53 protein-coding genes, 1 other RNA gene and 1 riboswitch (2 of these 55 running past the window's edge) are annotated in these 57,081 nt (G+C 63.8%); of the genes, 44 read left to right on the forward strand and 10 right to left on the reverse strand.

Translation table 11 applies throughout. The annotated features are described in order from the left end of the window. The 14 genes from gspE to pncB all read left to right on the forward strand — a co-directional run. Positions 1-714 carry the final stretch of a type II secretion system ATPase GspE gene (gene gspE / locus PAN08_RS03205; RefSeq protein ID WP_269790105.1) on the forward strand. Its footprint begins 1,014 nt before the window's first position, so the window shows 714 of its 1,728 coding nt (coding positions 1,015-1,728); its start codon lies off the left edge, out of view; it ends in the stop codon at positions 712-714. 31 nt (positions 715-745) lie between these two features. Continuing rightward, the gene (locus tag PAN08_RS03210) at positions 746-1,963 is read left to right on the forward strand and encodes a type II secretion system F family protein (protein WP_269790106.1); all 1,218 of its coding nucleotides are present in this window, start codon (positions 746-748) and stop codon (positions 1,961-1,963) included. A gap of 28 nt (positions 1,964-1,991) precedes the next feature. Further along, positions 1,992-2,420 (forward strand): type II secretion system major pseudopilin GspG, encoded by a 429-nt coding sequence (gene gspG / locus PAN08_RS03215; RefSeq protein ID WP_269790107.1) that lies wholly within the window; start codon positions 1,992-1,994, stop codon positions 2,418-2,420. A gap of 98 nt (positions 2,421-2,518) precedes the next feature. Next, positions 2,519-2,941, forward strand: a complete 423-nt coding sequence (locus PAN08_RS03220; RefSeq protein ID WP_269791151.1) for a GspH/FimT family pseudopilin — start codon at positions 2,519-2,521, stop codon at positions 2,939-2,941. Then, positions 2,938-3,330, forward strand: coding sequence for a prepilin-type N-terminal cleavage/methylation domain-containing protein (locus PAN08_RS03225; protein ID WP_269790108.1), 393 nt, complete (start codon positions 2,938-2,940; stop codon positions 3,328-3,330). The genes PAN08_RS03220 and PAN08_RS03225 overlap by 4 nt, the downstream gene beginning before the upstream one ends. Then, complete coding sequence (locus tag PAN08_RS03230) at positions 3,327-3,971, forward strand: prepilin-type N-terminal cleavage/methylation domain-containing protein (RefSeq protein ID WP_269790109.1); 645 nt, start codon at positions 3,327-3,329, stop codon at positions 3,969-3,971. Before PAN08_RS03225 ends, PAN08_RS03230 begins: the two co-directional genes overlap by 4 nt. Then, the gene (locus PAN08_RS03235; RefSeq protein ID WP_269790110.1) at positions 3,968-4,828 is read left to right on the forward strand and encodes a type II secretion system protein GspK; all 861 of its coding nucleotides are present in this window, start codon (positions 3,968-3,970) and stop codon (positions 4,826-4,828) included. The genes PAN08_RS03230 and PAN08_RS03235 overlap by 4 nt, the downstream gene beginning before the upstream one ends. Next, a complete protein-coding gene (locus PAN08_RS03240) occupies positions 4,825-5,952 on the forward strand; it encodes a PilN domain-containing protein (RefSeq protein WP_269790111.1) in 1,128 nt (375 codons plus the stop codon). Before PAN08_RS03235 ends, PAN08_RS03240 begins: the two co-directional genes overlap by 4 nt. Then, positions 5,927-6,538 carry a type II secretion system protein GspM gene (gene gspM / locus PAN08_RS03245; protein WP_269790112.1) on the forward strand — a complete coding sequence of 204 codons (612 nt, stop codon included), beginning with the start codon at positions 5,927-5,929 and terminating at the stop codon, positions 6,536-6,538. The genes PAN08_RS03240 and gspM overlap by 26 nt, the downstream gene beginning before the upstream one ends. Continuing rightward, complete coding sequence (locus PAN08_RS03250) at positions 6,528-7,208, forward strand: general secretion pathway protein GspN (RefSeq protein ID WP_269790113.1); 681 nt, start codon at positions 6,528-6,530, stop codon at positions 7,206-7,208. Before gspM ends, PAN08_RS03250 begins: the two co-directional genes overlap by 11 nt. 9 nt (positions 7,209-7,217) lie before the next feature. Next, positions 7,218-9,434, forward strand: coding sequence for a type II secretion system secretin GspD (gene gspD, locus PAN08_RS03255; protein ID WP_269790114.1), 2,217 nt, complete (start codon positions 7,218-7,220; stop codon positions 9,432-9,434). Between the two features lie 50 nt (positions 9,435-9,484). After that, on the forward strand, positions 9,485-10,345 hold the full coding sequence (locus PAN08_RS03260) for a glycosyltransferase (protein WP_269790115.1): 861 nt from the start codon (positions 9,485-9,487) through the stop codon (positions 10,343-10,345). Beyond that, positions 10,342-11,175 (forward strand): glycosyltransferase family 2 protein, encoded by an 834-nt coding sequence (locus PAN08_RS03265; protein ID WP_269790116.1) that lies wholly within the window; start codon positions 10,342-10,344, stop codon positions 11,173-11,175. Before PAN08_RS03260 ends, PAN08_RS03265 begins: the two co-directional genes overlap by 4 nt. A gap of 114 nt (positions 11,176-11,289) precedes the next feature. Next, positions 11,290-12,474: a nicotinate phosphoribosyltransferase gene (pncB, locus tag PAN08_RS03270; protein WP_269790117.1), complete on the forward strand. Its 1,185-nt coding sequence runs from the start codon at positions 11,290-11,292 to the stop codon at positions 12,472-12,474. 308 nt (positions 12,475-12,782) lie between these two features. Here pncB and PAN08_RS03275 read toward each other — a convergent pair whose 3' ends face one another. Next, positions 12,783-13,130 (reverse strand): hypothetical protein, encoded by a 348-nt coding sequence (locus tag PAN08_RS03275; RefSeq protein ID WP_269790118.1) that lies wholly within the window; start codon positions 13,128-13,130, stop codon positions 12,783-12,785. Between the two features lie 403 nt (positions 13,131-13,533). On the opposite strand from PAN08_RS03275, the gene PAN08_RS03280 reads away from it, so the two are divergent. From PAN08_RS03280 to PAN08_RS03310, 7 genes are all read left to right on the forward strand, one after another. Further along, positions 13,534-13,824: a hypothetical protein gene (locus PAN08_RS03280; protein WP_269790119.1), complete on the forward strand. Its 291-nt coding sequence runs from the start codon at positions 13,534-13,536 to the stop codon at positions 13,822-13,824. Next, complete coding sequence (locus PAN08_RS03285; protein ID WP_269791152.1) at positions 13,737-14,060, forward strand: hypothetical protein; 324 nt, start codon at positions 13,737-13,739, stop codon at positions 14,058-14,060. Before PAN08_RS03280 ends, PAN08_RS03285 begins: the two co-directional genes overlap by 88 nt. A gap of 77 nt (positions 14,061-14,137) precedes the next feature. After that, complete coding sequence (locus tag PAN08_RS03290) at positions 14,138-14,869, forward strand: molecular chaperone (RefSeq protein WP_269790120.1); 732 nt, start codon at positions 14,138-14,140, stop codon at positions 14,867-14,869. Positions 14,870-14,973: 104 nt separating this feature from the next. After that, on the forward strand, positions 14,974-17,550 hold the full coding sequence (locus tag PAN08_RS03295) for a fimbria/pilus outer membrane usher protein (protein WP_332840095.1): 2,577 nt from the start codon (positions 14,974-14,976) through the stop codon (positions 17,548-17,550). Continuing rightward, entirely contained in the window at positions 17,547-18,569 is a 1,023-nt protein-coding gene (locus PAN08_RS03300; protein ID WP_269790122.1) for a fimbrial protein, read from the forward strand. The genes PAN08_RS03295 and PAN08_RS03300 overlap by 4 nt, the downstream gene beginning before the upstream one ends. Positions 18,570-18,690: 121 nt before the next feature. Next, positions 18,691-19,287 carry a DUF3667 domain-containing protein gene (locus PAN08_RS03305; protein ID WP_269790123.1) on the forward strand — a complete coding sequence of 199 codons (597 nt, stop codon included), beginning with the start codon at positions 18,691-18,693 and terminating at the stop codon, positions 19,285-19,287. Between the two features lie 66 nt (positions 19,288-19,353). After that, on the forward strand, positions 19,354-19,482 hold the full coding sequence (locus PAN08_RS03310; protein ID WP_269790124.1) for a hypothetical protein: 129 nt from the start codon (positions 19,354-19,356) through the stop codon (positions 19,480-19,482). Between the two features lie 41 nt (positions 19,483-19,523). Here PAN08_RS03310 and PAN08_RS03315 read toward each other — a convergent pair whose 3' ends face one another. Beyond that, on the reverse strand, positions 19,524-20,840 hold the full coding sequence (locus tag PAN08_RS03315) for an NCS2 family permease (RefSeq protein ID WP_269790125.1): 1,317 nt from the start codon (positions 20,838-20,840) through the stop codon (positions 19,524-19,526). Positions 20,841-21,089: 249 nt separating this feature from the next. Then, positions 21,090-22,754, reverse strand: a complete 1,665-nt coding sequence (gene ettA, locus PAN08_RS03320) for an energy-dependent translational throttle protein EttA (protein ID WP_269790126.1) — start codon at positions 22,752-22,754, stop codon at positions 21,090-21,092. Positions 22,755-22,971: 217 nt separating this feature from the next. Between ettA and PAN08_RS03325 the strand changes: the two genes are divergently transcribed. Then, positions 22,972-23,454 (forward strand): RcnB family protein, encoded by a 483-nt coding sequence (locus PAN08_RS03325; protein ID WP_269790127.1) that lies wholly within the window; start codon positions 22,972-22,974, stop codon positions 23,452-23,454. Between the two features lie 77 nt (positions 23,455-23,531). Here the strand turns inward: PAN08_RS03325 and PAN08_RS03330 are convergent, their stop codons facing one another. Further along, positions 23,532-29,540: an MBG domain-containing protein gene (locus PAN08_RS03330; protein ID WP_269790128.1), complete on the reverse strand. Its 6,009-nt coding sequence runs from the start codon at positions 29,538-29,540 to the stop codon at positions 23,532-23,534. Positions 29,541-29,551: 11 nt separating this feature from the next. Next, complete coding sequence (locus PAN08_RS03335; RefSeq protein WP_269790129.1) at positions 29,552-31,240, reverse strand: ShlB/FhaC/HecB family hemolysin secretion/activation protein; 1,689 nt, start codon at positions 31,238-31,240, stop codon at positions 29,552-29,554. Positions 31,241-31,481: 241 nt separating this feature from the next. Between PAN08_RS03335 and glyA the strand changes: the two genes are divergently transcribed. The 12 genes from glyA to PAN08_RS03395 all read left to right on the forward strand — a co-directional run bounded on the left by glyA (position 31,482) and on the right by PAN08_RS03395 (position 41,385). Beyond that, positions 31,482-32,735, forward strand: coding sequence for a serine hydroxymethyltransferase (glyA, locus tag PAN08_RS03340; protein WP_269790130.1), 1,254 nt, complete (start codon positions 31,482-31,484; stop codon positions 32,733-32,735). 173 nt (positions 32,736-32,908) lie between these two features. After that, the gene (gene nrdR, locus PAN08_RS03345) at positions 32,909-33,430 is read left to right on the forward strand and encodes a transcriptional regulator NrdR (protein ID WP_269790131.1); all 522 of its coding nucleotides are present in this window, start codon (positions 32,909-32,911) and stop codon (positions 33,428-33,430) included. A gap of 5 nt (positions 33,431-33,435) precedes the next feature. Next, positions 33,436-33,903, forward strand: a complete 468-nt coding sequence (locus PAN08_RS03350) for a GNAT family N-acetyltransferase (RefSeq protein WP_269790132.1) — start codon at positions 33,436-33,438, stop codon at positions 33,901-33,903. Positions 33,904-34,080: 177 nt separating this feature from the next. Then, a complete protein-coding gene (gene ribD, locus PAN08_RS03355; protein ID WP_269790133.1) occupies positions 34,081-35,178 on the forward strand; it encodes a bifunctional diaminohydroxyphosphoribosylaminopyrimidine deaminase/5-amino-6-(5-phosphoribosylamino)uracil reductase RibD in 1,098 nt (365 codons plus the stop codon). A 214-nt stretch (positions 35,179-35,392) separates the two neighbouring features. After that, positions 35,393-35,560: riboswitch (FMN riboswitch) on the forward strand. 75 nt (positions 35,561-35,635) lie between these two features. Beyond that, positions 35,636-36,238, forward strand: a complete 603-nt coding sequence (locus PAN08_RS03360) for a riboflavin synthase (protein ID WP_269790134.1) — start codon at positions 35,636-35,638, stop codon at positions 36,236-36,238. Continuing rightward, positions 36,235-37,341 (forward strand): 3,4-dihydroxy-2-butanone-4-phosphate synthase, encoded by a 1,107-nt coding sequence (gene ribB / locus PAN08_RS03365; RefSeq protein WP_269790135.1) that lies wholly within the window; start codon positions 36,235-36,237, stop codon positions 37,339-37,341. Before PAN08_RS03360 ends, ribB begins: the two co-directional genes overlap by 4 nt. A 214-nt stretch (positions 37,342-37,555) precedes the next feature. After that, positions 37,556-38,023 (forward strand): 6,7-dimethyl-8-ribityllumazine synthase, encoded by a 468-nt coding sequence (ribH, locus tag PAN08_RS03370; protein ID WP_269790136.1) that lies wholly within the window; start codon positions 37,556-37,558, stop codon positions 38,021-38,023. Next, positions 38,020-38,499, forward strand: a complete 480-nt coding sequence (gene nusB / locus PAN08_RS03375) for a transcription antitermination factor NusB (protein ID WP_269790137.1) — start codon at positions 38,020-38,022, stop codon at positions 38,497-38,499. Before ribH ends, nusB begins: the two co-directional genes overlap by 4 nt. A 96-nt stretch (positions 38,500-38,595) precedes the next feature. Next, a complete protein-coding gene (gene thiL, locus PAN08_RS03380) occupies positions 38,596-39,588 on the forward strand; it encodes a thiamine-phosphate kinase (RefSeq protein WP_269790138.1) in 993 nt (330 codons plus the stop codon). A 188-nt stretch (positions 39,589-39,776) separates the two neighbouring features. Further along, positions 39,777-40,151: a roadblock/LC7 domain-containing protein gene (locus PAN08_RS03385; protein ID WP_269790139.1), complete on the forward strand. Its 375-nt coding sequence runs from the start codon at positions 39,777-39,779 to the stop codon at positions 40,149-40,151. Positions 40,152-40,309: 158 nt separating this feature from the next. Beyond that, positions 40,310-40,672, forward strand: a complete 363-nt coding sequence (locus PAN08_RS03390; protein ID WP_269790140.1) for a roadblock/LC7 domain-containing protein — start codon at positions 40,310-40,312, stop codon at positions 40,670-40,672. A gap of 167 nt (positions 40,673-40,839) precedes the next feature. Continuing rightward, positions 40,840-41,385: a GTPase gene (locus tag PAN08_RS03395; protein WP_269790141.1), complete on the forward strand. Its 546-nt coding sequence runs from the start codon at positions 40,840-40,842 to the stop codon at positions 41,383-41,385. Between the two features lie 57 nt (positions 41,386-41,442). Here PAN08_RS03395 and PAN08_RS03400 read toward each other — a convergent pair whose 3' ends face one another. The 4 genes from PAN08_RS03400 to PAN08_RS03415 are packed head-to-tail and all read right to left on the reverse strand — an operon-like array spanning position 41,443 to position 45,455. After that, positions 41,443-42,828, reverse strand: a complete 1,386-nt coding sequence (locus tag PAN08_RS03400; protein ID WP_269790142.1) for an FAD-linked oxidase C-terminal domain-containing protein — start codon at positions 42,826-42,828, stop codon at positions 41,443-41,445. After that, entirely contained in the window at positions 42,825-43,367 is a 543-nt protein-coding gene (locus tag PAN08_RS03405) for a metal-dependent hydrolase (RefSeq protein ID WP_269790143.1), read from the reverse strand. Before PAN08_RS03405 ends, PAN08_RS03400 begins: the two co-directional genes overlap by 4 nt. Further along, the gene (locus PAN08_RS03410; RefSeq protein WP_269790144.1) at positions 43,367-43,741 is read right to left on the reverse strand and encodes a YraN family protein; all 375 of its coding nucleotides are present in this window, start codon (positions 43,739-43,741) and stop codon (positions 43,367-43,369) included. The genes PAN08_RS03405 and PAN08_RS03410 overlap by 1 nt, the downstream gene beginning before the upstream one ends. Beyond that, positions 43,731-45,455 carry a penicillin-binding protein activator gene (locus tag PAN08_RS03415; RefSeq protein WP_269790145.1) on the reverse strand — a complete coding sequence of 575 codons (1,725 nt, stop codon included), beginning with the start codon at positions 45,453-45,455 and terminating at the stop codon, positions 43,731-43,733. The genes PAN08_RS03410 and PAN08_RS03415 overlap by 11 nt, the downstream gene beginning before the upstream one ends. An 81-nt stretch (positions 45,456-45,536) precedes the next feature. Between PAN08_RS03415 and rsmI the strand changes: the two genes are divergently transcribed. Both rsmI and rnpB read left to right on the forward strand, forming a co-directional pair. Further along, positions 45,537-46,361: a 16S rRNA (cytidine(1402)-2'-O)-methyltransferase gene (rsmI, locus tag PAN08_RS03420; protein WP_269790146.1), complete on the forward strand. Its 825-nt coding sequence runs from the start codon at positions 45,537-45,539 to the stop codon at positions 46,359-46,361. A gap of 171 nt (positions 46,362-46,532) precedes the next feature. Then, positions 46,533-46,884, forward strand: an RNA gene (rnpB, locus tag PAN08_RS03425) — RNase P RNA component class A. A gap of 292 nt (positions 46,885-47,176) precedes the next feature. Here rnpB and PAN08_RS03430 read toward each other — a convergent pair. Beyond that, on the reverse strand, positions 47,177-47,947 hold the full coding sequence (locus PAN08_RS03430; protein WP_269790147.1) for an NRDE family protein: 771 nt from the start codon (positions 47,945-47,947) through the stop codon (positions 47,177-47,179). A gap of 328 nt (positions 47,948-48,275) precedes the next feature. On the opposite strand from PAN08_RS03430, the gene mraZ reads away from it, so the two are divergent. The 8 genes in view from mraZ to ftsW are tightly spaced (at most 53 nt apart) and all read left to right on the forward strand, a layout consistent with a single transcriptional unit that may run on beyond the window. Then, a complete protein-coding gene (gene mraZ, locus PAN08_RS03435) occupies positions 48,276-48,722 on the forward strand; it encodes a division/cell wall cluster transcriptional repressor MraZ (protein WP_057633381.1) in 447 nt (148 codons plus the stop codon). Positions 48,723-48,736: 14 nt separating this feature from the next. Further along, the gene (gene rsmH / locus PAN08_RS03440) at positions 48,737-49,714 is read left to right on the forward strand and encodes a 16S rRNA (cytosine(1402)-N(4))-methyltransferase RsmH (protein WP_269790148.1); all 978 of its coding nucleotides are present in this window, start codon (positions 48,737-48,739) and stop codon (positions 49,712-49,714) included. Continuing rightward, the gene (gene ftsL, locus PAN08_RS03445) at positions 49,711-49,974 is read left to right on the forward strand and encodes a cell division protein FtsL (protein ID WP_057633384.1); all 264 of its coding nucleotides are present in this window, start codon (positions 49,711-49,713) and stop codon (positions 49,972-49,974) included. Before rsmH ends, ftsL begins: the two co-directional genes overlap by 4 nt. A gap of 53 nt (positions 49,975-50,027) precedes the next feature. Next, on the forward strand, positions 50,028-51,833 hold the full coding sequence (locus tag PAN08_RS03450) for a penicillin-binding protein 2 (RefSeq protein WP_269791153.1): 1,806 nt from the start codon (positions 50,028-50,030) through the stop codon (positions 51,831-51,833). Next, positions 51,830-53,320, forward strand: coding sequence for a UDP-N-acetylmuramoyl-L-alanyl-D-glutamate--2,6-diaminopimelate ligase (locus tag PAN08_RS03455; RefSeq protein WP_269790149.1), 1,491 nt, complete (start codon positions 51,830-51,832; stop codon positions 53,318-53,320). Before PAN08_RS03450 ends, PAN08_RS03455 begins: the two co-directional genes overlap by 4 nt. Next, positions 53,317-54,711, forward strand: coding sequence for a UDP-N-acetylmuramoyl-tripeptide--D-alanyl-D-alanine ligase (murF, locus tag PAN08_RS03460; protein ID WP_269790150.1), 1,395 nt, complete (start codon positions 53,317-53,319; stop codon positions 54,709-54,711). Before PAN08_RS03455 ends, murF begins: the two co-directional genes overlap by 4 nt. Next, positions 54,701-55,786 (forward strand): phospho-N-acetylmuramoyl-pentapeptide-transferase, encoded by a 1,086-nt coding sequence (gene mraY / locus PAN08_RS03465; protein WP_057633390.1) that lies wholly within the window; start codon positions 54,701-54,703, stop codon positions 55,784-55,786. Before murF ends, mraY begins: the two co-directional genes overlap by 11 nt. Beyond that, positions 55,786-57,081, forward strand: the 5' portion of a protein-coding gene (gene ftsW / locus PAN08_RS03470) for a putative lipid II flippase FtsW (RefSeq protein ID WP_269790151.1). The gene runs 6 nt beyond the window's last position; 1,296 of the gene's 1,302 nt are visible here — the first part of the coding sequence; it begins with the start codon at positions 55,786-55,788; its stop codon lies off the right edge, out of view. The genes mraY and ftsW overlap by 1 nt, the downstream gene beginning before the upstream one ends.

Consider the following 57,081-nt stretch of genomic DNA (forward strand, 5'->3'; position numbering starts at 1 on the left):
AAGACCACAACCCTGTACACGGCGCTTAGCCAGCTCAACACCGACAAGGTGAAGATCATCACCGTCGAAGATCCGGTCGAGTACCAGCTGGAAGGCATCAACCAGATCCAGGCCAAGCCGCAGATCGGTCTGGATTTCGCCAACGCACTGCGCAGCATCGTGCGTCAGGATCCGGACATCATCATGATCGGCGAAATGCGCGATTTGGAAACCGCGCGTATCGCCATCCAGTCCGCGCTCACCGGCCACCTGGTGTTGTCCACGCTGCATACCAACAACGCTGCGGGCGGTATCACCCGGCTGTTGGACATGGGCGTGGAGGATTACCTGCTCACCTCCACCATCAACGGCATCCTCGCCCAGCGCCTGGTGCGCAAGTTGGAGCCAACGCATGCGCAACGTTACCCGGCGTCTGCTGAAGAAATCGAACGTTTCAACCTGCGTCGTCATCAACCGCACGGCGATATTTACCTGTACCGCCCGCAGCCTTCGGCAGTGGCGCCCACCGGCTACAAAGGGCGTACCACCATCGTTGAGTTCCTGGTGATGAATGACGACCTGCGCAACGCCGTGATGCGCAAAGCCGGCATGGGCGAGATCGAACAACTGGCGCGCGCCGCAGGCATGCGAAGCATGTACGAAGACGGCATCCTCAAGGCATTGCGTGGCGAGACCACGCTGGAAGAAGTGCTGCGCGTCACGGAGGATGCATGACCAAGCGCCTGCACAGGGAGCCGCTGCGCTGATGCCGCTGTACCGTTACAAGGCACTGGACGCCCATGGCGAAATGCTGGACGGGCAGATGGACGCGGCCAGCGACGCCGATGTCATCGCGCGCCTGCAGGAGCAGGGGCATCTGCCCGTGGAGACGAAGCTTGCCACTGGTTCCGCATTGGAAGGGGTGAGTTGGAAGCAATGGCGGCAACGTCCGTTCTCTGGCGCAGCACTGGTGCAGTTCACCCAACAGCTGGCCACTTTGCTCGGTGCCGGCCAGCCACTGGATCGTTCGCTGTCCATCCTGTTGGACACACCCGAAGACGCGCGTTCGCGACGGGTGATCGGCGATATCCGCGATGCGGTACGTGGCGGCGCGCCATTGTCACAAGCGATGGAACGCCAACACGGTCTGTTCTCGCGCCTGTACGTCAACATGGTGCGCGCCGGTGAAGCGGGAGGCAGCCTGCATGAAACCCTGCAACGTCTGGCTGACTATCTGGAGCGCAGCCAGGAACTCAAGGCGCGCGTGATCAATGCGCTGATCTACCCGGCCATTCTGTTGCTGGTGGTTGGCGGCGCGTTGCTGTTCCTGCTGGGCTATGTGGTGCCGCAGTTCGCGCAGATGTATGAAAGCCTGGATGTCACCTTGCCGTGGTTCACCAGCGCGGTGCTGGCAACGGGGCTGTTCGTGCGGCAGTGGTGGCTGGTGTTTGTGGTGGTGCCGGCCGCGGCATTGCTGTGGATTGAACGCAAGCGCCGCGATAAGGATTTTCGCCTGGCTTTCGATGGCTGGCTGCTACGGCGGCCGATGGTCGGGGGTCTGGTTGCCAAGCTGGAAACGGCGCGGCTGACGCGCACGCTGGGCACGTTGCTGCGCAATGGCGTGCCGCTGCTGGCAGGCCTGGGTATCGCCCGTAACGTGCTGGGAAATCGTGCCTTGTCCGCCGATGTGGCCGAGGCGGCCGAGGCAGTGAAGAACGGTGCAGGATTGGCGGCATCGCTTGGTCGCAATGGTCGTTTCCCGCGCCTGGCGCAACAGATGATGCAGGTGGGCGAGGAGTCCGGCACGCTGGAAAACATGCTGCTCAAGACCGCCGACACCTTCGAGCAGGAAAGCGCCCGGGCCATCGACCGCATGCTCGCAGCGCTGGTGCCGGTGATCACACTGGCATTGGCCTCGGTGGTGGGCGTGGTGATCATTGCGGTGTTGGTGCCGCTGTACGACCTGACCAATGCCATTGGCTGAACGTTCCGTGCAATCAAGGATGCAACCTATGAAGCGAACCCTGAAACAACCGGTCTCACGCGCGCGCCAGGCAGGTATGAGCCTGCTGGAAATCATCATCGTCATCGTCCTGATCGGGGCGGTGCTCACGTTGGTGGGTAGCCGCGTACTGGGCGGTGCCGACCGTGGCAAAGCCAACCTTGCCAAGACCCAGATCCAGACGCTGGCCGGTAAGGTTGAGAACTTCCAACTCGACACGGGACGCTTGCCAACCAAGCTCGACGAGCTTGCTACACAGCCCGGTGGCAGCAGCGGTTGGCTGGGGCCGTATGCCAAACCTGCCGAGTTCAACGATCCATGGGGGCATTCCATTGAGTACCGCGCGCCCGGCGAAGGGCGCCCGTTTGATCTGATCAGCCTGGGCAAGGATGGCCAACCCGGCGGAGACAGTTACAACGCCGATATTCGCTACGAGTAAGCCTGATGTCGTCATCACCTGCCATGTTCCGCCGCGTGTCCGTACGGGCGACCGCGCCCTTTCGGCAGGGTGCGGTGGCGGGTGTGTCGTTGTTGGAAATGATGCTCGTGCTTGCCTTGGTCGCGGCCATCGCGTTGCTGGCCGCGATGGCAATGAACGGTGGATTGGAGGGCATGCGCCTGCGTTCGGCAGGCAAGTCGCTGGCCGCTGAGCTGCGCTTTGCACGTACCCGTGCCATCGCTACCGGCGTCCCGCAGCAGTTCGAGTTGGACATGCGCACCCGCCGTTGGCAGGGCCCGGAAGGGCGACATGGCGAACTACCCGATACGTTGTCGCTGCGTTACACCGGCGCGCAGCAAGTACAGACCCGCAGTGATGTGGGCGTGGTGCGCTTTTTTGAGGATGGTGCCTCCACTGGCGGTCGTATCGACGTGATTGCCAAAGCCGCGGTGTGGCGTATCGACATTGGCTGGATCACCGGTGAAGTGCGCTCCGGTCCGCTACGTGGTGATGGCGCGTGAGGCATCAGCGGGGCTACTCGTTGATCGAAGTGATCGTCGCTTTCGCATTGATGGCATTGGCGGCGACGCTGCTGCTGGGCAGCCTGTCCGGCGCCGCACGTCAGGTGCGGATAGCCGATGACCAAGGTCGCGCGGCATTGCATGCCGAATCGTTGCTGGCCACGGTTGGCATGGACGCACCACTGGCAGCGGGCAAGCTGCAGGGCGAATGGGAAAAGGGTCGTTACCGTTGGTCATTGCAGGTGGCACCCTATGTGGAGCCGCGACAGGCCGGCTCGCGTTTGTGGCAGCTGGATTTGCAGGTGCGCTGGGGTGAAAGCGCACAGGAGCAACTGCGTTGGCGCACGTTGCGCTTACGTTCGGACGCCGGTGCCGGGGCCGCGCCATGAACCGGCCGGCATCTTCCATGCGCGGCTTCACGTTGATTGAAGTGTTGTTGGCGACCGTGTTGCTGGCTGCCGGCATGGCGCTGGCGTTCGCCATCGTGCGCTCGACGCTGGCCATCAGTACGCGCGGTGAGGCCATCGCCAGCCACAACGAACGCATGCGCGGTGTGGAAGGTTTCCTGCGGCGGCGCCTCGCGTCGGCCATGCCATTGCCAATGGAAACCGACAACATCAGCGGCGCCGCTACCGTGTTCATGGGCGACGCCCAACGCATGAGCTTCATCGCCGATGTCCCCGACTACCTCGGCCGTGGCGGGCCCTATGTGCATACGCTGGAAGTCAGTGGCCAAGGTGAGGCAAAGCAACTGAAGATCGGCCTGACCTTGCTGCAGGCTGGCCAGCAAGTGCAGGAAACCCCGCCGCGCGGCATGGAGCTGCTGGCCGATGAACTCAGGCAGGTACGCCTGCGTTATCGCGGCATCGATCCAAGCACCAACAAGCTCACGGATTGGCAACCGAAATGGCAGGTCCCCGGGCGCATGCCGCAATGGGTTTCCATCGAAGTGATGCCGGCCAAGGGCGCAGCTTGGCCGCCGCTGCTGGTTGCACTACCGCAACAGGGCGCGCCGGGGAGTTGGCGATGAACATGCGTGGCGCGGCCTTGGTGCTGGTGCTGTGGATGATCGCGTTGCTGGCCGCGACGGTGGGAGCATTCGCGTTGAGTGCGCGGGTGGAATACATGCAGGGGCGGGTGACCGCTGAGCTCAGCGGCGGCCAGCAGGTCGCTCATGCGGGCATCGATTACGCCTTGTCGCGGATGCGCGCCACGCCCACGCAACCCAGCTGGGCGGCCGATGGGCGCCGCTATCGCTGGCAGTTTGCCGAACGCAGCGTAGACCTGCGCATCGTCGATGAAACCGGCAAGGTCGATTTGAATCAGGCCGATCGCCCTTTGCTGGAAGGCGTGTTGCGTGCCCTGAGGGTGGAGCCGGCGCGCGTCACTCAGGTGGCCGGTGCCATCCTTGATTGGCGCGATACCGACGACTTGAAGCAACCCAGTGGCGGTGCCGAAAACGCGGATTACGCAGCGGCCGGCTACCCTTACGGCGCCAAGAACGCACGCTTTGACAGCATTGGCGAGCTGCAACGCCTGCTCGGTATGGACGCTGCGCTGTACGCGCAGTTGGCGCCCCTGGTGACGGTGTACGGCAGCGGCCGGCCCAATCCGCGTTTCGCCGCCGCACCGGTACTGACCGCGTTGGGCATGGATGCGGCTCTGGTGATTGCACAGCGCGAGCGGGAAGACGCCGCTGGTGGGATCGGCCAGACTCCACCGTTGGCGATGGTCGCAGGCAGCGGCACTTATAGTGTCGACAGCCGGGTGCAGCTGGGGAACGGACGCGTGGCGGTGTTGCGCGGTGTGGTCCGGCTGGCCCCGGAAGGCGCGCAGGGTACAGCGTACACAGTGTTACGGTGGGAACAGGGAGCGGTAGCGAGATGACGGCGTTGCGCGAAAGACTGGGGCAGTGGGGGGCACGCATCGCACCGGGAGCTGATGGCTTCTGGGCGTGGTGGAAGTGCGCATTGCTGTCGTGGTTGCCACTGCGCTGGCAGGCGCTGCTCGGCTTGTCGGATGCACGCCTGCTGCTGTCGCCACAGGGCGGCCGCATCGAAGTGCTGCATGCATACGAAGGCCAGCTACGGCCGCTGGCCTTGTTGCCGGAGCAGTCCGGCCCGCAGGTGCTGGATACGACCTTGCCAGCCCGCGAGGCCAATCTGCCCCGCTTTGCGTTGCTGCCCGCGCCGGCGGTGCTGCGCAAGCCCATGCGTTTGCCCGCTGCTGCCGAAGCGCGGCTGCGTGACGTCCTGGGTTTCGAAATTGACCGGCAAACGCCTTTCAGCGCTGACCAAGTGTATTTCGACGTGCGTCTGCTCGGTCGCCGCAGCGACGGGCAGTTGGATGCCGAGTTGGTGGTTGCCCCGCGTCAGCTCATCGAATCGCTGCTGTCACCCCGTGACGCTTGGCTGGCCCAGCTCGATGGCGTGGATGTCGCCACCGCAGATGGCACGCCACTGGGTGTGAATCTGTTGCCGCCCGCGCAGCGGCGGCATCGGCAGGACCCCATGCGTCGCCTCAACCGCATGCTGTTGCTGGGGGCGCTGGTGATGCTGGTGCTGGCCGGGTGGCAATTGCTGGACAACCGGCGCATGGCTGCCGCGCAATTGGCGACACAGGTCGAGGCCACGGCTGTCCGCGCCCGTGCGGTGGCCGCGCAACGCCAGCAGCTACAGGATCTGGTCGACGGGCATGCCTTCTTTGCTGCACAGCGTGCACAGCGGCCCACCGCCACCGAGGTCATCAACGAACTCAGTCGTCTGCTCGACGATGACACCTGGCTGGAAAAACTCTCCATCGAAGATGGTCGTCTGCAGTTGATCGGCATGAGTGGCAGCGCGTCATCGCTGGTCTCCAAACTGGAAGGCTCCCACTTGTGGAAGTCGCCCTCATTGACCGGCGTGCTGCAGGCCGGTGGTGGCAGCAAGCGCGAACGTTTCACCTTGACCGCCGAACTGCTGGCACCCCGACAGGAGGCCGCCAATGACGCCGCAGCCCACGCGCCGTGACCGCTGGCTGGCCTTGGGCCTGCTGCTTGCCGTGATCGGCGTGGTGTACCTGGTTGTCGTGCACCCGCTGTGGACGCAGCCGATGCTGGCGGTGGATGCACAGATCAACAGCCTGCAGGAGCGCCAACAACGCATTGGTATCCAATTGCAGCAGGCTCCGCAGGTGGCGCAGCGTCTGCAGCAGGCGCAACAGGCCTTGGCCGAACAACCCGGATTCATGCCCGAAGGATCGGCCGAGTTGGCCACGTCGCGGCTGGTGCAGCGGTTGGAAGAAGCCGCGCGTCAGGCCAGCCCCGACAACCGTAGTTGCGCCATCAGTGACCGTTCGCCGCTGCCGGCCGATACCAGTGGCCGCTTTGTGCGCGTTGCGGTGCAGGCGCGATTGCGTTGTGGCATGAACGAATGGATGACTGTCCTGCAAGTATTGGAAACCGGCGCGCCGCAGCTGCGCGTGGATCGCCTGGACATCCTTGCGTCGGCGGCCGCACCGGAAGCGGGCAACGGCCTGGATGTGAGCTTTGAACTCAGTGGCTATCTGCGACCGGGCACCAACGTGCCTGCAACGGAGTTGACCGATGCGCAATGACATTGCCGGCCTGCGCACCTGGTTGCTGGTCGCTGTCGGCGCGTGGGCGCTGGCAGTATGGGCGGCCACCCTGTTTGGCCTGGGGAGCCGCATCGGCGCCGCACCCGTATCGACCCAGCTGCCGGCACTGCCTGCCGTCCCCTCGGCCGATGCCGCTGACACGCGCGCCGCAGACAACAGCGAGGCGCTGGCACGCCCCTTGTTCGCAAGCGACCGTCGTCCGCATCCTTTTGTCATGGGCGAAGGCGAGCAGGCTGCTGTCGGTACGGTGCGATTGAGCGGCGTGTTGATGACACCGGAGTTGGAAATGGCCACGCTCACGACAGATCAGGGGCGATCACTGCGCTTGCGCGTCGGTGGCGAGCCACAGGACGGTTGGCAACTGCTGTCGCTGCAGCCTCGCAGCGCCGTGGTCAGCGGGCCATCGGGCACGCTCAACCTGGAGTTGGAGGTGTTCAGTGGCGGTCCGGCGGCGAAGGGCGAGGGTGCACCGCCGCTGCCGGGAGCAACCGCAACTGCAGTGCCTCCACCGGCCAGTAGCGCGCCTGCGGCCGAGACGGCGGCAACCCCCAGCGTCGACCAGATTCAAGCCATTCGCGAACGCATCCAGGCCCGCCGCCGGCAGGCGCAACAGAACCAGAACGGCGGCTCCGGCCGCCAGAACCCATAGAGTGAGCGCATGACGTCACGCATAGTTCCCATCAGCCTGCTGATTGCTGCCTTGAGCAGTTGCGCAACCACGCCCGTGCCGGAGATCCGTCGCAACGCGCGCGGCACTGATGTTGCCTCGCCCGCAGCGGGTGAACCTGCACGTACCCGCGGGCTGGAAACGGTGGACGACCCGCAAACCGAAAGTGGTCAGAGCCGCGCGGTCATTCGCCGTGGCAATGGCACGGTCATCAACCGCGCCGCGGCGTCCGCCCCCTCACCGGTGTTGTCCGCAGCGGGCAACGGCAGCGCCGTGTTCAACTTTGAAGGCGAGTCGGTGCAGGCCGTCACCAAGGCGATTCTTGGCGACATGCTGGGGCAGAACTACGTCATCGCCCCGACCGTGCAGGGCACGGTCACGCTGGCCACGCCCAAGCCGGTGTCGCCGGCGCAGGCGCTGAACCTGCTGGAGATGGTGCTGGGCTGGAACAACGCCCGGCTGATCTACAGCGGTGGCCGCTACAACGTGGTGCCCGCCGACCAATCGCTCGCCGGTACGGTCGCGCCAAGCACCGCGCCGGCGTCGTCCGCACGCGGTTACGAAGTGCGCGTCGTGCCGTTGCAGTACATCTCCGCCAGCGAAATGAAGAAGGTGCTGGAGCCCTATGCCCGGCCAAATGCCATCGTAGGGGTCGATTCATCGCGCAACGTCATCAGCCTGGGCGGCACGCGCACTGAGCTTGAGAACTACCTGCGCACGGTCGAGATCTTCGATGTGGATTGGTTGTCGGGCATGTCGGTAGGCGTGTTCCCGTTGCAGTCCGGGCGTGCGGCGCAGGTAGCCGGCGATCTGGAAAAAGTGTTCGGCGAAAGCAGCAAGACGCCCAGCGCCGGCATGTTCCGTTTCATGCCGCTGGAGAACGCCAACGCGGTGCTGGTGATCACCCCGCAGGCGCGTTACCTGGACCAGATCCAGCAATGGCTGGACCGTATCGACAGCGCCGGCGGCACCGCGCGCTTGTTCTCGTATGAACTGAAATACATCAAGGCAAAGGATCTGGCCGAACGTCTGTCCGAAGTATTCGGTTCCGGCAACGCTACGCGGGGCAGTCGCGATAACACGCCGGCCTCGCTGGTACCTGGCGCGGTGCCGTCGCAGCTGGAAAGCAGCAGCGCGACCACGCAGGATGGCCTTGGCCAGGATGGCCTCAGTCAGAGTGGGTCGGCAGGCCGCAGCAACGAAGGCAGCATGAGTTTGCCGCAGCGGCAGCAGGGCAATATCAGCGTCAGTCTGGAAGTGGCTGGCGACCAGGTGGGTGTGTCGGCGGTTGAGGAAACCAACGCCTTGTTGGTGCGATCCACGCCGCAGGCCTGGCGCTCGATCCAAGAGGTGATCGAGAAGCTGGACGTGATGCCATTGCAGGTCCACATCGAGGCGCAGGTTGCTGAGGTGGCGTTGACCGGCGAGCTGAGCTACGGCGTCAACTGGTACTTCGAGAATGCGGTCAATGCGCCAGCCCCCGGCGGCGGCGGCCTGCCCAGCGCACTCGGGCGTGATATCTGGGGCACCTATGCCGGTGCCATTACCGGTGGCAGCGGACTGGGTTGGACGTTCCTCGGTCGCAATGCCGCCGCAGTGGTGAGCGCGTTGGACAAGGTGACCGACCTGCGCCTGTTGCAGACGCCGTCCATCTTCGTGCGCAACAACGCCGAGGCCACGCTCAACGTGGGCGACAAGGTGCCGATCAACACGGTGTCGGTGAATACCGGTGGCGTGAGTGAAAACACCTATAGCCAGGTGCAGTACATCGACACCGGCGTGATCCTGAAAGTGCGGCCGCGCGTGACCCGCGACGGCATGGTGTTCATGGATGTGGTGCAGGAAGTGAGCAGTGCCGCAGATGTGCCGGCCAACTGCGATCCGTCGAAAACCTCATGCAATCCCCGCATTTCCACCCGCAAACTGGCCACCGAAGCGGCGGTGCAGAGCGGTGACACCATCATGATGGCCGGATTGATCACCGACAGCGCTACCGATGGTCACAACGGTGTACCGGGGCTGAGCCGCATCCCGGTGCTGGGCGCACTGTTTGGCAGCAAGAGCCGCAACAGCCGGCGGACGGAGGTGATCGTGCTGCTGACCCCGACCATCGTTCGCAACGGCCAGGAAGCGCGTGACCTCACCGACGAATACAGCCAAAAGTTCCGCGCGATGGAGCCGATCAATTCACCGAAAAAGAAACCGTGATGCATGCCGGAGCGCACACTGACCAGTGCGCTTGATCTGGACGGAAGGGGGTGGAAGTGATCGTGTTGCTGCCGTTGGGCGTGGACGATGACGCATTGGATCGCTGCCTTGCCGCGTTGGATCAAACCACGCCGGCCGGCACGTCGATCTGGCTGGCCGACGATGCACAGGCCGGGCCGCGTGCGCAGGCCGTGGTGGAACACTGGCTGGCGCAGACCGCACTGCAGGCCGAGTACACCCGGCGCGCCCGGTCGCTCGGTGAGGCGGCGCACCTGGATGAAATGCTGCGGGCCTGCGATGGGCTGGATGTTGCGGTGCTGGCCCCGGACAGCGTGCCGATGCCGGGCTGGCTGCAGCAGTTGCAGGCCTGTCTTGCGCGCGATGCCTCCATCGCCACTGCCACGCCGTGGAGCAATGCCGGCGAAGCCGTGGCCTGGCCGCGGGTAGGTGAGGTGAATGCGTTGCCATCGGACCCGTTGCGGCTGACGCAGGCGCTGTCGGCCATGCCCTTGCTGCAGCCGGAGCTGCCCTCTGCGGTGACGCATGCGGTGCTGATCCGCGGTAGCGCGCGACGTCGCGCGGGTGGGTTGGACATTCACAGCTACAGCTCGTGGTACGCCGCGCTGGTGGATTTGAGCCTGCGCATGTCCGGGCTGGGCTGGCGCAATGTGCTTTGCGACAACGCCTTCGTCGGCCGCCAGCAAGAAGGGCGGCTGGCCGAGGGCGACATGGATGTGCTGGCCAATCGCTGGCCCAATTGGACGGCACGGCTTGCCGGTTTTTTGATGGACGACCCGTTGCGTGCTCACCGTGAGCACCTGCAGACGCTGTGCGGGCAGGCGATAATGCCGCAAGCCCAGCGCGACCTCTTTGAAGCCTGCGGCTCTCTTCCAGGTGCGGAGCAGGTGTGAGCGATTCGATTGCCGTTGTTGTTGTCAGCTACCAGAGCGCGAGCACGCTGGACGACTGCCTGTTGCGCCTGCGTGCCGCCCAGGATGTAAGTGAGATCCGCGTGGTGGACAACAGTTCCAGTGATGGCTCGGTAGAGATTGCCCAGCGTCATGCCCTGGCCGATGCGCGGGTGCGTTTCATTGCCAACCCCGACAATCCAGGCTTCGCTACCGCCTGCAACCAGGGCGCGGATGACTGCAGTGCGCCATGGTTGGCCTTCATCAATCCGGACCTGATGGTGGAAGCCCAGACGCTCGCACAATTACGTGACCTGGGGCGCCCACTGGGCGATTGCCTGCTGGGCGTGGAGCAGGTTGACGAACAGGGCAACGCAGACACAGCGGTACGCCGTCGCGACCCGGATTTTGCCGCCATGCTGCGGCGCCCCGGCGCGGGCTCACGGCTTGCGGTGCCGGTGGATCATTCAGTGCCACTGCAGCGGGTGCAGGCGTTGTCCGGTGCATTGCTGCTGATGCCGCGCAGTCTGTTCGTGCGTTTGGGCGGCTGGGACAATGGCTACCGCCTGCACGCCGAGGATCTGGACCTGTGCCGTCGCGCGCGCGATGCCGGCGCCATCGTCGCCATCGCCAATGCGCTGCAGGTGGTGCACGTGCGCGGCGTATCCAGCCGCTCACGGCCATTCTTTGTGGAGTGGCACAAGCACCGTGGCTTGTGGCGTTACTTCCAGAAATTCGAAGCCCCACAGCGCAGCCTGCCGGTGCGCGCCGGCGTGTGGTGTGCCATCTGGGCGCACGCTGCATTGCAGGTGCCGCGCTTGTTGCTGCGCTAGATCGTCAGGGGCGGCTGGGGCCGCAGAAGCGGCGCACACACGGCTGCCATGGAGGGTGAACAAGGTGCCCCGCCTTCGCATGGCAGATATCGCCGGCAGCGCATAATGCGGCACATGATCATCCAATCCCTGCTCGACACCGACCTCTACAAGTTCACGATGATGCAGGCGGTGCTGCATCAGTACCCCGGTGCCATCGTCCAGTACCGGTTCAAGTGCCGTACGCCGGGCATCGCACTGGCGCGCTATCTGGACGAGATCAACGCCGAGATCGATCACCTGTGCAGCCTGCGCTTCTCTCGCGAGGAGCTGGAATACATGCGTCGGCTGCGGTTCGTGAAGCCGGATTTCGTGGACTTCCTCGGCCTGTTCCACCTGGACCGCAAGTACATCACGTTGCGTGCGTCGCAGACGGTGCCGGGTGAGATCGAACTGGACATCACTGGCCCGTGGCTGCACACCATCATGTTTGAAGTGCCGCTGTTAGCGATCATCAATGAGGTGTGGTTCCGCAACACCGGCAGCACCGATTTCAGCGAGGGCGAGCGGCGCTTGCAGGCCAAGACAGCGCTGTTGCGAGACACGCCCGGCTTCGAGGAATGCCGCATCGCCGATTACGGCACCCGCCGGCGTTACTCACGGCAATGGCATGGCACGATGTTGCCGATGCTGCGCGATGCGCTGGGTTCGCAGTTTGTCGGTACCAGCAATGTCTATTTCGCCCGCATGTACGGTATGACGCCGCACGGCACCATGGCGCACGAATACTTGCAGGCATTCCAGGCCTTGGGGCCGCGCCTGCTGGATTCGCAGGTGGCGGCGCTGGAGTCGTGGGCGCGCGAATACCGTGGCGATCTGGGCATTGCCTTGGCCGACGTGGTCGGGCTGGATGCGTTCCTGCGTGATTTCGATGCCTACTTCTGCAAGTTGTTCGATGGCGTGCGGCATGACTCCGGCGACCCCTTCAACTGGGGCGACCGCATGCTGGCGCACTTCAAGGCCAACCGCACCGACCCGTCCAGCAAGATTCTGGTGTTCAGTGATGGCTTGAATATCGAGAAGGTGATGCAGTTGTTCGATTACTTCCGCGGTCGCTGCCAGGTGGCGTTTGGCGTGGGCACGCACCTCACCAATGATCTGGGCCCGACGCCGCTGAACATCGTTATCAAGATGGTCCGCTGTAACGGCCAGCCAGTGGCCAAACTGAGTGATTCGCCGGGCAAGAGCATGTGTGATGACCCGGGCTATCTGGCTTATCTGCGGCAGGTGTTCCAGGTGCCGGTACCGGAAGGCGAGTGAATCGCTTCAGATCCCAACCGCTCGGTTGATGCGTGGAATCACGCTGCGGCTGTTGCCTGCGAACTGTCTGTTGTTGCGTGGGTACAGTTAACGGTACCTGCGAAGCGTCTGTCGCCATGAAGGCAAGCAGACGCGCTGTGTGGCGTATTGGGCGTATGAGCGCTTGCCGTCATGCCTCGTTTATCGTCCAGCTCTGAAGGGGGCAGGCGCCGTTTTGGCTGTATCGCCTTGCGGCGCACTGGTAACCCGTACAGAGAACGCCTGCACGTTGTTCTGCGTTGCGTGAGGGCGAAAGCGTGTGGGTTGCCTCACGGGTAGTCGATGACCACCAGGTAGGCGCCGCTTTGGCGCGGTTGGAGTTGGTAGCGGTCAGAAAAAGTATGACCGTCTGTACCCGCGGTGCGCGAAGACAGCATGGGTGATCTGGCGGCCTGTTGAAGCAGCGAAGGGCCGTTGATCGGCGTGCCGGCAGAAACATGCAGGCCCTTCGCCGCAACCGGGCAGGCTTCAAGATGCAGTTCCTGCGACGTGCTCAATCGGGGTGAACAACCCGGGTCAACGACACGTCCGCTGAAGCGCACACTGCCGCTATCGGCATGTGCCACAAATGCACTCACTGAAAGCAGAGCCGCACACAGAACTTGGCTGGTTTTCATGGCATTTCCCACGTCTTTTCGGAGGTGCCAGTAGGCGCGTAAAACAGCGCTCTCCAAGAGTGGATGTATGGATCCGTGCAGGCTGTCACGAACGAATTGTGACGGAGCATCCGGCTTCGCTGATGCGTCGCCATGCTGCACATGTGTACCCGTCCCTGCAGGGATTCAGTCAGGGCAAGCAATCGGACTTCAGTTGCTCGGCTAGCGCGTTGATCGGCGCCTGTCAAAGTTTGTCAGCAAAATGCGTTTTATGACGCACGTCACATTTACACCTAGGCTTGCTCCACGGAATTCGCCGCTGTGCGGTTCCCCTCGAAGGTGTGGCGCAAGGACGATTTGGCGGTACGAGAGCAACTCCTTGTTCACTCCTCACAACTAAATTTCAGTGGGGTTAGATACAAGCATGCGCACGATCAATCATTTCGCGGTTCTGCTGCTGGCAGTCGCACCGTTGGCCGCCAATGCAGCTGACGGCACCATCACCTTCAATGGCCTGGTCACCGACAAGACCTGCACCATCGCCACCGTGGGCGGCGTCGACCAGGTTGTCACCCTGCCGACCGTTTCCCTGCGGCCGGTGCGACGGCCGGCCGTACGCCGTTCTCGATCAACCTTACCGGGTGCAGCGCAGGTGATGTGGCCACGTACTTCGAGCCGGGCGCAACCATCGATTTCGCAACGGGCCGCTTGTTGAACCAGGCCACCGCGACCCCGGCGACCAATGTGCAGCTGCAGCTGCTGGGTTCCAACAACCAGTTTCTGCCGGTGTTGGCCACCGGTGCTGGCGGCGCGCAGGCGAACTCGCAATGGGTGACCGTGGCTGCTGATGGCAGCGCCAACCTGAACTACTTTGCTGAGTACTACGCCACCGCAGCTTCCACCGCCGGTGAAGTCAGCAGCAGCGTGAAGTACACGATCATCTACAACTGATCGTTGTCGACAACGGTGGCCGGTTGAAGCAGCGCCGGCCATTCGTTCGAAATTCCGTTACAGAACGGGTGCAAAGAATGATTGTTTCTCCTGTCAAAGCACTGCTTGTGATGATGCTGGCGTTGCTGCCATGTGTTGACGCAGTGGCCGGTGTGGTGATCAACGGTACGCGTGTGATCTACCCGGCGCAGGCGCGTGAAGTCACCGTGCAGGTAACTAACGATGGTCAAGCACCGTCGTTGGTGCAGGCATGGATTGACAACGGTGATCCGGAACAGACGCCGGAGAACAGCGATGCCCCGTTCGTGTTGACGCCGCCGATTGCGCGCGTGGAGCCGGGCCGCAGCCAAGCGTTGCGGTTGATTTTCTCGGGCGCCGATCTGCCGACGGATCGCGAGTCGTTGTTCTGGCTCAACGTGCTGGACGTGCCGCCGACGCCCGAACAGGCCGGTGATGAAGACCAGAATTTCCTGCAGGTGGCGTTCCGCTCGCGGCTGAAGGTGTTCTATCGCCCAAAGGATTTACAGGGCCAAGCCAACGAAGCCCCTGCGGCGCTGCGCTGGAGCCGTACCGGTGAGCGCCTGCGTGTGGAGAACCCAACGGGCTTCCATGTCACGTTGGTCGAAGTCCATGCGGTGAGTGGCAGCACCGAGAAAATGATCGATGACAAGGGAAAAATGGTTCTGCCGCGGCAGAGCCTGGAGTTCACTGTGCCTGCGAGTACCGACGCGGTGCGCTTCTCAAGCATCAACGACTACGGCGGAAGGGCTGAACACACCCTTCGTGTCAGTAGCGGGAACAGCAATTGAGCGGGCAGGTAGCTGCCAATGGGCTCTCTCTGCGAAGGAACGCGAACGTGATTGGAGATCGATTGAGCGCGGCGATACGCCAGGCGTTGCAGCAACCATTGCGCATGCCTGGGAACCCGGCACCCGCCTTGTGCATGTTGCTGGCGGGCATGGCCTTCATGCAGCATGCCGTGGCTGCGCCTGCACCTGTAATCAACCTCGGCGAGCAAGCGCTGCAGACCCGCACAACGGCCGCCAGGACCGCAGCGCCGGAGCAGGCCCAGTTCAATGCGGGTTTGTTGTCAGGTGATGCAAAGCAGGTGGATCTGTCGGCGTTCCGCGATGGCAATCCGATGGTGGCTGGCGACTATCGCCTGGACATCTACGTTAACGGCATGTGGCAAGGCCGCCGCGACCTGGTGTTCAAAGCGGATGCTCAAGGCCGCGTGGATGCCTGTCTGGATATGGCATTGCTGGAAGAGCTGGGCGTGGACACCACCCAGTTTCCGCAGGAGACAACAGCCAATGCGTCCGCCACCGAGCGCTGCCTGCCGGTGCTCAAGCGCATCCCGGATGCATTCGGTACCTATGACAGCGGCAATCTTCGTTATGACCTGAGCATTCCGCAGGCCTACATGCACCGCAAAGCGCGCGGCTACGTCAACCCGGCGTTGTGGGACCGCGGTATCAATGCAGGCTTCGTGGGCTACAGCTTCAACGCGGTGGACAGTGACAGCCGTCTGTCCGATGGCGGGCGCAACCGCAATGCTTATCTGGGCTTGAATGCCGGCCTGAATCTTGGCGGATGGCAGCTGCGCCACGATTCCAATCTGACCTGGGCGGAAGGCCAGGGCCGCCAATGGCAAAGCATCGCCACGTATGTGCAGCGCGGCATCGCGCCACTGGGCGGTCAGTTGACCTTGGGTGAGGCTTATACCAATGGTGAGCTGTTTGATTCCATCGGTTATCGCGGTGCAAGCCTGGCCAGTGATGACCGCATGCTGCCGGACGCATTGCGCGGTTACGCGCCGGTGGTCCGTGGTATCGCGCAGACCAATGCCAAGGTGGAAGTCCGACAAAACCAGCAGCTGATTTACTCGGCCACGGTTTCGCCGGGCAATTTCGTCATTGATGATCTCTACCCGACCGGCTATGGCGGTGATCTGGAGGTCAGCGTGATCGAAGCCGACGGCCGTCGCAGCGAGTTCAAGGTGCCGTTCGGTTCCGTTGCACAGATGCTGCGCGAAGGTGTGTCGCGCTATGCATTCACTGCCGGCCAGGTGCGCAATGACCAACTGCGTGACGATCCATGGCTGATGCAGGCAACGTATCAGCGCGGCGTCGGAAACCAGGTCACCTTGTACGGCGGCAGCGCATTGAGCGAAGGCTATACCTCATTGCTGTATGGCGCGGGCCTGGCCACGCCGATCGGCGCCTTCGCCGCAGATATCACACATGCACGCACGCAGTTGCGCCAAGCCGGCAAGCGGCAGGGCGCGAGCGTACGGTTGAGCTACAGCCAGATGATCAGCGAGACCAGTACCAGCTTCACGCTGGCGGCTTACCGCTACTCAACGTCGGGCTTCTACAGCCTGCAGGACGCGCTGTATGCGCGTGATGCAGAGAGTCGTGGGTTCGACTCCGAAGCGCGTGGCCGCCAGCGCAGCCAGTTTCAGCTCACGTTGAATCAGCCATTGGGCAAACGCTGGGGTGCGTTGTATCTGACCGGTGCAGTACGCGACTTTTACGGAACTGATGGCACCACCAAGCAGTACCAGATGGGTTACAACAACGCCTGGCGCGCGCTGAACTTTGGGTTCTCGGCCATCCGCACTGAAGAAGGCCTGCAGCGCCGCGGGGATACGCAGTATCTGTTGAGCATGAGTATGGCGCTGGGCCGTGGCGAACGACCGATGTCGATCAGCGCGGACGTGGGCTTGCGCGGCGATGGCGGTTACGACAGCAGTCGCATCGGTATCACCGGCGCGGCAGGCGTGGACAACAACGCCTCCTACGGTGTGACTCTGGCGGATCGGCATGGGGCCGGAACCACCGCCACCGCCAATGCCGAATACCGCAGCCGCTATGCCGGCTTGTACGGCTCCTACAGTCATGGTGACGATTTCCGCCAGGCGTCGTTGGGTGCCACCGGAAGCCTGGTGGTGCATAAGGGCGGCATTACTCTCACCCCGCAACGCGGCGAGACCATGGTGCTGATCGAAGCCCCCGGTGCACGCGATGCGCGCGTGGAGAATGCACCGGGCCTGCGCGTGGATGGTCGTGGCTTTGCCGTGGTGCCGTATGTGTCGCCGTATCGGCTCAACACCGTCACGCTCGATCCACAGGGTATGTCGCACGAGGTGGAGCTGCAGAACAGCAGTCAGACTGTGGCGCCATTTGCCGGCGCCATCAGTTACCTGCGCTTCGATACGCGCAAGGGTCGCGCGCTGTTGATCCAGGTGCGCAACGCTGACGGTACGACCTTGCCCTTTGGTGCCCAGGTCAAGGATGCGCAAGGCCAGCCGGTTGGCATGGTCGGGCAGGGCAGTCGCCTGTATGTGCGCACTGAGCAGGACAACGGGCGCCTGCTGGTCGAATGGGGCACCGCACCGGACCAGCGTTGCACGGTGGATTACCAGGCTCCTGTCGCAACCAGTGGCGAAAAATCCGGTTTCACTCTGATGGAGGCTGCATGTCGATGAATCTTCCCCCGCGACGGATCTGCCTTGCGGTGGTTGCGGTGCTCGGCTGTGTCGCTGCACCTTCGGCTTTGGCCAACTGCGTGCTCAGATCGAACACATTCGTACCGCAGGACGTGCAGATGGACATGGGCCAGGTGGTGATCCTGCCGGGCACGCCCATCGGCGGTGTCATCAAGGAGCTGAGGGTAGCGATCAATCAGCGCAGTAGCGTCGCCAACTGTACGGGTGGAGGCAGCGCCATGGGGCGCTACGTCAACGCGGCGCAGCAGATCCCGGTACCGGGCTTTGCCAATGTCTTTGCCACGGACGTGGCGGGCGTTGGCATTCGCGTGTACCGCGATTCGGGCCAAATCCAAGCCTACTACCCGCACACTCTTCTGCTTTCAAATACCAGTCTGGTTGACCTCGCGGGCGGCACCTTCCGTGTAGAGCTGATCAAGACGGCGGCACAGACCGGCTCCGGCGTCATCGCGCCCAATGGCCGCTTCACCACCTATTACTATGATGGGAATGGATCGCGCTTTCCGGTGCTGACATCTACCTTCAAGGGTTCGGGAACTACCGTGGTCAACGCCAGCTGCCAGGTGCAGGCCGGCAGCCGCAATATCGTGGTGGACTTTGGCTCGGTACCGAACACGACGTTCAACGGCGTTGGATCGCGTGCCGTCGACCGCGATTTCGATATCCAGCTCACCTGTCAGGGAAGCAATCTGCCGCAGTACCAGAGCCCGGTGTCCATCCGCCTGGATGCCACACAGGACAGCTCAAATCGGCCCGGCGTACTGGCGCTGGCAGCAGGCGGCAACCGTGCGACACGCATTGGCATTGAAGTGGTGCAGCGCGAAGGCGCGGTCGAGAGCCAGCTGCGTTTTGGCGAGGCAGTGCCCATTGGAAGGACCGTTGTCGGTAGCAACACCCTGACCTTGCCGCTACGTGCGCGCTATATCCAGACCGTCGCCGGCACCGTAGGGCCCGGCACTGCCAGCGGCAGCGCCACCTTCACCATCGAATATAAATAAAGGCAGCGGTGCGGGGCGCTGTCGCGTCGTACGGCTCCGACGCAGCTGTCGGTGATGGATGGCCGTGTGTGCATCGGCCGTTCTAGAATGCGCCCTTGCCATCGGGGGAAGGTGCAGGGTGATGCACGACAACAGCCGCTGTATCAATTGCGAACGGGCCGTCGCTGACGCCGCGCAGAAGTTCTGCCCGAACTGCGGCCAGCCCACGCCTGCGCACCGCATCGATTGGCATTTTCTCGGCCATGAGCTTGAGCACAGCGTGCTGCACATGGATCGCGGCATTCTGTATTCGCTCAAGCAGCTGATGCTGCGCCCGGGCCCGTTGCTGCGTGACTACATCGAAGGCCGCCGTGGCAATCAGGTCAAGCCACTGCTGTTGATCACAGTGATGTCGGCAGTGGTGGTGCTGTTGAACCGCCTGGTGGTCGGTACGGGGATGATGGACATGAGTGGCTCGGTAAATTCCACCGGGGCACTGAACACCAGCGCGGAAGCGCAGGCGCTGATGTCGGGGTTCATGTCAGCAAGTCGTTCGGTGGGTGACTGGATCAACGCACACTTTGCTGCCTTTACCCTGCTGCTGTTGCCGATAGAAGCGTCAGTGAAGTGGTTGGTGTTCCGCCGTTACAGCAAGCTGAATTACCCCGAATGGCTGGTGATCACCGCATTGCTCACCGTGCAGGTTTTTGTCATCTGGACGGTGTTGATCCTGCTCTAGCGCTGGCTTCCGCACACCCAGCTATGGGCAGGTCTGCTGGGGGTGATCTACGGCGTGTGCTCGCTGGTGCAGTACTTTCAAGGGCGCTCGGCGTGGCAGACCACTTGGCGTGCCCTGCTGGCCTACCTGGTGTTTTCAGTGATCAGTTACGCCCTGATTCTGGTCGTGACGTTTGCACTGATGTGGGTGATGTAAAACCACGGCCCGGCGCCGCTTCGAGCGGCGCTGGCCCGCGTTCACTCCAGCGTAAAGCGCAGCACAAACAGCCCTGCCACCAGCCACACCGCCGGGCGGACTTCACGCCAGCGACCGGTGCCTGCCTTCAACGCGGCATATGCGATGAAACCGAAGGCCAGGCCATTGGCGATGGAATAGGTGAAGGGCATCGCCAGCGCGCATAGCGCCGCCGGCACGGATTCGGTGAGATCGTCCCACTTCACTTCGACCAGCTCACGCAGCATCAACCCGGCCACGAACAACAGCGCCGGTGCGGTCGCGTAGGACGGCACCATCGCCGCCAGTGGCGAGAACAACAACGCGGCCAGGAACAACGCGGCAACCACCAGCGCGGTCAGTCCGGTGCGGCCGCCGACCTGCACGCCGGATGCGCTTTCTGCAAACGCAGTCGTCGAGCTGGTACCCAGCAAGGAACCGGCGACAATCGCGCTGCTATCGGCCAGCAGTGCGCGGCCGAAGCGTTTCTTACCATCGGCCAGTTTCAATAGCCCAGCACGACCCACCACGCCGTACAGCGTACCGGTGGCATCGAACACTTCCACCAACACGAACACCAGCACCACCTGCAGCAGCACTGCCAGTGGTGCGCCGCCGTCGTGATGCAGCAAGCCGGGCAGATCCAGTTGCAGGAAGGTCGGTGCCAGGCTCGGTGGCAGCGACACAATGCCCTGATACTGCACTTCACCAATGGCCCAGGCCAGGCCGGTGACGGCCAGGATGCCGATCAGGATCGCACCGCGCACCTTGCGGGCTTCCAGCACGGCAATCAGCAGGAAACCGCCCAACGCCAGCAAGGGGGGCGCCGTATTGAGCGGGCCAAGCGTGAGCATGGTGTCTTCATTGGCGACGATCACATTCGATTTCTGCAGCGCGATGATCGCCAGGAACAAACCGATGCCGGCAACGATGGCCGAGCGTAGCGACGACGGAATACCCGCGACCAACCAGGCGCGTATGCCGGTGAGCGACAACGCCCAGAACACCAGCCCGGAAATGAACACCGCTGCCAGCGCCTGCTGCCACGGCAAACCGGCCGCACCCACCACAGTGAACGCGAAGAACGCATTCAAGCCCATGCCCGGGGCCATGCCGACCGGGAAGTTGGCTGCCAGTGCCATCACTGCCGAACCGACCGCAGCCGCCAGACAGGTCGCAACGAACACCGCGCCCGGGTCCATGCCGGTGGTGCCGAGGATTTCCGGGTTGACGAAGACGATGTAGGACATCGTCAGGAAGGTGGTCAACCCAGCCAGCACTTCGGTGCGGATGCTGGTGCCGTGCTGTTGCAGCTTGAAGACGCGGTCGAGCAGAGACATGGGGGATTCCGTTGAATTGGCGGCTGTCTCCTTTCCCCCTGCGGGAAAGGATGCCGGAGGCAGAAGAGGGCGCGGCGAAGCTGCGTGACAGCTTCTGTGCGCGTGCTGCCCGGCGGCGCACGCACAGACATTCCCTCTCTCCGACCCCTCTTCCATGACCGGCGAGGGGTTTGAAGGCGGTGCCCGTGCAATGAACGGGGAGCCGCGTAAAAGCAGACGGCCGCACTGGGCGGCCGTCTGGTAGGGCTCTTACTTGAGCGCCTTGAAGCGCAGGCGCTTCGGCGCGGCGTCGTCGCCCATGCGGCGGCGCTTGTCTTCTTCGTACTCGCGGTAGTTGCCCTGGAAGAACTCCACGTGCGAATCACCTTCGAACGCTAGGATGTGGGTCGCGATGCGATCCAGGAACCAGCGGTCATGCGAAATCACGAACGTGTTGCCCGGGAACTCCAGCAGCGCATCTTCCAGCGCACGCAGGGTTTCGATGTCCAGATCGTTGGACGGTTCGTCGAGCAGCAGCACGTTGCCACCCTGCAGCAGGGTCTTGGCCATGTGCAGGCGGCCACGCTCACCACCAGACAGCGAACCGACCAGCTTCTGCTGGTCCTGGCCCTTGAAGTTGAAGCGGCCGATGTAGGCACGCGACTGGATCTCGACACCGTTGATGTTGAGGATGTCCAGGCCGCCAGCGATTTCCTGGAACACGTTGTGGTTGCCTTCCAGCGCGTCGCGGCTCTGGTCCACGTAGGACAGCTTCACGGACGGGCCGACCACGATCTCGCCGGTATCGGGCTTTTCCTGGCCGGTGATCATCTTGAACAGGGTCGACTTACCGGCACCATTGGGGCCGATGATGCCCACGATCGCGCCGCCCGGGACCAGGAAATTCAGGTCGTCGAACAGCAGGCGGTCGCCGAACTTCTTGGAGACGTTCTTGAACTCCATCACCGCATTGCCCAGGCGCTCGCCCGGCGGGATGAAGATTTCATTGGTCTCGTTGCGCTTCTGGTAATCGACCGACTGCAGTTCTTCCAGGCGGGCCAGACGGGCCTTGCCCTTGGTACGGCCGCCCTTCGCATTCTGGCGCGACCATTCCAGTTCCTTCTGGATCGCCTTCTGGCGGGATTTTTCCTGGTTGTCTTCCTGGCGGAGGCGGTCATCCTTCTGGGTCAGCCAGTCGGTGTAGTTGCCCTTCCACGGAATGCCACGGCCGCGGTCCAGTTCGAGGATCCACTCGGCGGCGTTGTCCAGGAAGTAGCGGTCATGGGTGACCGCCACGACGGTGCCGGTGTAGCGCGCCAGGAACTGTTCCAGCCATTCCACGGACTCGGCGTCCAGATGGTTGGTCGGTTCGTCGAGCAGCAGCATGTCCGGCTTCTGCAGCAGCAAGCGGCACAGCGCCACGCGGCGCTTCTCACCACCGGACAGGGTGCCGACGATGGCCTCCCACGGCGGCAGGCGCAGCGCATCGGCGGCCACGTCCAGCTGGTTTTCCAGGGTGTGCGCATCGCCGGCGGCGAGGATCGCCTCCAGGCGCTCCTGTTCCTTGGCCAGCTTGTCGAAATCGGCGCCTTCCTCGGCATATGCCAAGTACACCGCGTCGAGCTGGGCCTGGGCCTGCAGCACCTCGCCCACGCCTTCCTCGACCGCTTCACGCACGGTCTTGGTCGGGTCCAGCTCCGGTTCCTGGGCCAGATAGCCGACCTTGATGCCGGCCTGCGGACGGGCTTCGCCCTCGAAGTCAGTGTCCACGCCGGCCATGATCTTCAGGACGGTGGACTTGCCGGAGCCGTTCAGGCCCAACAGGCCGATCTTGGCGCCCGGGAAAAACGACAGCGAGATGTCCTTGATGATCTGCCGCTTGGGCGGAACCACCTTGCTGACGCGGTTCATGGTGTAAATGTATTGCGAGGACATGAAGTCTCCGTAGCGCACGCCTGCCCCCGGTCCGGGACTGGACAGGGCCCAAGGCAAAAGGGAATGGGTAATTATAGCCGCAAGCCCACCGGGGCCGGCTGGGGCAGGGCGGCTTGCTGATTTGTGAATGGGAAAGTCCGGAAACGTTTCCAGCCGGAATCTGTTCATATCGTGTGAGCATTATGGAAACCGTCACCCAAACCTGCGAAGGCCACCCATGAAGATGAACCGATTCGTTGTCGCCGCGATGACCACCCTGCTGGCCTTTTGTGCAGCCGCTCCGGCCTTCGCTGCTGGCGACCGGGACAATGACCGTGGTCGTCATGGCTGGGATGATCGTGGCCGTGGCCATGATCGCGGCCGTGGCAATGGCCATGACCGCCACAATGACCGCCGCGAGTGGCGCGATGACCGTCGCCATTACAGCAACGGCTACCGTGAGGGTTACCGCGACGCCCGCCATAACGACCGCCGCTACTACGCGCCGCCGCCGCGTGTGGTTTACCGCCCGTACGGTTTCGAGCGTGGCCACCGCTACAACAACTACTACGGCGGCCCGGTCTATGTGGTCAACGATTACAACCGCTACCACGTGCGCCGCCCGCCGCACGGTCACCGCTGGATCCGCGACGACCGCGGCAACATGCTGATGGTCGCCATCGCCACCGGGATCATTGCGGACATCGTGTTCAACCGTTGAGTGGTGGCTAGTAGCTGCTGAACAAAAAAGGCGCATCGAAAGATGCGCCTTTTCCATTTTCATTTACCGGCGGGCAATCATTCCGGCTGACGAGTGAGGCATTGGATCTGCCCGAGCGACGTACAGGCATCGCTGGCCGGGGTGATGGCCGCCTCGTTCAAGCGGTACAGCGGTGCGTCTGACGAACCGGTGAGCGCGCGGGGTGCAGGCCTGCTCAGAGTGGCCGCTACTTCGCGGGCAACCTGCAGGTTCTGCCGGCTGGACACACCGGCGACGTCCAGCGTCCCTTCGCGATACGTGATGTCGTAGTTGCCCAGACGGGCACCCTGCGCATCGCTGGCGAGAATGGCGTAGCCACCGGGTTGGGCGTTCAGATCACTGCCATCGCTGAACAGCCTGACGTCATCAATGGTGTCGCCGTTGACCAAACCCTCTGCGGTGTAGCCGTTGAACGATGAGGACTGACCGATGCGCCTGCTGGCGTTGTTGGCCGAGATGATCAAGCCCGCCTTGCCGATGGACAGCACGCCGTCGGTGTAGGTGATGTCGTAGTTGGACAGACCGGTGCCATCGGCATTGCTGGCGGTGATCGTGTAGTCGCCGACGTTGGCCGTCGCCGCAGTGCCATTGCTGCTCAGTGCGACGGAAGAAACAGCATCGTTGTTGAGCAGGCCATCAATGCTGTAACCGCCGAGGCCACCGTTCTGGCCGTAGGTCTTGTTGCCGTTGCCGGCAGTAATCGTCAGGCCGGCCTTGCCGATGGACAGGGTTCCATCGACATAAGTGATGTCGTAGTTCGACAAGCCGCTGCCATCTGCATTGCTGGCGGTGATGGTGTAGTTGCCGACGTTGGCGGTGGCCGCCGACCCGTTGCTGCCCAGTGCAACCGAGGACACGTTGTCGCTGTTGAGCAGGCCATCAATGCTGTAACCGCCGAGGCCACCGTTCTGGCCGTAGGTCTTGCTGCCGTTGCCGGCAGTAATCGTCAGGCCGGCCTTGCCGATGGACAGGGTTCCATCGACATAGGTGATGTCGTAGTTGGACAGACCGCTGCCATCGGCATTGCTGGCGGTGATCGTGTAGTCGCCGACGTTGGCGGTGGCCGCCGACCCGTTGCTGCCCAGTGCAACCGAGGACACGTTGTCGTTATTGAGCAGACCATTGACGCCATAGCCGCCGAGGCCACCGTTCTGGCCGTAGGTCTTGTTGCCGTTGCCGGCAGTAATCGTCAGGCCGGCCTTGCCGATGGACAGGGTTCCATCGACATAGGTGATGTCGTAGTTGGACAGACCGGTGCCATCGGCATTGCTGGCGGTGATCGTGTAGTCGCCGACGTTGGCAGTGGCCGAGGTGCCGCCGCTGCCCAGATCGACGGACGTGAGCGTGTCACCGTTGACCAGACCGTTGGCGTTGTAGCCGCCGAGGCCGCCGTTCTGGCCGTAGGTCTTGTTGCCGTTGCCGGCGCTGATGATCAGGCTCCTTGGATCAATGGCCAGTTGGCCCGTGGCAAAGGCCAATGCGTAGCCGGATGCGGAGGTGTCCAGCGTGCCCTGACGGATATCGATCTGGTAGGGGCTGCCACTGACATTCGCACCGGCCGCCGCACCGGCCGAGGTGATCTCGGGTGTGCCGGTGAACAGGGCCATCGGGTCGTCGGTCTTGTAGGCGCCCAAGACCCCGGCCATTGCACCGCTCACGCTGAACGCATTGCCCAGGGCGAGGGTGTCGCCATAGGTCTTGCGCAAAGTGTTGGCCACGAAGGTCAGCGTTGGCTGCCAGGCAAACAGGTAGCGGTTTCCGCCTGCCGACGTGCCGGCAAACGCGGCGGTATTCCACACGGCAGTGTTGCCGCTGTCCAGGTGGCCGAACGTATGTGCAAGCGTGGGCGAGCTCAGGTAGATGTGCCAGCTGCCGTTGCCGTTCAGACGGATGGCATCGGCCCCCGCGCGGTTGTCGAACAGCGCCTGGGTGGCCAGTGCAACGTCGTCGGCGAGAATGCGCCCGGTCAATCGCAGGTTGCCATCGGCGTCGGCCTTCAATTGGCCTGCGGTGATGTCGCCCAGCGACAGCGCGCCGGCCGTGGCGATCTCCGCGGTGCGGCCCTGGATTGTCACCACGTCGCCGAACTGATTGTCCTTGCGGCCAAGCGTGATGGCGCCGCTGGAAATCAGGTCGCTGCGGCCATCCACCTGCAACGCGGCGTTCTGGCTGATGCCGGCACTGCCGGCACGCGCTCCGAAGTTACCCTTGGCACGCACGGTGTCGAGCAGCAGGCCATCGGCGCTGGTGACGGCGACGTTGCGACCGTCCAGCGTCACGCGGCCGCTGAAACGATTGCCGGCGTTGGCCAGGGTGATGTCGTCGGTTGCGACGAAGCGACTGTTGCCACCGACTTGCAGTGCGTCGGCCTGGGTGATCGCAGCGGAACTGTCGATCGACAGCGCCCCCTGCGCGGAGAGGCTGCCCAGGCGTACGCCATTGCCGCTGAGGGTGGCATCACGGGTGGCCTGCAACTGCTGCAGATCCAGCGCCGTGGCACTGGTCAGCACGACATCGCGGCCGCTGGCCTGCAGCGCGCTACCCAGTTGATTGCCGGCATTGCCGAGCACGATGTCGTTGCTGGCGGCCAGCTGGCTGTTGCTGCCGATGACCAGGCTGCCGCTTCCCTGGCGGATGTCACCGGCGCTTGCGCTGGCCACCAGCGCACCATCGATGCGGGCGTCATCGATCAGCAGTGAGGCTGCATCGAGACCGGCCCTTCCCGCAATGTGGGCATCGGCCAGCGACAGGCTGGTCGCACTGCTGGCATCCAACGCGGCGACGTCGACGCCATCCAGCGCCAACGCCGACTGCGCGCCGATCCGCGCCTGCTTACCCTGCAATGCCACCGTGCCGCCAAACGTATTGGGCTCCGTGTCGAGTGTCAGATCGCCGCCGCTGCCGGCAGTGAAGCTGGCGTTGCCACCGACGTTGAGCACGCCGTTCTGGGCGAAGCCGCTGGTGCTGGCGATGTCGAGCCGGCCGCTGGTACGGATGGCCTTCGTGTTCACCGTCGCGCCGCTCAGCTGCAGGTTGTTCAACCCTGCGCCGGCAAGGGTGCCGGCATCACCCCGCAGATCGAGGGTGCCGTGTGCGGCAAGTACCAGGCTGGTCTGCCCGCTGCTGGTGCCGTCGATGCGTCCGACCTGCAGGCTGCCGCTGTTGCTGCGCACGCTGAACAACTGCGGGGTGGCCGAGGCCAGACTGAGATTGCCGAGCATGATTGCGCCATCGGCGGTGATGTTGCCGCTCAGGCGCAGTGGCCCGCCGTTGCGGGTATCGAGGCTGGCCAGTGCGCGGTTGCTGCCCACGTTGCCACCGAACACGACATCCCTGGCCCGTGCGATGGTCAGCGCGTAACCGCCGTCGACGCTTCCCTGGAAGTTGATCTCGCCCAACTGGCTGTCCAGCACGGTATCGCCAGCCAGTTCGATGGCGCCCTGGTAGTACTGCAGACCGATGCTGCGGCCCGCCACGGGAAGCTTCACGGTGTCAGCGATCGCCACCACGCTGGCCACATCCAGATCCGCGAATGCCAACGTGCCTGTGCCGCGAATGCCGCTGTTGCCGCCGCTCAGCGAGACCGGGCCACCAAACCGGTTGACCGCGCGCCCCTGATTGTCCGTGTTGTCCAGCTGGATCGAGGTGCCGGCTGCAATGCGCGTGGCCCCACCGACCTCCAGCATGCTGCCGGCGCTCTGGCCGAGCCCGCCGCTCAGCGCCAGCGTGAGATCGCCGTTCAGCCTGCTGTTGCCCAGGGTGAGGTTACCTGCGTGCAGTTCGGCATTGACGGCACTCAGGCTGACCTCGCCGCTGAAGCGGTTGCCGGCATTGCGCAGGACGATGTCGCCGTCGGAGCTGATACGTGTCTTGCCATCGACCTGGTAGGCACCGGCCTGGGCCAGCGAGGCGGTGGTACGGATGTCGAGGTTGCCCCTGCTGGTGATGCCCTGGCCGCTGAACTGCGATCCTTCGATGGCGACATTGGCGGCGCTGAGGTTGCCGTTGACGTGGATCGCACCGTCGGTAACAAGGCCCAGGTCGTAGCCGTTGGGCCGGGTACTGGTTATACCACCGGTGGTGATGACGCCACTGCCGGTGCTGGTCAGTCGGGTATTGCCGGCCAGTTGCACATCGCCATCGAGCATGATCGTGCCGCTGCTGGTGATGGCATTGCCAACAGTGATGGTAGTGGCCTGGGCGAGCAGGCCTGCCACCGCACCGCTGCCTCCAACCGCACCGCCGAAGGTCAGGTTGCGTGCACTCAGGGACAACGCACCGCCGTCACCGTCCACCGTACCGGCAAGCTCCATGTTCCCGGTGGTGGAGGTCAGGCTGCGCGAGCCGACCAGGCGCAGCGGGCCGTAGAAGGCGATGCTGCCGAGGGCGTTGACGTTGCCGGCCAGCTGGATGCCACCACCGGCATCGACACTCAGGCCCTGCAGCGGCGAGACGCTGCCCACCGCACTGGAGAAAGTGGACAATCCCCTGGACGCCACGTCCAGGCGATAGCTGCCGTCGATCGTGCCATCGAAGGCGATCGCGCTTCCCTCCAGCGTTGAATTGCCGGTCAGCGTCACCGCGGATCGATAGGTCTGGTTGCCAGTGGTCGTGACTGCGCCGTTCAGGCCGATGCTGCCGCCCTGCGCTACGAGGGTTGTTGCATCGATGGTCCCCAACCCCAGCCTGCCGCTGCCGACCAGCATCAGGTCGGCGCCGGTGGCGTTGACCAGTCCGCCGAAACTGTTGCCGGTGTTGGTCAGCGTGATGTTCCTGCGAGCGCCGGCGTGGCCTGCGCTGAGGGTGCTGGTGCCGCCGACCGACAAGGCTGCGCCATTGGCCAGGTCGGTGTCGGTGGTCAGCGTCAGGCCAGCACCGACCGTACCGCCGACGGTGGTGATGCGGTTGCCGGCCTGCGCTAGATTCACGCTGCCTTGCGTGCCCAGCTGCAGCGTGCCCTGCACGGCACCGGCCGTTTGCATCACACTGCCCGCCTGGATGGCGATGTCATCGGCGTTGATGTCGCCGGCCAGGCCAACCGCATCGGTGGCCGTCAGATCGACCGATCGGGCAGTGATGTTGCCACCGGACATCTGGATGGCGCTTGAGCTGCGGATGGTGAGGCTGCCATCGCCGGCATCGATGGCGTTGGCGATGATGGTTCCGCCGGTGTTGATGCCGACGCTGGACAGGCCCGGCCCCATCAGCGCGTTCATGCCGATGTTGCGTGCGTTGAGGACACCGGCATTGCTGACGCCGGTGCCGGCGATCGTACTGGCTGCCGTCGGCAGGAACGTCAACTGCGACATTCCCGAGGACGAGACGCCATTCATGACCGTGGCAGCACCAGCGGCGACCAGGTCGATGTTGCCGTTGGTCGCCGAGATGACGCCGGTGTTGGACACGGCGCCACCAATCAGGCTGATACCACCGGCCAGGGCAGTCAGCGTGGCCCCGTTGTTGCTGACCACGGCACTGGTGCCACCACCGGCCAGCTGGAAGGTGGGCGAAACCCCGTTGGCGTCCAGCAGCCCCGGAGTGCCGGGTAGCAGCGTGCTGGCCAGCAGCCCACCTACGTTCACTCTGGCGCCGGCATTGAACGTGATGCCCGCCTGGTTGATCAGGAACACCTGGCCGTTGGACGTCAGCTGACCGCTGATGGCACTGCCCGAATTGCCCGTGACCAGATTGATCGCCGTCGCCTGCGAACCCTGCAGGAGATTGAACTGAACCGTATTGGCAGCGCCGATGTTGAAGCTGTCCCATTCGATGAGCGAGGCCCGGCTGGCCTGGTCGATCGTCATCACCGCACCGCTGACGTTGATGATGGCCGAGCCTGACCGGATGATCTGGCCTTGCGGCAGGGTCTGCGCCGTGGCTTGCAGACTGCCGGTGAGCAGCAGCGCGGCAGTCAATGCCAGCAGCACGTGTCGCTGGGGCAGGCGCATGGTCGGGTGCTGCCCATTACGCGGCGTCGAGCAGACTTCTGCCGCTACCTGCACCACTCCCAGCACATGATTGAAAACAAGTCGATAAATGCGATTCATGGCGAAGGTCCTCAGAAAGTGGTGCTGATGCGGGCCCAGTACTGGGTGCTGCGGCCATCACTGCCGCGGTAGCTGCCGGTGGGTTTGGCAGCGCTCATATCCAGGCGCAGTTCCGGTTGCCACGGCAGGCGCAGGCCCAGCCCGACGCCGGCACCTTCCGTGGTGATCGGCAGTACGCCCAAGCGGCGGTTGTCCGGCGCCGGCGAGGTGCGGCCCCAGTCGTAGAACAGGTTCACTTCGATCAGGTCACCCCAGCGGCGGCCATTGAAGGGCGAGGGGATATCGGCAAAACCCGGTGCGCTGAGCTGGTATTCGAACGTGGCCTGCACGCCGCGATCGCCCAATGCCGCCGATAGCGGATAGGCGCGCACGCTGGTCGGCCCACCCACGCTGAACTGCTCCATCGGCGTCAGTGCGTCCTCGGTGAACTGGGCGCTGCCGCGCAACAGCAGGCGCTGGTTGCCGGGCAGGGCTTGCAGGCGCGCCAGCGTCATGCGTCCCACCCAGAAGTAGGGGGCATGCGAGTTGTAAAGCCAGTTGAACGGAGAAGACTCATCGTTGACCGATTTGCGCAGCGACATCTGGGCCAGATTCATCCCGCGCCAGCGACGGTCGGTATGGCGCAGGCTCACGCCGGCATCGAGCACATCGAAGGTGTGCCGCGACAGCAGCATGCCCAGCCCTTCCAGCTCGGACTCTTCGTGGATCCAGCGCGCTGATGCCTGCACCTGCAGATCGGTGCGCTGGACGAACTTCCAGTCGCCGCCGGCGTAGAACATGGTGGTTGGGCCCTTAAGACGCATGGCGGCGAACGGCCCGCTGTTGACCTCCATCTCGCTGCGGCTGACGCCGACGATGCCGCTCAACCCCGGCACATCGTCGAACGGCACGCTGAGCGAAAGGGCCGCCTGCCAACTATCGGCCGGGTCCAGCCCGTAGCCGACGCTGGCGGCCAGCACATCGCCGGCGTCCAGCGCATTGAACGCGCTCACGCCCAGCTCGGCGCGGTATTTGCCGGTGCTGTCGGTGCCGTGGTTACTCAGGCCAGCGGTGATTTCGTAGGGACGGTCACTATCGCGAGCGACCAGCACGATGTCGGTTTCACCGGGGTTCTCACCGGGTTGCAGCACCGAGGTGACCGATACGCCAGGCAGGTCACGGGCATAGAGCAGGGCGCGTTCCAGCTCAGCCTGCCGCAACGGACGGCCGATCAGGCCCAGGCTGCTGGCGTTGAGCTGGCCATCGCGATAACGCTGGCTGCCCTGCACCAGCACCCGGCCGACGCGGCCTTCCATCACCTTTAGCGTCAGTGTCTGGCTGTCGCCGATCTGCTGCGGCGGCACGTAGGCCACCGAGACCAGAAAACCGGCCTCGCGGTAGGCCTGGGTGATGCGCGCGGTGATCTGTTCGATCTGCTCGAAACTGAGCGCGGCCGGCAGGGTGGGGCTGATATCGCGCAGGGCCTGGTTGGCGACTGCGTCGATGGTCGCCTGGTTGATGCCGCTGGCCGGATGTTCGCCCACGCCTTCGACCGTGATGCGTGCGATCTGCAGGGTGGCTGCTGCCGTGGAGCCGGCATCGGCGGGCTGCGCCAAGGCCATCTGGCCGGAGGCTGCCGCCAGCACCGCGGCCATCAGGGCCACGCGCAACGGCAAAGAACGGGAGGGACGGTAAGGCGTAGTGCAGCCAGGGTGACGCATCGGTGGTAGTTCCTTGCGGTTCAAAAGGGGCCGACGGGCTACTTGGAGCCCGTGGCTTACTTGGTTAACCGTGGAAACCACGCCAGAACGATCATCGAATTCAGGCAATCGTTTGATTTTGTGACAAATGCCGCCTTTGGACCGGCCGGCCGGGCGGGCGCGGTGGCGCCGAAGAACAGCCAGCTCGGCGGCCGGAACGGGCTACAATCGGCAGCTCCCTCGCCCAGTACCAGGAGCTGTGATGTTCTCGCGTGATGTCCGTATCGAGTCCTACGATCCCGAGTTGGCCAAGGCCATTGCTGCCGAATGCCAGCGTCAGGAAGACCATGTCGAGCTGATTGCCAGCGAGAACTACGCCAGCCCGATGGTGATGGAAGCGCAGGGCAGCCAGCTGACCAACAAGTACGCCGAAGGCTACCCGGGCAAGCGCTATTACGGCGGCTGTGAGTACGTGGACGTGGCCGAAAAGCTGGCCATTGACCGCCTCAAGCAGCTGTTTGGTGCCGACTACGCCAACGTGCAGCCGCACAGTGGCTCGCAGGCCAACCAGGCCGTTTACTTCGCACTGCTGCAGCCGGGCGACACCATCCTGGGCATGAGTCTGGCCCACGGCGGTCACCTGACCCACGGTGCCAAGGTCAATGCTTCGGGCAAGATTTTCAACGCCGTCCAGTACGGCGTGAACGAGGCCGGCCTGATCGACTATGACGAAGTCGAGCGCCTGGCCCTGGAGCACAAGCCGAAGATGGTGGTGGCTGGTTTCTCTGCCTATTCGCAGGTCGTTGATTGGGCGCGTTTCCGCGCCATTGCCGACAAGGTGGGCGCCTATCTGTTCGTGGACATGGCGCACGTTGCTGGCCTGATCGCCGCAGGTGTCTACCCGAACCCGATCGAGCATGCACATGTAGTGACCTCGACCACCCACAAGACCCTGCGTGGTCCGCGCGGTGGCTTCATCATCGCCAAGGGCGCGGGTGAGGAAATCGAGAAGAAGCTGCAGTCGATCGTGTTCCCGGGTATTCAGGGCGGCCCGCTGATGCACGTTATCGCTGCCAAGGCCGTGGCCTTCAAGGAAGCACTGGAGCCGGAATTCAAGGCGTACCAGCAGCAGGTGGTGAAGAACGCGCAGGCCATGGCCAAGACGCTGATTTCGCGCGGCTACAAGATTGTCTCCGGCGGTACCGAAAACCATCTGATGCTGGTGGACATGATCGGCAAGGACGTGTCCGGCAAGGATGCGGAAGCCGCGCTGGGCAAGGCCCACATCACCGTCAACAAGAACTCGGTGCCAAACGACCCGCGTTCGCCGTTCGTGACTTCGGGTTTGCGCCTGGGCACCCCGGCCATCACCACCCGCGGTTACAAGGAAGCCGACAGCGTCGCGTTGGCCAACTGGATCGCCGATGTGCTGGACAACCCGGCCGACGAGAACGTCATTGCCGGCGTGCGTGAGAACGTCACCCTGCAGTGCAAGCAGTTCCCGGTTTACGGCTGACGGTTTTTACCGGTGCCAGCCTTGTGCTGGCACCGGATCGTTGAAGGGATCGCCACCGTCAGGGTGGTCAAACCCCGGGCCGGGCAGCCTTGCTCCATCCCGGGGTTTGCTGTATCTGCGTTGTAGTGATTTCCGCGCCGTGTTGTCGGCGCCCGATGTTCAAGGCGAGATTGATGCACTGCCCGTTCTGCCAACACACCGATACCCGCGTCATCGACTCACGCGTTTCCGAAGACGGCGCCACCATTCGCCGCCGTCGTGGCTGCGAAGCCTGTGGTGAGCGTTTCAGCACGTTGGAAACCATCGAACTCAAATTGCCGGTCATCGTCAAAAGTGATGGCGGGCGCGAGGCATTCGATGCGCGCAAGTTGCGGGTAGGGTTCGATCGCGCGCTGCGCAAACGGCCCGTCTCTGAAGAGCGCATCGAAGCCGCCGTGCGTGCGGTGGTGCATCAGCTGCGCATGTGCGGTGAGCGCGAAGTGCCGTCCATTCGCCTGGGTGAGTTCGTCATGGATGAGCTGCGCAAGCTCGACCATGTTGGTTACGTTCGCTTTGCCTCGGTTTACCGTAGTTTCGAGGACGTGGCTGACTTCCGCGATGAGATTGAGAAGCTCGAACGCGATCACCCGGCCGGTGACGACCAGTTGCCCTTGCTGGAAGGCGGCGCCCGTCGCGCCAAGAAAGCCGCGCGCTGAAACCCATGTACATCGTCAATCTGCATGACCGGCCGGCGTTGCTGCCGGCGTTGGCTGCCGCACATGTGCAGGCATTCGGCGAGCTGCTGCCTGACTGGACACTACTTCAGGCCGAACAGGAACTGCGTGCACAACAGCGCGACGCCATTCCGTGCACTTGGCTGGCGGAGGATGAAGCAGGGTGGCTGGGTTCGGTGAGTCTGCTGCATGACGATCACGAGCAGATCCGAGGTTGGTCGCCCTGGTTGGCATCGCTGTATGTGCAGCCACGCGGGCGCGGCAAAGGTGTCGGCGCGCAGTTGGTGCGGCACTGTGTTGCGCAGGCCGCGGCCCTCGATGTGCCGATCCTGTATCTGTACTGCGAAGCGCCCATGGTGGCGTGGTACCGCAGGCTGGGTTGGCGTGAACACACAACACTGCAACTCGGCCCGCTCGCCATCACCGTGATGGAAATCGACACGCAGCAAGCGTGAGTGCTGCGCTGTCAGCGCATACACTCCTTCACGTCGTCATTCCCGTGCAGGCGGGAATCGCTCTTGAGCGGTGCTGGGGTCTGTTGTTCGATCTGGCAACAATCAAGGGTATGAGCGAATCCCGCCTGCGCGGGAATGACGAATCACTATTGCGTCGTTGTTGTCCGGGAGACCTCCATGAGCCCATTCACTGCCACTGATCACCTGCTGTTGGCCCGCGCCTTGCGTCTTGCCGAGCGCGCGGCCTGGACCACGCGGCCAAACCCGATGGTTGGCTGCGTCATCGCCCATGGCGACGAGGTGGTGGGTGAGGGTTGGCACCAACGTGCCGGTGGCCCGCATGCGGAAGTGTTCGCTTTGCGCCAGGCCGGTGAGCGTGCACGCGGTGCTACCGCCTACGTCACCTTGGAGCCGTGCGCGCATTACGGGCGCACGCCGCCGTGTGCGTTGGCCTTGATCGAAGCAGGCGTGGGGCGCGTGGTCGCGGCAATGGGTGACCCGTTCCCGGATGTGGATGGCGGCGGGTTCGCCTTGCTGCGGCAGGCGGGTATCGAGGTGGCCGTGGGTTTGATGGGCGACAAGGCGCGTGAACTCAATCGCGGGTTTTTGTCGCGCATCGAGCGTGGTCGTCCGTTCGTGCGTATCAAGCTTGCCGGCAGTGTGGATGGGCGCACCGCGATGGCCAATGGCGAATCCAAATGGGTTACCGGCGAATCGGCGCGTGCCGATGTGCAGCAATGGCGTGCGCGTGCCGGCGCCATCCTGACCGGAGCGGCGACGGTGCTGGCCGATGATCCACTGCTGACCGCTCGGCCTTCAACCGGTGACTTCCTGCCGCCATTGCGGGTGGTGCTGGACGCGCAATTGCGCACGCTGCACTGCGCGCGGGTGCGCGAAGGCGATGCCGCGACGTTGTACCTGCACGATCCTGCAGTGACCCCTCCCGTGTTGGAAAACGCGGAGTTCGCCGCATTGCCGTTGCTGGCCGACGGCCGCTTCGACCTGCAGGCGGTGATGGCTTTGTTGGGCGAGCGTGGCATCAACGACGTGCATGTCGAGGCTGGCCCCACGTTGTGCGGTGCCTTGCTCAAGGCCGGGCTGGCCGATGAGTTGCTGCTTTATGTCGCACCGTTGCTGATGGGCGACAGTGCCAAGCCGTTGTTGGCGGGGCTGGGCATCGCGTCGATGGCGCAGGCGGTTCCGCTGGAAGTGGTCGATGCGCGGATGTTGGGCAAAGATCTGCGGCTTCAATTCAGGCCCGAGCGCCAGGCGTGAGCCAAGAAGGCAGAGGTGCAGGAAATCCCACCTCTCCTCGGCGCTCGCTGTCGCCATGCGGAAGGGTGGAGCGTTTGTTTTTGTTCCCCCTCGCTCGTTTCCCCCAGCCCCACCAAGCCTGAACAAACCTCCGCTGAAACACTGCGTCCAGCCTGCTGGACACTGGCCGAGAACCGGGCTGGTACAATGCGCCGGCCGGTTCGCCGGCAATCACAAACGTCTTCAGGGCGGGGTGCAACTCCCCACCGGCGGTAGGTAAGGAACCCCCGATGGGGACCCTCACAAGCCCGCGAGCGCTTTGGTTGGCTCTGCCAGCCAAAGGTCAGCAGATCCGGTCAGATGCCGGAGCCGACGGTCATAGTCCGGATGAAAGAAGACGGTGTCTCGGGCCCTTTGCGGGGCCCGTGCGCCTGTTTGCCTTGCGGCGTTTTTCGCTCATATTTCGCGGAGAACGTTAGTGTTTACTGGAATCATCGAAGGCGTCGGCCGTCTGGCCGCACGCGAACCCATCGGCGGCGATGTCCGCTTCACCTTCAACGTCGGCAACCTGCCGTTTGATCAGGTACAGATGGGCGAAAGCATCGCCATCAATGGCGTATGCCTGACCGTCATTGCATTTGACGGCAACAGCTTCAAGGCTGATGCGTCGACTGAAACCCTGGCGTTGACCACGCTGGGCGCGTTGGCCGAAGGCGCGGTCATCAACCTTGAACGCGCCATGCGCCCAACCGACCGCCTCGGCGGCCATCTGGTCAGCGGCCACGTCGATGGCCTGGGCAAGGTGCTGTCCATCCATGAGGATGCGCGCGCGCTGCGCTGGCGTTTCGCCGCACCCAAGCCGCTGCTCAAGTACATCGCCAAGAAAGGTTCGATCTGTGTGGATGGTGTCAGCCTCACCGTCAACGAGGCCGATGATGAAGGCTTCGAGGTGGCACTGATTCCGCACACCGTCGCCAACACCGCTTTTTCCGCCACTGCCGTGGGCAGTGCGGTGAACCTGGAAATCGATCTGGTCGCCCGCTATGTCGAGCGTCTGCTGGGCCAAGGAGCCACCCCATGAATTTCGCCCCTGTTCCCGAACTGCTGGAAGAAATCCGCGCCGGTCGCATGGTTGTCATCGTTGATGACGAGGACCGTGAGAACGAAGGTGATCTGATCATGGCCGCCGAACTGGTCAAGCCGTCGGACATCAATTTCATGGTCACTCACGGCCGTGGCCTGGTGTGCCTGCCGTTGACCCGCACGCGCGCGGCCGACCTTGGTCTGGCGCCGATGGTGCAGGCCAATACCGCACAGTTCCAGACCAACTTCACCGTCAGCATTGAGGCCGCCGAGGGCGTGACCACCGGCATCTCGGCCCACGACCGCGCCCACACCATCCGCACTGCGGTGAAGCCCAACGCCAAACCGTCGGACCTGCATCAGCCGGGCCACATCTTCCCGCTGATCGCGCAGCCGGGCGGCGTGCTGACCCGCGCCGGTCATACCGAAGCAGGCGTGGATCTGGCCATGCTGGCAGGGCTGGAGCCGGCCGGTGTGCTGGTGGAAATCCTCAACCCCGACGGCAGCATGGCGCGCCGCCCGGAACTGGAAGTGTTCGCCCGCGAGCACGGCCTGAAGATGGGTTCCATTGCCGACCTGATCGCCTATCGCCTGGCCACCGAGCACACCGTTGAGCGCGTGGACGAGCGCGAAATCAGCACGGAGTTCGGCCCGTTCAACCTCGTCACCTACCGTGACCGCATCGCCAACGACCTGCATTTCGCGCTGGTTCGTGGCACCCCGGACAAGGACACGCCCACCTTGGTGCGCGTGCAGGTGGAGAACCCTCTGGCCGATCTGCTGCATTGGCGCCGTGATGATTTCGGCGTGGCCAACACCGACGCGCTGCGTGCCATTGATGCGGCCGGTGCCGGTGTAATGGTGGTGCTGTCAGCGCCGCGTGACACCAACGCACTGCTGGCCCGCCTGCGGCAGCAGCCGGCGCCGGTGACCCCGGGCAAGGACAAGGACGTGGGCCAATGGCGCCGCAATGGTGCCGGTGCCCAGATCCTGGCCGACCTGGGCCTGGGCAAGCTGCGCGTGCTCGGTACCCCGCGCCGGCAGATCGGTTTGGCCGGCTATGGTCTGGAAATCGTCGAAACGGTTACGGGCCAGGAGTGAATCAATCCGGAGTGGGGCGTGAGAGAAAAGCGGGCATCGCCGGTTTTTCAGGCGCTTCACTCCCCCTTGGGTGGGTCAAGAGGAGCCGGGGCTGGGTAGGAAAGCCAGAATCCGGGCTTTTTCGCACGCCTCACTCCTTTGGACTCACTTCCCGCCCCGCCCCCGCCGCTCGCGCACGTTAAACTTACCCACCCTCAGGATCCCCCCACACCCCATGAGCCACTACGAAGGCGACCTCCGCCCGGCCGGTCCGGCCCGTTTTGCCATCATCGCCAGCCGCTGGAACGCCCGCATCACCGATGTGATGGTGACCGGTGCGCGCCAGAGCCTGGCCGGTAACGGCATCGGCGAGGACGCCATCGACGTGGTGCGTGTTCCCGGTGCGTGGGAAATCCCGCTGGTGGCGGCCCGTTTGGCCGCTGCCGGGCAGCACGCAGCCATCATCACCCTGGGCTGTGTGATCCGTGGCGACACCCGCCACTACGAGCACGTCGCCGACCGCTGTGCCGAGGGCCTGATGCGCGCGCAGCTGGATTTTGGTGTGCCGGTGCTCAATGGCGTGCTGGCGGTGGAACGGGTGGAAGATGCCGAGGCCCGCGCAGGCGGCAGCCACGGCAACAAAGGTGAGGAGGCCGCTTTGGCGGCCTTGGAAATGGTCAATCTTCTGGAGCAGTTGCCATGAACAACAAGAACAACGGCAAGCCTGCCGGAAAGCCGGTCCGTCGCGATGGCGTGGACCCGGTGCTGCGCTCGCGCGCCCGTCGTCGTGCCCTGCAGGCGATCTACGCCTGGCAGATTTCGGGTGGCAACGCCGAATCGTTGCTGGCTCAGTTCGCTCACGAGCAGGCGCATGAAATTGCCGACTTGACGTATTTCGAGAGCCTGCTGCGTGGCGTGCTCGACAACCGTCGTGATCTCGACGAGGCACTGGCCCCGTTCGTTGACCGTGGCGTGGAAGAAGTGGACGCCATTGAACGCGCGGTATTGCGCGTGGCCGCCTATGAGCTGCGTTTCCGCCAGGATGTGCCGTACCGCGTGGTGATCAACGAGGCCATCGAAACCGCCAAGCGTTTTGGTTCCGAGCACGGCCACACCTATGTCAACGGTGTGCTGGACCGCGCTGCGGTGGAATGGCGCAAGACCGAATCGGGCCACTGAGCCCGGGCGGGCGGTGATTGCTGCCCCGTTGTCTTCATCACTGCGCCGGGGCCGGCATGATCGGCTCCGGCGTTGTTGTTTCAGGGAGGCCTGTGCATGAGCCTTGATGAGTTTGGTTTGATCGAGCGCATCCGCCGCCGCGCAGGTGGGCGGGCGGACGTCGTGCTGGGCATCGGCGATGATGCCGCGTTGCTGCAGATACCTCCCGGCCAGCAGTTGGTGGTCACCGCCGACACGCTCAACAGCGGCGTGCATTTCCCGACGGAAACACCACCCGCTGACATCGGCTGGAAAGCGTTGGCGGTGAATCTTTCCGATCTGGCCGCGATGGGCGCCGCACCGGCATGGTGCACGTTGTCCCTGTCACTGCCCGAAGCATCACCGGCATGGGTGGACGCATTCGCGGACGGCTTCTTCCAACTGGCCGACCCGCACGGCATGGCTTTGATTGGCGGCGATACCACGCGCGGTCCGTTGTCGATCTCGATCACCGCCATGGGCCATGTGCCAGCAGGCCAGGCATTGCGCCGTGATGGCGCCCAGCCCGGTGACGACGTGTGGGTGACTGGCGTGCCGGGCGAAGCCGGCGTGGCGTTGGCGTTATGGCAGCAGCAACGCTTGCAGGTGAGTGGGTCGGCCAGTGATGCCGCGCTTGAGCATCTGCGTTGTCGTCTGGCGCGGCCCACGCCCCGGCTGGCGGCAGGGTTGGCCCTGCGTGGTCTTGCGACCGCAGCCATTGATGTGTCCGATGGCTTGTTGGCGGACCTGGGCCACATCTGCGAACGCAGCCAGGTGGCTGCTGAAATCCTCGAAGATGAGCTGCCGATGTCGCAGATGGCAGCGCAGGCCGGTGAGGCTGAAATGTTCCGCACGTTGCGCGTCAGCGCGGGCGACGACTACGAGTTGTGCTTCACCGCGCCTGCATCGCAACGCGAGCAAGTGTTCGAAAGCATGGCGTCCGTTGCAGTTCGGGTGGCGCGTATTGGCTATATTCGGGCCGGTAGTGGGGTTCGGCTGGTCAACGGGGAGGGCACGGTGTTGGCGACATCGCGGTTGGGCTTCGACCATTTTTCTGCAGCAGGTCACTAGAGACATCCCGTCCGCACGGCGCTGGATTCAACACCACATCGTCCACTCAGTTTCAGCATTCCATCCGTGATAGGTCGCGCTTTTGATGCAGGGGTCCGCATCCGTGACGGCAAGCAGGGGGCTTGGTAGTGGAAACGGCGACGCGGGAAAAGGTCCGGGCGAAGATCGGAGATGCCAGCGCACCTTTGGTGTCGGTTGACACCTTGGCATTGGAAGCTGCACTTGATGTCGTCCTTTCCCGTAGCACGGGGATTTCAATGTTGCTGGTATCCACCGGTGACGGCCGCTCCGTGGCCCATCGGTGCTTCAACAGTCTCGATCCGCGCCGCCTTTCGGCGATGAGCAGCTCCTTTCTTACGTTGGGTGAAACCTTGTCGCGCGAGCTCGGCCTGAGCACGGCCGATTACGTGACGATGTCCACTTCGCAGGGGAGCATGGTGCTGGTGCGCGTGGCCGCAGGACGGCCGTACACATTGGCGGCATTGGGGCATGCCGATACCTCGCTTGCAATCTTGTTGTATGCGGCCCGAGACGCTGCAGGCCGCATCGGACTACTGCTGTAAATCCTGTTGCAGGGCAGCGGGGCTGCAGGTTGCCCGATTGCCATGCGACAGACCCGGGTCGAGGGGGGAGGTTCGACTACATATGCGTTCTGCCCATTCCGCGCCGCGGCATGGCGACGCATCCTGGCAAGACAACAAACGAGTGCATGGAGAAAGTCATGGCTGGAAACGTCAAGCTGGAAAAGCTCAATGAGATTGCTGGTTTCGTCGGTGCAGCGCTGGTGGACAGTGACAGTGGCATGGCGTTGGGCATGCTGGGGGGCGGCCCGATCAACCTGGAAGTCGCTGCGGCCGGCAACACCGAGGTGGTGCGTGCAAAGCGCCGCGTCGCCGCGTCGTTGGGCCTGTCCGACAGCATCGAGGACATCCTGATCACGTTGTCCAAGCAGTACCACCTGATACGCCCCCTGGAGAGCAACCAGGACCTGTTCCTGTATGTAGTGCTTGACCGTTCCCGAGCCAATCTGGCGCTCGCCCGCCACGAGCTGAAATCGTTCGAACAGACGCTCGATTTCAAGTAATGGTTGGCGCACCGCTGCCCGCGCACCGGGCAGCGATGCGTTTGAAGTACTTGCACGTTCCTGTCCGATCACTCTGATGCGTGCATTCGTATCTGGATTGACGTGATTGGATGCCGGTGTCCGGGCGTGTTGCAGTGATGCCAATCAAAGGGCTTCAGGTCTGACATATGGCGACCAAGCTGGTTTTCGTCGGCGAAATGGGTGCGGGAAAGACGACCGCCATCCGGTCGGTCTCGGACATGGAACCGATCAGCACCGAAATGCCGATCAGCGACGAAGATGCGCTGCACGTATCGCAGGGCAAATCGCACACCACGGTGGCGCTGGATTACAGCTCCATCGAACTGGGCGATGGTGAGTTGCTGCATGTCTACGGTGTGCCCGGGCAGGCTTACCTGGATTTCATGTGGCCCATCGTGGCCGAAGGTGCCATCGGCGTCATCGTGCTGGTGAGCACACTCAATCCGCGCGCACTGCCGAGCACGCTGGCTCTGCTCGAACGCTTCCGCGCATTGGCACCGGATGCCTGTTTCGCAGTAGGTGTCACCTGCCAGGATCGCGATCCCGCTTTCGCTTTCGCGGCGTTACGCGACGGACTTTCCGCTGCCGGTCACCGTTTGCCGGTGATGTGGGTGGATGCGCGCGAAGCCATGCAGGTCGACTTCCTGGTCAAGGCGCTGTTGTCCTGCCGCTACGCTGAAACTCCGGCGTGAGAGGGTGTTTTTCCACGCATCGCGGAATCATGCAGGCAAGCAGGATGAAACTCGCGCTTACGTGGCCCTTGGCGGCAATACCTTACCCGGATTGAGGATGCCGTCCGGGTCCAGCGCCTGCTTGATTGCATGCATCGCATCCAGGGTGCTGGCGGAAAACGCCTGCGTCATGAAATCGCGCTTGGCCAGACCAATGCCATGTTCGCCGGACAACGTGCCACCCAATCCCAGCGCCAGCGCGAACACCTTGGGCAGCGCCGCATGCGCGCGTGCATTCTCGTCGGCGTCATCCGGGTGGTAGAGGATGTTGACGTGCAGGTTGCCGTTGCCTGCATGGCCGAAGGTGACGATGGGCAGGTTGGCGTCGGCCGACAACTGCTGCACGCCTTCAACCAGTTCGGGTATGCGTGATACCGGCACGACAACGTCTTCGTTGATCTTGCCCGGCGCGATACTTTTCAGCGCGGGCGACAGCGCACGGCGCGCTGCCCACAACTTGTCGCGCGCGCTGCCATCGGTGGCGACATCCAGCTCCAGCATGCCGTCGCCTTCGGCGGCTTGGGCCAATGCATTGAGCAGATAGGGCAGGGTGTCATCGTCGCCATCGGCTTCGATCAGCAACATCGCACCAGCGTCCGGCACCTGCGCGCCATTGCGTCGCAGCAGCTCCAGGCTGCGCGCGTCCATGAATTCGAGCATGGTCGGCGTGACCGGTTGCGCCATCACCCGCGATACCGCTGCCGCCGCTGCCGCCGCATCCCGGTACAGCACGCGTAGCCCGGCCTGCGCGCGGGGGCGCGGTGCCAGCTTGAGCGTCGCCTCGACGATCAGTGCCAGCGTGCCTTCGCTGCCCACGATCAGATGGGTGAGATCAAACCCGGTGGCGTCCTTGGTGTAGGCACCGCCGCATTGGATCAGCTCGCCGGTACCGGTGACGGCGACCAAGCCCAGCACGTTGTCGCGGCTGGTGCCGTATTTCACCGCGCGCGGGCCGCCTGCGTTACAGGCCAGGTTGCCGCCGATGCTGCAGATGTCGGCACTGGAAGGATCCGGTGGCCAGAACAATCCGTGCGGCATCAGTGCGTGTTGCAGATCACCATTGAACACGCCCGGTTCAACCACGGCGCAGCGGTCGCCGGCGCGGATATCAACGATGCGGTTCATGCGTGCGAACGAGACCACCACACCGCCAGCGGTGGGCACTGCTGCGCCGGTGGTGCCGGTGCCGGCACCACGCCCGACCAGCGGCACGCCGTGTTCACGACAGGCGCGGACGATGGCCTGTACCTGCTCGCGGGTGCTTGGCAGCGCGACGCCTTGCGGCAGCGCGTGGCGCCAGGAATTGTCCTGTGCGTGTGCTTCCAATGCCGTGGTGTCGGTACGCCAGTCATCGCCCAGCAGCTTCGACAGGGTCTGGTTGAATGCATCGGGCAGGGCAGTCATGGGCGTTGGAAGTCAACCGGCGCGCGGTGCTGGATTGCCTTCCAGCCCAGCACGCACAAGAACAGTGGCAGCCACACCCAGCGCAGTTCCGAGAGAACGGTCTGCAGGCCGCGTGCGCTGAAGAAATTGTTGGCAAACGGCGACACGCGGATCGGCCGCCACGGCGCGAACAGACGGGTGTCGCTCCATGGCCACCACAAGGCCACGCCGAGCCCGCCGGAGGTGAATGCATCGAGCAGTGGATGCGATAGCGCGCAAACGAATACAAACGCCGCCGCCTGCACGCGCGTGGCCCGCAATGGTCGCGCCAGCAACACCGCCAGTAGCGCCAACACTGTTGAGAACAACAATGAATGGCTGGCGCCCCGGTGGCCGAAGGCATCGGCATAGGGAATGTGCAGCGCGAACGCCAGTACGTCGGCATCGGGCAGCATCGCAGCAGCCACGCCGGCGCCGAGCAAGTGCGGTGAGATACGGCCGCGCTCGCTGGCGCACCACAGCGCAAGGGGAACCGCGGCATGGGTAAAAATACTGGGCATCAGCAGTCGTCAGCGCGGAAGGCGTCGGTTATCCAATGCAGGCGTGGTGGCTCGCCGCTGGCTTCGACCACGTCGAAGCGGCAAGGCGCATTGGCGAAGCGGGGGTTACTGGCCAGATACAACTGTGCGGCGTGCACCAGCTTGCGGCGTTTGCTCACATCCACCGATGCCGCGCCGCCGCCAAATGCCGCTGAGCGTCGGTAGCGCACTTCGACGAACACCAACGTGTCGTTGGCCGGGTCACGCATTACCAAGTCCAGCTCGCCGCCACGGAAACGCACATTGGCGGCCAGCCAGCGCAGACCGCCGGCTTCCAGGTGCGCGCGGGCGGCGCTTTCGACCGCCGCGCCGCGCTGCAGTGAATCAGCGGCCATCACCGATCGATGTCGGGCGGCCGCCGCTGAAGGTGGACCATGCCGGCGTGCGCAGCACATTGCCAAAGCCGTCCAGGTGCAGCGAGCCGGTCGCGCCGAGCAGGCCGCCGCTGGTGCTGTTGGCCATCTTTTCCAGATAGGCGGTGATCTTCCACGCATCGAAACCGAAGGCAAACAGCCGTGCGGCGCCGCCGCGTGCGGTAGCCAACGTACCGGCAACGCTGCTGGCGGCAGGCAGGCCGGCAACGTCCCGCGTGGTCCAGGCTTCGCTCGGATAAACAATGCCGTCCAGCGCGGTGTCTTCTTCGGCCTTGCCGGTGTTGTTGGTCAGCTGCGAGGTGCCCACGCGGCTCACTGCCGACAGACCGGCCAGTGCCAGCTGCGGTGCCAGTGCACGCGCTTGGTTGCCCTTGACCGCCAGAAACACCGCATCGGCGCCGTTGACCTGACGGAGCTGTGCACCAATGTCGCCCGGTGCATCGCCGACGTTGATGCTGGCGGCGACCTTGCCGCCGCGCTCGGCGAAGCGCTCCTTGAAGGCGTTGCTGGCGCGGCGGCCAGCGTCGTCGTTGCTGGCGATCACCAATACGTTGCCGCGTTCGCGGCTCAACAGGTATTCGGCGGCCATGATGCCGTCGTCTTCCGGCGCCAGCGAGAAGGCGGCACTGCCGGCAGGAGGGGTGTCCTTGCCACGGTTCAGTGCCAGCAGCGGCACCTGCAGCTCGCGGTGGAACAGCGCATCCACCTCCTCACGGCCCAGCGGCCCGACAACAAAGTCCACGCCCGAGGCGACAGCCCTGTCGTATGCAGCATTGGCGCCCGCGGCGGTGCCGTGGGTGTCGATGAAGTCGACCTGCGGACGGCGACGGTTTTCGGCGTAGTAGCCAGCCAGCAGGCCATCACGGACCGACGCGGCAGCGGTGGCCATGTTGCCGCTGAGCGGCAGCAGTACGGCCATCTTTGCCGGCGGGCGGTAGCCGTCGGCCTCGGCCGGTGGACGCTTGCCGGTGTCCAGCTGCCAGGCGGCATCGCGGTCAAACGGGCGTGGCAACGGCAGGCCGCGTGCAATCAGGGCGCGGCCGGCATGGTTGTACAGCGGGTCGCCGGCCGGCAGTGCCGCGGTGCGGCTGCTGAGCGTGGCATCGTCCATACCAGCCAGCAGGCGGGTGATGGCGCGCTGGTTATCGCTGCGCGCGGTGCCGTTGAGCAGGGCACCGGCGCGGGCGCGTTCGGCTGCAGCATTGAATGCGTTGCCGGAGGTTTCAAGCGCCTGTGCGCGTGCCAGATACCAGCGCGCCTGCAATAGCGCGGGCAGCTGGTCAGCGGCACCGCTCAGCGCCTGCAGGGCCACGGCCGGCTGTTTTTCATCCAGGGCCAGCTCGGCCAACATCAGGTTGTAACGCTGCTGCGTGGCGCCGCTGAGTTGGCGCGACTGCACCTGCGGGATCAGCATGCGGGCACGCGCGTTGTCGCCGGCTTCGTGCCAGGCGAAGGCCGCATCGGCCAGCAACAGCGATTTGGCTGCACCACGCGCCAGTGCGGCTTGGGCTTCCAACTGCTGGGCTGCTTCGCGCGGCTTGCCTTGTTCGAGCAGGGCAATCGCAGCCAGCTGGGCGGGCGAGCTGGTGGGTGCGACGCTGGTGGTGGCACAGCCCACGAACAGCAGCATCGACAACGACAGGGCGGAAATCCGGGCGGCGACAGACTTGTTCATTTGATATCCGTTCGACAGGGCGCGGCAGTGCCGGGCGGGGGAAACGGTACGATTCTACCCTTGCCCATGGAAAAGCCGATGATGAGTACCGCTACCGCCACCTTGTATGTTGTTGCCACGCCCATCGGCAACCTTGCCGATCTGAGCCCGCGTGCGCAGGAGGTGCTGCGGTCGGTGGCGGCGATCTGTGCCGAAGACACGCGCCATACCGGCCAGCTGTTGTCGCATTTCGGCATCAGCAAGCCATTGGTAGCGCTACACGATCACAACGAGGAAGCCATGGCGCAGCGCGTGGTTTCGCGCCTGTTGGCCGGCGAATCGCTGGCAGTGGTAAGCGATGCGGGCACCCCCTTGGTCAGCGACCCCGGTTTCCGCGTGGTGCGTGCCGCGCGCGCGGCGGGCGTCAAGGTCAGCCCGATCCCGGGTGCTTGCGCAGCCATTGCTGCGTTGAGCGTGGCCGGGCTGCCGAGCGACCGTTTCGTCTTTGAAGGTTTCCTGCCGGCCAAGTCCTCGGCACGGCGCGAGCGCCTGCAGCGGTTGGCGAGTGAAACCGGCACGTTGGTGTTCTACGAATCCTCGCACCGCATCGCCGAATCGCTGGCCGACATGGGCGGCGCATTCGGCAACGAACGCCCGGCGGTGATTGCACGCGAGCTGACAAAGTTGTTCGAGACCGTGCTCGATGGGACGCTGGAACAGCTGTTGGCTCGGGTACTGGCCGACGACAACCAGCGCAAGGGTGAATTCGTGGTGATGGTGCAGGGCGCCAGTGACGATGAGGAAGCAAAGATCGCCGAAGGCCGCCGTCTGTACACCAAGCTCAACGAGCACCTGCCGCCATCCACCGCCGCCAAACTCGCGGCCGAGCTGAGCGGCGCGCCGCGCAAGGCGTTGTACGGGCAGTAATGCGCGCGAGCGTCTTGGTCCGGTGGTGCCGCGCGTCGTCGCTGCGCTGCGTTGGGAGCGGGTGTTTGAACTGATGAACTGAACGGTGGCATGCAGTGGCGGCATTGCTGAGGGGGGTAAGCCCCCTTTCTGCTCCCTATTTCCCGCTCTATTTGCGACAATGCGCGCGGCGGAGTCGGCCAGGCAGTCGCGTCATTCCTTCGGGAATGCCGAGGAAAGTCCGGGCTCCACAGGGCAAGGTGCCAGGTAACGCCTGGGCGGCGCAAGCCGACGGAAAGTGCAACAGAAAGATACCGCCTAAGTCTCCTTCGGGAGACCGGTAAGGGTGAAATGGTGCGGTAAGAGCGCACCGCGAGTCTGGCAACAGACCGGTACGGCAAACCCCACCTGGAGCAAGACCAAATAGGGACCTAATGACGTGGCCCGCGTCGGGTCCGGGTAGGTTGCTTGAGCGTCACGGTGACGTGGCGCCTAGAGGAATGACTGCTCACGACAGAACCCGGCTTATCGGCCGGCTCCGCCACTTTCCTCGCCTGCCAGGCGAGGAAGCCCCAAGGTTCCGCAGCGCGAAATCTTGGGCGTTCAGGCTTTACGCCTGTAAATCTCCCTTGCTGTCGATGCCACTCCTTTAATAGAGCAGCGGAGCTTTGCTCCATCAGGCCTACGTTGGCTTGCTTCGCATTGTTTCCGAGCAACTGGAGCCGCTTGGCTTTCAGCTCATCTCCTGCAAAGGGAGGGGCGGGAGAGGACGGCTTTTGCTTCCCGTTGGGAATTCGCCCAGCCCCGCAATCGAAAGCTGGTGCGTGCGGCCTTTCTCACTCCCCGTCGCGGGGAATGTCCACTCGGGTTTCGCCCTGGAAGACTCCTTCCGGGCCAAAGCGTCGTTCGTGGATGAAGCCGCGCCCGGCATGATCAATCAGGATCACTGTGCTGGCACGGGTGCCATAGTCGGTGCCACGGATGAATGCACTGGACAGTCGCCGCTCCAGTTCCATGGGGACGCCGGTATGTGGAAGCGTCGTATCGGCGGGGCGGGTTTCGTCCGCCAGCGCCTGCCAGATCGGATCAAGCACGTCTGCGCCCTGCGCCAGCCACGTTTCCATTGCTCGCATCAGTCGCAAGGTCTTGGGCCATGGTGCGTCCAGGCTTCCATTGGACATGCCGTGAACACCGGGCGGCAGGTTCTGCCAGCCGGCCGGGTGGTTGCCGAGGTAGGTGCAGTTCTCCGCGTCGGCAACAAGCAGATTGAAGGGGGCGAATTCGCCGGCGCGATCAGCCAGTGCGCGGGTATAGCGGGTGGCATCCTGTGCGCCGCTCAGGTAGCCGGTAATCAGCTCGCCCCGCGAGGGTCCGCCCGTCGGCGCGGTCGGGTCGCGCACATTCGTGATCACGGCAGCATGACCAAGGGCATTTACCCCCATCCAGCTGCCGCCCGAACGCAGGTCGCGTCCGGCAATCACGTCTTCATGTGGATTGGGCCAGCGCTGCAACGACGCGGTGGGGCGCGCGTGGAACTCATCACGATTGCCCGCCATGGCGAGGCGCCAACGGGGATGACAGTTCCAGGCAAGGGTGACGAGGCACATTGGCGAAGTGTGCCGGCTTGCGCAGTTTCCGGCCATCCCAGTCTGAATGGTGACGTAGTTGCGGTCCTGTTTTCACGCGGTCTCTACAGTGCTGAATTTCTTGGAAATCTCAAAATTTGAGACGAAACAGCAACTTGTGGATAAGCCTTGAACAAGTCTCTAAACATTGCTGCAAACCCTTGATGCAAATAGTGATTTTGCGAGCTGAAAGTTGTTGACAACCTTTTTGCCACTGCTAAGGTGGGCATCAGAGGGAAAACCGGGTTTTTTGTGGTTTTTCGTGGTTCAATAACTTTCCATACGCAATCAGACAAACGGGTGCATACGGGTGTTTCAGGGCGAGACGGCCATCACGGTTGACGACAAGGGACGCATGGCGGTGCCCACCGCTTATCGCGACCTCGTTGCGCGTGCCAGCGGCAATCGTCTTGTGCTGACCTACAACCCGTTCGAAGCCGGTTGCCTGTGGTTGTACTCAGAGCAGGAGTGGGAGCGGGTGCGGGACGATGTAATGGCAAAGCCCAATACCCAGCGCGTAGTGCGCACCCTTCAGCAGAAGCTTGTCGGTTCCGCCGCCCACCTGGAGTTGGATGGAAACGGCCGTATCAGCCTGCCTTCCAGTCACCGCAGTGCGGTGGGTATCGAGAAGAAAGCAGTGCTGATGGGCATGGGTGACAAATTCGAATTGTGGAGCGAGCAAGCGCATCGCGCACTGATCCAGCAGACATTGTCTGACGCGGATCTGGGCGATGGGCTTCTCGACTTGAAGTTGTGAGCCGGGGTGCCCGGGTGCGCGGTCAAGCGCAAGCCGGTCACCCTCCGGTGTCACAGCCGCCGGCGGGCCACCTGCCGGTGCTGTACACCCAGGTCCTTGCGGGCCTGAGGGTGATCGAAAACGGTGTCTATCTGGATGGCACGTTCGGCCGTGGCGGTCATGCTGGTGGCGTGCTGCGCCAACTCGGCGCCGACGGCCGTCTGCTGGTCATGGACAAGGACCCTGAAGCCATCGCCGTGGCCGAGCGCGACTTCGCGCCCGATGGCCGTGTGGCGATCTGTCGCGGCAGCTTTGCCGACCTGTTGAACTGGGACGAAACCGCCGCCGGTCTGGATGGCGTGTTGTTCGACCTGGGCGTGTCTTCGCCGCAGCTGGACGTGGCCGAACGTGGTTTCAGTTTCGGCAAGGATGGCCCGCTGGACATGCGCATGGACCCGGATTCGGGCGAGAGCGCTGCACAGTGGCTCAACCGTGCCGAAGACCGCGAAATCGCCGACGTGCTGTGGGCCTATGGCGACGAACGCCAGAGCCGCCGCATCGCACGCGCCATCGTTGCCCGTCGCGCGACCCAGCCGTTTACGCGTACTGCCGAACTGGCGGAGCTGATTGCTTCGGTGATGCCGCGTGGCAAGGACAAGATTCATCCGGCCACGCGCAGCTTCCAGGCCATCCGCATCCATATCAATCGTGAGCTGGCCGACCTTGAGGCCGGGCTGGACGCAGCGATGGCGAGGCTCAAGCCCGGTGGTCGTCTGGCCGTGATCAGCTTCCACTCGCTGGAAGACCGCATCGTCAAGCAATTCATGAACCGGCACGCCAAGGCGCCGCCGGCCAACCGTCGTTTTCCAGAAGCGACGGTCTTCGTGCCGACGTTGGATCTTATTGGCGGTGCGATCAAGGCCGAAGACGACGAATTGGCAGTGAACCCGCGTTCGCGCAGCGCCGTGTTGCGGGTTGCCGAGAAGCGGGCCTCCAAAGAGGGTGCGCAATGAGCCGCCTGCTGCTGATCGTGCTGCTGGCCTGCACCATCGCTTCGGCGATCGGTGTGGTGTTCATGCGCCATCGTCATCGGCAGCTGTTTGTCGAGTTGTCCAAGCTTGAGCATGCGCGCGACGAACTCAACATCGAATTCGGCCGGCTGCAGCTGGAGCAGGCGACGCTGGCGCAAGCCACGCGCGTTGATCAGGAAGCGCGCGGCCGACTGGGCATGAAATTCCCGGAAGCCGCCGACATTGTGGTGATCCGACCGTGAGCAAATCCGGCCGCAATCGCACCCGCAGCCAGTTCGACCTGGGCAACCGCCTGATGATGGTCGGCATTGGTTTGGGTCTGTGTGCGGTGACGCTGGTCGGCCGGGCAGCGTATGTGCAGTTGATCGATAGCGATTTCTACCAGCGCCAGGGTGAAGCACGTTACCTGCGTGAAGTACCGATCCCGACCTCGCGCGGCATGATTACCGACCGCAACGGCGAGCCGGTGGCAGTGTCCACGCCGGTGGCATCGATCTGGGCCAATCCGCAGGAGCTGCTGCAGGCGCCGGACCGCATCCCAGAGCTTGCGCAGGTATTGGGGCTGCCGGTGGACGAGCTGACCACCAAGCTCACGCAGAAGGCCGACAAGGAGTTCATGTACCTGCGTCGCCGCATGAATCCGGATGTGGCCGAACAGATCGTGGAGCTGAAGATTCCGGGCGTGTTTTCGCAGCGCGAATTCCGTCGTTTCTACCCGCAGGGTGAGGCGATGGCGCACGTGTTGGGCTTCACCAACATCGACGACCGTGGTCAGGAAGGGCTGGAGCTGGCCTTCGACGAATGGCTGCGCGGCAAAGCTGGTGCCAAGAAAGTCATCCGCGACCGTAAGGGCGCGATTGTTGAAAACATCGATCAGGTGCGTCCTGCCGAGCCGGGCAAGGATTTGACCCTGAGCATTGATCGCCGCATCCAGTTTCTGGCCATGCGCGAGCTGCGCAATGCGGTCACTGCGAACAAGGCCGCCGGTGGTTCCATCGTGGTCATGGACGTGGCGACGGGTGAGGTGCTGGCCATGGCCAATCTGCCGACCTACAACCCGAACGCGGTCAGTGGCGCCACACCGGACACGCGCCGCAACCGCGCGGTGACCGATCTGGTCGAGCCGGGTTCGACGATGAAACCGCTGACCATCGCCACTGCACTGCAGAACCATGTGGTCACCCCGGACACGGTCATCGACACCAATCCGGGCTACATGTCGCTGGGCCGCTACACCATTCGCGACGTGCCGCGTAACAACGGCGTGCTCAACGTTACCGGCGTGATCACCCGCAGCTCGAATATCGGCGCGGCCAAGATTGTGGCGCGCATTCCGGACCAGACCTTCTATGACACCGTGCGTGCCTTCGGGTATGGCGTGGCGCCGGACAGCGGTTTTCCGGGTGAATCGTCGGGCGTCGTGCCGCGGCCGGGCAGCCCTACCTGGTACGGCACCACCAAAACTACGATGTCCTATGGCTACGGCCTGTCGGTGACGCCGCTGCAGATCGCGCAGGCGTACTCGGCCTTGGCCAACGGTGGCACCGTGATCCAGCCGACCTTCATCAAGGGCCAGCGCAACGAAGCGCGCCAGGTGTTGGACCCGGAAGTGGCCCAGGAAGTGGTGCGAATGATGGAAACCGTGGTCACCAATGGCGGCGCCAAGCAGGCGGCGATTCTGGGTTACCACGTTGCCGGCAAGACCGGCACCGCACGCAAGAACGGCCCCAACGGCTACGAACGCGGCCACTACAACCTGTTGTTTGCCGGCATCGTCCCGGCCACTGCACCGCGTTTTGCTGCAGTGGTGGTGGTCAACGATCCGCAGGGTTCGCTGCAGTACGGCGGTCTGGTTTCCGCCCCGGTTTTCCACCATGTGATGGAAGGCACCCTGCGCTTGATGGACGTGCCGCCGGATGACATCCAGTCATGGCTGGCCGCGCAGGCTGCCGGCAAAGTGGGGGGTAAGCCGGGCAGCAGTCGCGCACCACTGCCGATCCCGCAGGAAGCGGTCGATACCCCCGACGCGACGGCCGAATTCGATGCCGCGCTGCCTACTGCCAGTGCTCCGGTACCTGCCACCACGGAGGTGCGCCAGTGAGCCGCACGATGCTGCTGTCCAACCTGCTGCCTGAGTTGACTCTGGCGCACGATCCGCAGATCAGCGGCTTGGTGCTGGATTCGCGTTTTGTCCGTCCGGGCGATGCCTTTGTCGCGATTGCCGGTTTCGGTGCGCACGGGCTGGGCTTTGTCGAACAGGCCAAGGCAGCCGGTGCGGTGGCGGTGTTGTTTGATCCGCCTGCGCCGGCTGAACTGCCTGCTCCGGCGGATGCCATTGCGGTGCCCGGCCTGCGTTCGCGCATGGGCGTGATGGCGGACCAGTTCCACGGCCATCCGTCGCGTGCGATGACCATGGTCGGTGTCACCGGCACCAACGGTAAAACGTCGACGGTGCAGTTGCTGACGCAAGCCTGGCATTTGCTGGGAATCCATTGCGGCTCGATTGGCACGCTTGGCGTTGGCCTGTACGGCAATGTGGTGCCGACCGGCTTTACGACACCGCTGGTGCTGCAGATGCATCAGGTATTGGCGCAGCTGCGTGATGATGGCGCCAAGGCTGTGGCGATGGAAGTCAGCTCGCATGCGCTGGACCAAGGCCGCGTGGATGCCGTGCAATACGACGTTGCAGTGTTCACCAACCTCACCCGCGATCATCTGGATTACCACGGCAGCATGGAGGCCTACGGTGCCGCCAAGGCCAAGCTGTTCCAGCGCCCGGGCCTGAAGGCTGCGGCGATCAATCTGGATGATGCATTCGGCCGTGAACTGATCGCCACGCTGGCGGCAGACGTGCAGGCCATTGGCTTGAGTTCGACCGGCCAGAGTGGCGCCGGCATTCGTGCTGAGAATCTGCTGTTGGACGGGCAGGGCATCGGCTTCGATCTGCTCATCGGCGATGCGCGCCATCCGCTGCGTTCACCGCTGCTGGGCCGCTTCAATGTCGACAACCTGCTGGCCGTCGCCGGTGCGCTACATGGTCTGGGCCAATCGGCGGCGACCATTGCCCAGGTGCTGGGCCAGCTGCAGCCGATTGCCGGGCGCATGAATCGCCTTGGCGGCCATGGTGAGCCGACCGTGGTCATCGATTACGCACATACCCCCGACGCACTGGAGCAAGCACTGCGCAGCCTGCATGGCCACCTCAATGGTCGACTGCTGTGCGTGTTCGGTTGCGGTGGCGAACGCGACACCGGCAAACGTCCGCAGATGGCCGCCATTGCCGAAGAACTGGCCGATGTGGTGTTTGTCACTGACGACAACCCGCGCGGCGAAGAGGGCGATGTGATCATCGCCGACATCATGGCCGGCTTTGCCGATGCCTCCCGGGTCAACGTGCAGCGTGACCGTGCCCGCGCCATTGGCGCGGCCGTTGCGCAGGCAGGCCCTGGCGACATCGTGCTGGTTGCCGGCAAGGGCCATGAGCCCTATCAGGAGATTGCAGGTATCAAACATCCTTTCGATGACACCGACGTGGCATCGCGCGCGCTGCTGGCGCGCGCCGCCACCGGTCAGGAGGTGCGGCTGTGAAGCGCGCCCCGCTGTCGCTGATCGCCCACTGGGCCGGTGGCGAGATTCACGGTGACGACGTGGCGGTCGACGCTGTCAGCAATGACACGCGCACGCTCAGTGCCGGCAGTCTGTATGTGGCGCTGCGTGGCGAACGTTTCGACGGCCACATGTTTGCCGCCAATGCGGTAGCCCGTGGCGCCAGCGCATTGCTGGTGGACACGCTGCAGTCGCTGGATGTGCCGCAGATACTGGTTGCCAATACCGAAATCGCACTGGCAAAGATTGCAGCAGCGATGCAGCACGACCGTGCCACCCGCGTGTTTGCCATCACCGGCAGCAATGGCAAGACCAGCGTCAAGAGCCTGTTGTTGGCGATCCTGCAACATGCCGCGCAGGTGGAAGATCGTCAGGTCTATGCCACGCCGGGCAACCGCAATAATGAGGTCGGTCTGCCGCTGGCCGTGATCGATGCGCCGGAAGACGCCGACTATGCCGTATACGAAATGGGCGCCGGCAAACCCGGTGACATTGCGTACCTGACCGACATCGCGCACCCGCACTATGCGTTGGTCAACAACGTTGCCGCCGCGCACCTTGAGCGCATGGGCAGCCTGTTGGGTGTGGCCACCACCAAGGGCGCCATCTACGCAGCACTGCCGGAAGATGGTGTGGCGGTAATCAATGCCGACGATGCGTTCGCGCCGTTCTTCGAACAACATTTCATTGGGACGCCGGCACGTTGCAAGGTGCTGCGCTTTGGTTTGGAGCACAGCGCTGATGTGCGCGCTGGCAACCTCGTGCTGGGCGCCGAGGGCGCGCACTTCACCCTGATCACGCCGCACGGCCAGGCAGCGGTGGAAGTACATCTGACGGGCCGCCATAACGTGCTCAATGCATTGGCGGCGGCATCGATGGCGCTGGCTGCTGGTATCGCGCTTCCACTGATCGTGGAAGGCCTGGCGCAGGCGCGCCCGGTGGCAGGGCGTCAGGTCGCACACACGCTGATCAACGGTGCGGTGCTGATCGACGACAGCTACAACGCCAACCCTGGTTCCCTGGCCGCTGCGATAACCGCGTTGGCCACAGCCAAGGAAGAAGGCTGGCTGGTGCTGGGCGACATGCGCGAGCTGGGCGAGGGCGCGCAGGCGTTGCACGCACAGGCCGGACAGCGTGCGCGCGAAGCCGGGCTCACGCGTCTGTACACGCTGGGGCCGCTGAGCGAAGCGGCATCAACGGCGTTCGGTGAAGGTGGGCGTCACTTCGACTCCCATGCCGCACTGGCTGCCGCCCTGGAAACCGAACTTCATGCTGGTGTGCGTTGCCTGATCAAGGGCTCGCGCGGCAGTGCCATGGACAAGATCGTGACTGCGCTGTTGGGGCGTGGCGAGGACACTATGCATGTTGCTTGAACTGGCCCGTTGGTTGCAGCAGTTGGACGATCTGTTCCGGCTGTTCAACTACATCACTTTCCGCGGCATCCTCGCGGCGCTGACCGCGCTCGGCTTGTCGCTGTGGCTTGGGCCGGCAGCGATCCGTCGTCTGGCCCAGCTCAAGGGTGGCCAGCCGATCCGCAAGGACGGCCCGCAATCGCACTTCTCCAAGGCCGGCACACCGACCATGGGCGGCGGTTTGATCCTGACCACCGTGCTGATCTCGGTGCTGCTGTGGGCTGACCTGCGCAACCGTTACGTTTGGGTGGTGATGGCGGTGATGCTCTGCTTCGGTGCCATTGGCTGGTACGACGACTGGTTGAAGATCGCCAAGCGCGATCCGAACGGTTTGAAGTCGCGCTGGAAGTACCTGCTGCAGTCGATCTTTGGTCTGGCCGCGGGTTTGTTCCTCTTCTACACGGCCGACGTGCCGGCAGCGTTGACGCTGTACATCCCGATGTTCAAGTCGATTGCGTTGCCGTTGGCAGGCATCAGTTTCGTAGCTATCGCTTACTTCTGGATCGTCGGCTTCTCCAATGCGGTGAACCTGACCGACGGCCTGGACGGCCTGGCAATCATGCCGACCGTATTGGTGGCCTGCGCGCTGGGCGTGTTCGCCTACGCCTCGGGCAACGCGGTGTTCTCCAGCTACCTGCAGATTCCTCAGATTCCTGGTGCCGGCGAACTGGTCATCATCTGCGCGGCTATCGCTGGCGCGGGCTTGGGCTTCCTGTGGTTCAACACTTACCCGGCCATGGTGTTCATGGGCGATGTCGGCGCGCTGGCGTTGGGCGCCGTGCTCGGCACCATCGCCGTGATCGTGCGCCAGGAACTGGTGCTGGTGATCATGGGCGGTGTATTCGTGATCGAAACCCTGTCGGTAATGATCCAGGTGGCTTCGTTCAAGCTCACGGGAAAGCGTGTGTTCCGCATGGCACCCATTCACCACCATTTTGAGCTGAAGGGCTGGCCGGAGCCGCGCGTGATCGTGCGCTTCTGGATCATCTCGGTGGTGCTCGTGTTGATCGGCCTGGCAACCTTGAAGGTGCGCTGATGGACGACTACTCGCGTCAGGCAACTCGACTTGAAGCCATCGGCGGCAGCTACGACAAGTGGCTGCTGGGCGCCGCCGTGACCTTGGCTTCGATCGGGGTCGTGATGGTGGCTTCCAGCTCCATCGCGCTGACGCAGAGTCCGTTCTACTACCTCACCCGCCACCTGGTGTTCATCGGCATCGGTGTGATGCTGGCGCTGGTGACGATGCGGGTGGAGTTGAAGGAAATCGAGAAGTACAACCAGCTGCTGCTGTTGGGCTGCTTTGCGCTGCTGATCGTGGTGTTCATCCCTGGGCTGGGCAGCAGCGTCAATGGCGCCCGCCGCTGGGTGAACCTGGGTGTGTCCAAGTTCCAGACCGTGGAAGCGGTGAAGGTGCTCTACATCGTCTGGTTGTCCAGTTACCTGGTGCGCTTCCGCGACGAGGTCAATGCCACCTGGCAGGCAATGTTGAAGCCGGTTGGCGTGGTCGGCCTGCTGGTCGGCCTGCTGCTGATGCAGCCTGACTTTGGTTCGTCGATGCTGCTGCTGGGCATCACCATCTGCATGCTGGTGCTGGGCGGCGCCCAGATCACCCGCATCATCCTGCCGGTGTTGTTGCTGCTGCCGGGGCTGGTGCTGCTGGTGATCTTCGAGCCGTACCGCATGCGCCGCGTCACCTCGTTCATGGATCCGTGGCAGGACCAGCTTGGTTCCGGCTATCAGCTGTCCAATGCACTGATGGCCATCGGCCGTGGTGAGTGGACCGGCGTCGGCCTGGGCGCGTCAATCCAGAAGCTGAACTATCTGCCCGAATCGCATACCGACTTCATCTTCTCGGTGATTGCCGAGGAGCTGGGCTTCATCGGCGTGTGCGGCATCATCAGCCTGTACGTGTTGCTGGTTGGTCGTGCGTTCTGGTTGGGCATGCGTTGCATTGAAATGCGCCGCCACTTTGCGGGCTACATCGCTTTCGGCATTGCCCTGTGGATCAGCCTGCAGACCTTCGTGTCGATTGGCGTGAACCTGGGCATTCTTCCGACCAAGGGTCTGACCCTGCCGCTGATTTCTTCCGGTGGGTCCAGCGTGATGATGACCTGCGTGGCGATGGGGTTGCTGCTGCGGGTGTCCTACGAATACAACCGTGCCGTGCGTCGTCAGGAAGTCCGTGACGACATCGAGCCGGTGGTCGAAGACGCCGAGCAGGCACCGGCGGCCACGCCAACCGCAACTGCCGTGGCTTCGGCCATGCAGGGCAACGCCGCGCGTGGTACCAGCCGCATGCAGCAGCGGGTTGAACCGACCTTCGGGAGGATT

The organism is Stenotrophomonas sp. Iso1 (assembly GCF_027497995.1).
Classification (GTDB): domain Bacteria; phylum Pseudomonadota; class Gammaproteobacteria; order Xanthomonadales; family Xanthomonadaceae; genus Stenotrophomonas.

Excerpts from the sequence above, each read along its gene's own strand:
- PAN08_RS03210 (WP_269790106.1), top strand. The coding sequence starts at position 746 with ATGCCGCTGTACCGTTACAAGGCACTGGACGCCCATGGCGAAATGCTG.
- gspG (WP_269790107.1), top strand. The coding sequence starts at position 1,992 with ATGAAGCGAACCCTGAAACAACCGGTCTCACGCGCGCGCCAGGCAGGT.
- PAN08_RS03220 (WP_269791151.1), top strand. The coding sequence starts at position 2,519 with ATGATGCTCGTGCTTGCCTTGGTCGCGGCCATCGCGTTGCTGGCCGCG.
- PAN08_RS03230 (WP_269790109.1), top strand. The coding sequence starts at position 3,327 with ATGAACCGGCCGGCATCTTCCATGCGCGGCTTCACGTTGATTGAAGTG.
- PAN08_RS03235 (WP_269790110.1), top strand. The coding sequence starts at position 3,968 with ATGAACATGCGTGGCGCGGCCTTGGTGCTGGTGCTGTGGATGATCGCG.
- PAN08_RS03240 (WP_269790111.1), top strand. The coding sequence starts at position 4,825 with ATGACGGCGTTGCGCGAAAGACTGGGGCAGTGGGGGGCACGCATCGCA.
- gspM (WP_269790112.1), top strand. The coding sequence starts at position 5,927 with ATGACGCCGCAGCCCACGCGCCGTGACCGCTGGCTGGCCTTGGGCCTG.
- PAN08_RS03250 (WP_269790113.1), top strand. The coding sequence starts at position 6,528 with ATGCGCAATGACATTGCCGGCCTGCGCACCTGGTTGCTGGTCGCTGTC.
- gspD (WP_269790114.1), top strand. The coding sequence starts at position 7,218 with ATGACGTCACGCATAGTTCCCATCAGCCTGCTGATTGCTGCCTTGAGC.
- pncB (WP_269790117.1), top strand. The coding sequence starts at position 11,290 with ATGATCATCCAATCCCTGCTCGACACCGACCTCTACAAGTTCACGATG.
- PAN08_RS03275 (WP_269790118.1), bottom strand. The coding sequence starts at position 13,130 with ATGAAAACCAGCCAAGTTCTGTGTGCGGCTCTGCTTTCAGTGAGTGCA.
- PAN08_RS03280 (WP_269790119.1), top strand. The coding sequence starts at position 13,534 with ATGCGCACGATCAATCATTTCGCGGTTCTGCTGCTGGCAGTCGCACCG.
- PAN08_RS03290 (WP_269790120.1), top strand. The coding sequence starts at position 14,138 with ATGATTGTTTCTCCTGTCAAAGCACTGCTTGTGATGATGCTGGCGTTG.
- PAN08_RS03295 (WP_332840095.1), top strand. The coding sequence starts at position 14,974 with ATGCCTGGGAACCCGGCACCCGCCTTGTGCATGTTGCTGGCGGGCATG.
- PAN08_RS03300 (WP_269790122.1), top strand. The coding sequence starts at position 17,547 with ATGAATCTTCCCCCGCGACGGATCTGCCTTGCGGTGGTTGCGGTGCTC.
- PAN08_RS03305 (WP_269790123.1), top strand. The coding sequence starts at position 18,691 with ATGCACGACAACAGCCGCTGTATCAATTGCGAACGGGCCGTCGCTGAC.
- PAN08_RS03315 (WP_269790125.1), bottom strand. The coding sequence starts at position 20,840 with ATGTCTCTGCTCGACCGCGTCTTCAAGCTGCAACAGCACGGCACCAGC.
- ettA (WP_269790126.1), bottom strand. The coding sequence starts at position 22,754 with ATGTCCTCGCAATACATTTACACCATGAACCGCGTCAGCAAGGTGGTT.
- PAN08_RS03325 (WP_269790127.1), top strand. The coding sequence starts at position 22,972 with ATGAAGATGAACCGATTCGTTGTCGCCGCGATGACCACCCTGCTGGCC.
- PAN08_RS03330 (WP_269790128.1), bottom strand. The coding sequence starts at position 29,540 with ATGAATCGCATTTATCGACTTGTTTTCAATCATGTGCTGGGAGTGGTG.
- PAN08_RS03335 (WP_269790129.1), bottom strand. The coding sequence starts at position 31,240 with ATGCGTCACCCTGGCTGCACTACGCCTTACCGTCCCTCCCGTTCTTTG.
- glyA (WP_269790130.1), top strand. The coding sequence starts at position 31,482 with ATGTTCTCGCGTGATGTCCGTATCGAGTCCTACGATCCCGAGTTGGCC.
- nrdR (WP_269790131.1), top strand. The coding sequence starts at position 32,909 with ATGCACTGCCCGTTCTGCCAACACACCGATACCCGCGTCATCGACTCA.
- PAN08_RS03350 (WP_269790132.1), top strand. The coding sequence starts at position 33,436 with ATGTACATCGTCAATCTGCATGACCGGCCGGCGTTGCTGCCGGCGTTG.
- ribD (WP_269790133.1), top strand. The coding sequence starts at position 34,081 with ATGAGCCCATTCACTGCCACTGATCACCTGCTGTTGGCCCGCGCCTTG.
- ribB (WP_269790135.1), top strand. The coding sequence starts at position 36,235 with ATGAATTTCGCCCCTGTTCCCGAACTGCTGGAAGAAATCCGCGCCGGT.
- ribH (WP_269790136.1), top strand. The coding sequence starts at position 37,556 with ATGAGCCACTACGAAGGCGACCTCCGCCCGGCCGGTCCGGCCCGTTTT.
- nusB (WP_269790137.1), top strand. The coding sequence starts at position 38,020 with ATGAACAACAAGAACAACGGCAAGCCTGCCGGAAAGCCGGTCCGTCGC.
- thiL (WP_269790138.1), top strand. The coding sequence starts at position 38,596 with ATGAGCCTTGATGAGTTTGGTTTGATCGAGCGCATCCGCCGCCGCGCA.
- PAN08_RS03390 (WP_269790140.1), top strand. The coding sequence starts at position 40,310 with ATGGCTGGAAACGTCAAGCTGGAAAAGCTCAATGAGATTGCTGGTTTC.
- PAN08_RS03395 (WP_269790141.1), top strand. The coding sequence starts at position 40,840 with ATGGCGACCAAGCTGGTTTTCGTCGGCGAAATGGGTGCGGGAAAGACG.
- PAN08_RS03400 (WP_269790142.1), bottom strand. The coding sequence starts at position 42,828 with ATGACTGCCCTGCCCGATGCATTCAACCAGACCCTGTCGAAGCTGCTG.
- PAN08_RS03405 (WP_269790143.1), bottom strand. The coding sequence starts at position 43,367 with ATGCCCAGTATTTTTACCCATGCCGCGGTTCCCCTTGCGCTGTGGTGC.
- PAN08_RS03410 (WP_269790144.1), bottom strand. The coding sequence starts at position 43,741 with ATGGCCGCTGATTCACTGCAGCGCGGCGCGGCGGTCGAAAGCGCCGCC.
- PAN08_RS03415 (WP_269790145.1), bottom strand. The coding sequence starts at position 45,455 with ATGAACAAGTCTGTCGCCGCCCGGATTTCCGCCCTGTCGTTGTCGATG.
- rsmI (WP_269790146.1), top strand. The coding sequence starts at position 45,537 with ATGAGTACCGCTACCGCCACCTTGTATGTTGTTGCCACGCCCATCGGC.
- PAN08_RS03430 (WP_269790147.1), bottom strand. The coding sequence starts at position 47,947 with ATGTGCCTCGTCACCCTTGCCTGGAACTGTCATCCCCGTTGGCGCCTC.
- ftsL (WP_057633384.1), top strand. The coding sequence starts at position 49,711 with ATGAGCCGCCTGCTGCTGATCGTGCTGCTGGCCTGCACCATCGCTTCG.
- PAN08_RS03450 (WP_269791153.1), top strand. The coding sequence starts at position 50,028 with ATGATGGTCGGCATTGGTTTGGGTCTGTGTGCGGTGACGCTGGTCGGC.
- mraY (WP_057633390.1), top strand. The coding sequence starts at position 54,701 with ATGTTGCTTGAACTGGCCCGTTGGTTGCAGCAGTTGGACGATCTGTTC.